This window comes from Pseudomonas sp. S1_G07 (genome assembly GCF_054668565.1).
This window is the reverse complement of the sequence record NZ_CP162778.1, coordinates 1,653,678-1,711,348: the sequence shown is the minus strand read 5'-3', so window position 1 is coordinate 1,711,348 and position 57,671 is coordinate 1,653,678. Positions and strand designations below refer to the sequence as shown.

The window sequence follows — 57,671 nt, the reverse complement described above, 5'->3', positions numbered from 1 at the left end:
GATACACCGCAGCGAGGCCATCGCAGGCAAGCCAGCTCCCACACGAAGCCAGTGCCCACACTGTCCGCGCATGATCAGGACATTTTTTATGCCCACTGCCCTCCACCGCTGTTTCCTGACATTGCTCCTGTTGCTGCCCTTCGCCGCACACGCCGGCGACGCCGAAGACTTCCTGGCCGCCAACCCGGCGCAACAAGCCAAGCTGCTCCAGGACTGGGCCGCACAACCCGACCCTGCGCGCATCGAACTGGTGGACGCTCTGGAGCAAGGCCAACTCACGCTCAACGGCGAAACCAAGACCGTGCGCCTGAACAACCGCCTGCGCGGCCTGATCGATAACGTGCAGGCCAGCCAGCAGTTGCTCGCCGCCGACCCGAACGTACGCCTGGCTGGTGCGCACACCCTGCAAAAAAGCGCGCAACCCGCGCAACTCAAATTCCTTGACCAGCAAGTCGCCGCCGAAACCGACGAAGGCGTGCGCACCGCCCTGAGCCTGGCCCTGGCCAACCTGCAACTGGTCGACCCCGACCCGCTGGTGCGCCTGGCCGCCGTGCGCTTGCTCGGCGGCACCGGCGACCCACTGGCGCGCACACGTCTTGAGGCGCTGCTCGCCCCCGGTGTCGAAACCGATGCCGGCGTGCACACCGCCGCCGAAACCAGCCTGGCCCAGGTCAAACGCAAACTGATGATGGGCGAACTGCTCGGCCAGGCCTTCAGCGGCATGTCCCTGGGTTCGATCCTGCTGCTGGCGGCGCTGGGGCTGGCGATCACCTTCGGCCTGCTCGGCGTGATCAACATGGCCCACGGCGAGATGCTGATGCTCGGCGCCTACTCGACCTATGTGGTGCAGTTGCTGATGCAGCACTACGTGCCCGCGGCCATCGAGTTCTACCCGCTGATTGCGCTGCCGGTGGCGTTCTTCGTCACGGCCGCCATCGGCATGGCCCTGGAACGTACCGTCATTCGTCATCTGTACGGGCGCCCCCTGGAAACCCTGCTGGCTACCTGGGGCATCAGCCTGATGCTGATCCAACTGGTGCGCCTGGTGTTCGGCGCGCAGAACGTCGAGGTGTCCAACCCCGCCTGGTTGTCCGGTGGCATCCAGGTGCTGCCCAACCTGGTGCTGCCGTACAACCGCATTGTGATCATTGCCTTCGCACTGTTTGTTGTGGTGCTCACTTGGCTGCTGCTGAACAAGACACGCCTGGGCCTCAACGTGCGCGCCGTCACCCAGAACCGCAACATGGCGGCCTGCTGCGGCGTGCCCACCGGGCGCGTGGACATGCTCGCCTTTGGCCTCGGCTCCGGCATCGCCGGCCTGGGCGGCGTGGCCCTGAGCCAGATCGGCAACGTCGGCCCGGACCTGGGCCAGAGCTACATCATCGATTCGTTCCTGGTGGTGGTGCTCGGCGGCGTCGGCCAACTGGCCGGTAGCGTCATGGCGGCCTTCGGCCTGGGCATCGCCAACAAGATTCTGGAGCCACAGATCGGCGCCGTGCTCGGCAAGATCCTGATCCTCGCGCTGATCATTCTGTTTATCCAGAAACGCCCGCAGGGGCTCTTCGCACTGAAAGGACGGGTGATCGACTGATGAACCAGCCATTGCTGCTTACGGCCACGCAAAAGGCCGGCCCCAAGGCAACGGTGGCCGCCGGCGTGATCATCCTGATCCTGCTGCTGGCCTTGCCGTTGTGCTCCCTGCTCGCGCCGGAAAACCCGCTGCACGTGTCGGCCTACACCTTGACCCTGGTGGGCAAGATCCTCTGCTACGCCATCGTCGCCCTGGCGCTGGACCTGGTGTGGGGCTATGCCGGGATGTTGTCGCTCGGCCACGGTTTGTTTTTTGCCCTGGGCGGTTATGCGATGGGCATGTACCTGATGCGCCAGGCAGCAGGCAGTGAGCTGCCGGCATTCATGACCTTTTTGTCGTGGACCGAGCTGCCCTGGTACTGGGCCGGCACCGATCACTTCCTGTGGGCCCTGTGCCTGGTGGTGTTGGCGCCGGGGTTGCTGGCGCTGGTGTTCGGCTTCTTTGCCTTTCGTTCGCGGATCAAGGGCGTGTATTTCTCGATCATGACCCAGGCCCTGACCTTCGCCGGCATGCTGTTGTTCTTTCGCAACGAGACCGGGTTCGGCGGCAATAACGGCTTCACCAACTTCCGCAGCATCCTCGGCTTTGGCATTACCGAGCCGGGCACGCGCGCGGTGTTGTTTGTGGCGACCGTGGCGCTGCTGGTGGCCAGCCTGTTCATCGGCTGGCGCCTGGCTCGCAGCAAGTTCGGGCGCGTGCTGACCGCCTTGCGCGATGCCGAAAACCGCCTGATGTTCTGCGGCTATGACCCGCGTGGCTTCAAGCTGTTCGTGTGGGTGTTGAGTGCGGTGCTGTGCGGATTGGCAGGCGCGTTGTATGTGCCGCAAGTAGGCATCATCAACCCCAGCGAAATGTCACCGACCAACTCCATCGAAGCCGCCGTGTGGGTGGCCCTGGGCGGGCGCGGTACGTTGATCGGCCCATTGCTCGGTGCGGGTGTAGTCAATGGCATGAAGAGCTGGTTCACCGTGGCCTTCCCGGAATACTGGCTGTTCTTCCTCGGGGCGTTGTTCATCATCGTCACCCTGTACCTGCCCAAGGGCGTCATCGGCCTGCTGAAGAAATGAGGAACGTCATGCTTGAGCCTATTTTCGATGTGGGCAGCGGCCGCGATGCGATTGGCATCGGCCAGGCCGCGGGCAAGGGCCTCAACACCCGCCACGGCACCATCCTGACCCTCGAAGACATCAGCGTCAGCTTCGATGGTTTCAAGGCGCTCAACGACCTCAACCTCTACATCGGCGTTGGCGAGTTGCGCTGCATCATCGGCCCCAACGGCGCGGGCAAGACCACGCTGATGGACGTGATCACCGGCAAGACCCGGCCCAGCCACGGCAACGCCTGGTTTGGCGAAACCCTCGACTTGACCAGCATGAGCGAAGTGCAGATCGCCCAGGCCGGCATCGGCCGCAAGTTCCAGAAACCCACGGTGTTCGAAGCCTTGAGCGTGTTCGAAAACCTGGAACTGGCACAGAAGACCGACAAATCGGTGTGGGCCAGCCTGCGTGCGCGCCTGAGCGGCGAGCAGAAAGACCGTATCGACGAAGTGCTCGACACTATCCGCCTCACCGCATCGCAACAGCGCCCGGCCGGCTTGTTGTCCCACGGCCAGAAGCAATTCCTGGAAATCGGCATGTTGCTGATGCAAGACCCGCAACTGTTGCTGCTCGACGAACCCGTGGCGGGCATGACCGACGCCGAAACCGAATTCACCGCCGAGCTGTTCAAGCGCCTGGCGGGCAAGCACTCGCTGATGGTGGTGGAACACGACATGGGCTTTGTCGGTGCGATTGCCGACCATGTGACGGTGTTGCACCAGGGCAGCGTGCTGGCTGAAGGCTCGCTGGAGCAGGTGCAGGCCGATGAGCGGGTTATTGAGGTGTACCTCGGACGCTGAGTCCGCTTTTCTGTAGGAGCGAGGGGGACGCCTAGTTCTTGCTCGCGAAAATCGTTAACGATAACGCGGGCAGCCTGAATGCACGCGGCACCCTCGGGTTTTTCGCGAGCAAGCTCGCTCCTACAGGGAATTGAGGAGAATGTGAACATGCTGCAAGTCGACAAGCTGCACCAATACTACGGCGGTAGCCACATCCTGCGCGGGCTCTCGTTTGACGTGAAGATCGGCGAAGTCACCTGCCTGCTCGGCCGTAACGGCGTGGGCAAAACCACCTTGCTCAAGTGCCTGATGGGTCTGCTGCCGGCCAAGGAAGGCGTGGTGAACTGGGAAGGCAAAGCCATCACCGGTTTCAAGCCGCACCAGCGCGTGCACGCTGGTATTGCCTATGTGCCCCAGGGTCGCGAGATTTTCGGGCGGCTGACGGTGGAGGAAAATTTGCTGATGGGCCTGTCGCGTTTCCCTGGCTCCGAAGCCAAGGAAGTGCCAGCGTTTATCTATGAACTGTTCCCGGTGTTGCTGCAGATGAAGCATCGGCGCGGCGGGGACTTGTCCGGCGGCCAGCAGCAACAGTTGGCCATCGGCCGTGCGCTGGCCAGCCGCCCGCGCCTGCTGATCCTGGATGAGCCCACCGAGGGCATCCAGCCGTCGGTGATCAAGGAGATCGGCGCGGTGATCAAGCACCTCGCGGCACGCGGTGATATGGCGATTCTGCTGGTGGAGCAGTTTTATGACTTCGCCGCCGAACTGGCCGACCAGTACCTGGTGATGTCCCGAGGTGAAATCGTTCAGCAAGGCCGTGGAGAAAATATGGAAGGCGACGGTGTGCGCGGCCTCGTAACCATCTAATCTGTGGCGTCCTGACACTAAGCACACAACCATGAACCTGCCCGTTTCCCCCGCCCTGTTCACCCCCAGCTGGCACGCCGAGCTGGAACTCGGCTACGCGCGTTTCGGCGACACCACGCGCCCGGTGATGCGCCGCCACCTCGGCCCGCTGCGCGTGCAAAAACACCTGTACGCCGAAGGCCCCGAGGTGTGCCAGCACATCATCGTGCACCCGCCCGGCGGGATTGCCGGCGGGGATCGCCTGGACATCAGCGCCCATGTCGCCGCAGGAGCCTGGGCGCAATTGACCAGCCCCGGCGCGGCCAAGTGGTACCGCGCCGGCGGGCCGGCGTATCAGCAACTCGACCTGAGCGTCGAAGCGGGCGCCACGCTGGAATGGCTGCCCCAGGAAACCATCGTGTTCAGTGCTGCCCAGGCCGAGCTCACCACGCGCATTAATCTGCACGGCGACGCCCGGCTGTTCTACTGGGACGTGGTCGCCCTCGGCCGCCCGGCCAGCGGCGAGCGTTTCGACCTCGGCCATTTTCAATCGCACCTGGATATCCGCCGTGACGGCCAGTTGCTCTGGCACGAACGCCAGCGCATCGTCGGCGGCGACGGGTTGCTCGACTCGCCCATCGGCCTGGACGGGCAACCGGTGTTTGCCACGCTGCTGGTCACTGGCGAGATCCCCCAGAACTACTTGAACAATGCCGCGCCCTGCCCCACGCGGTGCGCGGCGACCTGAGCCAACTGCCCGGCTTGCTGGTCGCCCGCTGCCTGGCCAGTGAAGCGCTGCTGGCGCGGGGCTGGTTGATTGATTTGTGGCGGCTGTTGCGCCCGGCGGTACTGGGCCGTGAAGCCGTCGCCCCGCGAATCTGGAGCACATGAACATCCGCCGCCCTGTAGGAGCGAGCTTGCTCGCGAAGCACGTCAACGATAACGCAGCGTTTGCGGTAGCCCGTGGCGCCTGTTTGTTTTTCGCGAACAAGCTCGCTCCTACAGGGGTGAGCGCTCACCCTTTGAATCGCCTGACTACGGACCTTGAACCATGGACCTGACCCCACGGGAAAAAGACAAACTGTTGATCTTCACCGCAGGTCTCGTCGCCGAGCGCCGCCTGGCGCGCGGTGTAAAGCTCAACTACCCGGAAACCATCGCCTACATCTCCGCCGCGCTGATGGAAGGTGCCCGCGATGGCCGCACCGTGGCCGACCTGATGCACTACGGCACCACCCTGCTCAACCGCGAACAGGTGATGGAAGGCATCCCGGAAATGATCCCGGATATCCAGGTGGAGGCCACCTTCCCGGACGGCACCAAGCTGGTCACCGTCCACCAACCCATTGCCTGAGGCTTGGCCATGATTCGTGATGCGACCGAACAGGATCTGCCGGCGATCCGCGACATCTACAACGACGCGGTGCGCAACACCACGGCGATCTGGAACGAGCAACCGGTGGACCTGGCCAACCGCCTGGCCTGGTTCGCCGCGCGTCAGGCCCAGGGCTACCCGATCCTGGTGGCGGTGGAAAACGACGAGGTCATCGGCTACGCCGCGTTCGGCGACTGGCGGCCTTTCGAAGGCTTCCGCTACAGCGTCGAACACTCGGTGTATGTGCGCAACGACCAGCGTGGCAAGGGCCTGGGCCCACGCCTGATGCAGGTCTTGATCGAGCGCGCGCGCGCCTGCGGTAAATACGTGATGGTCGCCGCCATCGAGAGTGGCAACCAGGCCTCGATCCGCCTGCATGAACGCCTGGGGTTCATCACCACCGGGCAGATGCCCCAAGTGGGTATCAAGTTCGGCCGCTGGCTGGACCTGACCTTTATGCAACTGGCCCTGAACCCGGGCGCCGAACCGCCCAAGGAGTGAAAGCGATGAGCGCTGCGCAACTGCGTCGAGTCAATGCCGAAAGCTTTGCCCATTACCGCCAGGGCTTGATTGAGCTGTTGCTGGACGCGGTCAGGCACGGCGCGTCGGTCGGTTTCATGGCCGACTTCGATCACGCCCAGGCACTCGCTTATTTGAACGGCGTGCAAGCGAGTATCGAAGACGCCAGCCTGCTGCTGTGGGTGGTGGTGCGCGACGAACAGGTGCTGGCCAGCGTGCAGTTGGCGCTGTGCCAAAAGGCCAACGGCCTGAACCGCGCCGAGGTGCAAAAGTTGCTGGTGCACAGCAACGCCCGGCGCCGTGGCCTGGGCCAGCAACTGATGCACAGCCTGGAACTCGCCGCGCGCCAGCATAAGCGCGGCCTGCTGTACCTGGACACCGAGGCCGGCTCCGGCGCCGAAGCCTTCTATCAGGCACTGCGCTACACCAAGATCGGTGAACTGCCCGATTACTGCCAAAGCCCGGACGGGCGCTACAGCCCGACCGCCATCTACTTCAAGACCCTGGGGCAACCTGCATGATTCCTGGTGAATATCAGATCCAGCCTGGCGAGATCGAACTCAACGTCGGCCGCCGCACCGTCACCCTGAGCGTGGCCAACAGCGGCGACCGGCCGATCCAGGTGGGCTCGCATTACCATTTTTTCGAGACCAATGATGCGCTGACGTTTGATCGCGCCGCCAGCCGTGGCATGCGCCTGAATATTCCGGCGGGCACGGCGGTGCGGTTCGAGCCGGGGCAGGCGAGGACTGTCGAGCTCGTCGACCTGAGCGGGTTGCGGCGAGTTTATGGGTTTGCGGGAAAAGTCATGGGCGAGCTTTAGGTCGACTGCCAGCTATCAGCCGCAAGCTGCAAGAAAGAACGGTTTGCGGCGTCCCATTTGCTTTTACTTGAAGCTTGCAGCTAATAACTTGCAGCTCATATCCGAGGACCGAGGTTATGAAAATCAACCGTCAGGCATATGCCGACATGTACGGCCCCACCGTCGGTGACAAGGTCCGCCTGGCCGACACCGAGCTGTTTGTGGAAGTGGAACAGGACTTCACCGTCTATGGCGAAGAGGTCAAGTTCGGCGGCGGCAAAGTGATCCGCGATGGTCAGGGCCAAAGCCAGCTGCTCGCCCATGAAGTGGTCGACACCTTGATCACCAACGCGTTGATCATCGACCACTGGGGCATCGTCAAAGCCGATGTGGGCCTCAAGAACGGCCGCATCCATGCGATCGGCAAGGCCGGCAACCCGGACATTCAACCCGGTGTGACCATGGCCATCGGCGCCAGCACCGAAGTGATTGCCGGTGAAGGCATGATCCTCACCGCCGGCGGCATTGACAGCCACGTGCATTTCATCTGCCCGCAGCAGATCGAAGAAGCGCTGACCAGCGGTGTCACCACCATGATCGGCGGCGGCACGGGGCCGGCCACCGGCACCAACGCCACTACCTGCACCTCGGGCCCATGGCACCTGGCGCGCATGCTGCAGGCCAGCGACGCGTTCCCGATGAACATCGGCTTCACCGGCAAGGGCAACGCCAGCCTGCCGGAACCATTGATCGAACAGGTCAAGGCCGGCGCCATCGGTTTGAAGCTGCACGAAGACTGGGGCACCACCCCCGCCAGCATCGACAACTGCTTGAGCGTGGCCGACGACTACGACGTGCAGGTGGCGATCCACAGCGACACCCTCAACGAGTCCGGTTTCGTCGAAACCACCCTCGCCGCGCTCAAGGGTCGCACCATCCACACCTACCACACCGAAGGTGCCGGTGGCGGCCACGCACCGGACATCATCAAGGCCTGCGGCTTCCCCAACGTGCTGCCCAGCTCCACCAACCCGACGCGGCCGTTCACGCGCAACACCATCGATGAGCACCTGGACATGCTGATGGTCTGCCATCACCTGGACCCAAGCATTGCCGAGGACGTGGCCTTCGCCGAAAGCCGCATCCGCCGCGAAACCATCGCCGCCGAAGATATCCTGCACGACCTTGGCGCGTTCTCGATGATCAGCTCCGACAGCCAGGCCATGGGCCGCGTCGGCGAGGTGATCACGCGCACCTGGCAGACCGCCGACAAGATGAAAAAACAGCGCGGCGCCCTGCCCGGCGATGGCCCCGGCAATGACAACTTCCGCGCCAAGCGCTACATCGCCAAATACACCATCAACCCGGCGATCACCCATGGCATCAGCCATATCGTCGGCTCGATCGAGGTGGGCAAATGGGCCGATCTGGTGCTGTGGCGCCCGGCGTTTTTTGGGATCAAGCCGACCCTGATTCTCAAGGGCGGCGCGATTGCGTCCAGCCTGATGGGCGATGCCAATGCCTCGATCCCGACGCCGCAACCGGTGCACTACCGCCCGATGTTCGCCAGCTTCGGCAGCTCGCTGCATGCCACCAGCCTGACGTTCATCAGCCAGGCGGCACTCGCCGCCGGGCTGCCGGAAGCACTGGGGCTGAAGAAGCAGATCGCGGTGGTCAAGGGCTGTCGCGATGTGCAGAAAACCGACCTGATCCACAACGACTACCTGCCGGACATCGAGGTGGATCCGCAGACCTATCAGGTCAAGGCCGATGGGCAGTTACTCTGGTGTGAGCCGGCGCACGTGCTGCCGATGGCCCAGCGCTACTTCCTCTTCTAAGACAAGCCAGAGCCCGGCAGCCATGCTGGCCGGGCCCTGGCGCGAGCATCAGCCGGCGACTCTGCCCATCATCTGGTCCGTCAGCGTCTGGAACAGGGTCTTGCGCTGCCCCCACAGGCTGTCCAGTTCGGCGTCGTATTCCTGCTCAGTCATCACCCTGCCAGGGCTGACCTCGGTCGGTGCCTTGCCGAGCAGCAAGGCGTCCGCCTCGATCCTGTCTTTCAGCGCCTGTTTTTCCTGCACGGCCAGCCCGCCATCCGCGCGCCATTGTTGCTGCGCCTCTTGCAGGTCCGCCAACGCATCCACCTTGGCACTCATGGCTTTGAATTCCACGGGGTTAGACGCCTGAACATGATCGGCCCAGAACGGCTGTTCAAGGAGGTTGTCGCGCAACAGCTCGCCGGCCTCCAATGCCTGGACACGCTTGGCCGCGCCCTCCAGCATCAGCTCGGTCACATCCGGCTCGGCGAAGGTCATGCTCCGGGACTGCCAGGGCAAATCCAAACGCGAGGCCAACCGAGTGGCGTAGGCCAGGTGGATCTCCACTTCGTCAATGCTGCGAACCGCGTTGCCGTCTTCGTCGAATTGGGTGATGACGGCGCCCTCATCATCGTAGATCGGGAACTTGCGCCCCTGGGCAAGCAATTCGCTGACCCTGGCCCTGGCGATCCGGCTCAGCTCGTCCAGGCGCGATCGGCCCTTGGCCAGGTCCAACAGCTCCAGGGTTCTCAGCGCCGGAGGTTCGATAGCGTTGGCTTGCTGCACCAATACCTCGACGCCCATGGCATTGAACAACTGCGCGCCAGCGTCAACGCAGGTGGTGGGGGCGGCGGCCATCTTGAACAGACGATCACGCAGTGCCGTATCGGCAGCCATGGCCTCCAGCATGCGCCAGACCTTATCGGTGAGCTCCTCTTTGTACTCAGCGCTAGCGGCATCGGATGAAGCGCTGAGTTTGCGCAGCTCATTGAAGAACGGCTCACTGCCTTCGGCTTCCTCGATCGCATTCCAGGTCTCCTGCTTGCGCAAAAACTGCTCCGGCGTCAGTCCGGTGATCCAATCGATACTGTCCTGAAGCCCTCTGGGCGCAGTATAGGAAGCAGGGTCAAGGCCCACCGATTCGATATAGAGGCTCAGTTGGCTCAGCACATCCGGCGCCAGTTGCTCACGGCTGACCTGAGTCCTGGCCAGCAGCAGCGCCCGGTCGGAGCCGGGGGCCACGTCGGGAATCTCGCTAAGCGGATTGGAGCCCAGCTCAAGAATAAACCCGGGCGATCTGGGCTTGGCGAACAGCCCGAGCGGCCAGGCATTGAGTTCACAGCCTGCCAGGTACACCGCGCGCAACTCGCTCATACGGCTCAGATCCGGTGCGCATCCCAGCGGGTTGCCCTCCAGGGACAGCACTTGCAGGCGAGTCATGTTCCTGATGTAGCCTGCCGTTGCCTCCGTCAGTTCGATTTCATTGTCCGCCATCGACAAGAAATCCAGGTATGGCATGTGTTCGAGGGCGGCAGGTAACTGGGTCAACTCGTTGTCGTCCAACTCCAACTCGCGCAACCTGGGGAATTTCGCCAGAAAGCCGAGCGACTCATCGGTGAGCTGGCAATTATTCAGCGACACGCTGGACACATGGTCAAAGTTGCCGGGCAGGGCTGGCAGCGTTTCCAGGTGCTCGCCCAGTTCGCTGCTGGTGAGCATGATTTTCTGCCCGACGTAGCGGTTGCCGACGTCGAGATCCCGCTCGCCACTGCGCCGCCAGGCCGCAATCATCACCTCTTGAAAGTCCAGGCGGTTTTGCAATGACGCAGCGTCCCTGGGGCCGTTAAATACCCAACTGCGTAATGCACTGTCCAGCGCGCGGAACTCATCCTCCAAGGCCCGTAGCCAGTGGGCATTCTCAAGATCGCGGCCTTGGAGGTACTGCTCCAGTTCCGCATCGCTGATGCTGGGGTAAAGCGTGCGCACGCGCTCCCCCACCAGGCCGGCCCCACTGCCGGCGCCACGACCACTCAACGGGTACCCCAGGCGTTGGCCGGTCAAACGACGCGGCCACCTGAAAAACGGCAACGATTCCGGCTGCATCCTCAACACCTTGCGTAACTGCTCGCGGGGCAGGGCCTTTGCGGCGATCAGTGCTTTCAATTGCCAGCCCTGGCCCACATGCGGCAGGCCAATGGCAGTGCGATGGGCATCGGTGAGAGCATGTTGTAGCGCGTCATACAGACCATTGGCGCCATGCAGCCCATTGCCCTGTTCATCGAATGCCTCATAGAGGCCGTCTGCCACGCGTACCACGACTTTACGGCTGGAGGCCGTCAGCTCACCGAAGCTGGCACGCAACGCACCATGGAACGACCCATCACGCACTTCTAGGCGTAGATCGTCGTGCCAGCCGGGGAGGTTTTCCAGGCTATGAAGCGCCAGCGCTTCGGTGTCCGGATTGTCCAAGGCTTCCAGATAAAGGCCCTCGTAGGCACGCACCAGGCGCGTCTGCGCCTGTGCCCTGCGGGCCTGCTCTGCCAGGCGCAGGGGCAGCCGTTTTTTGGCGGCGATAAATGCCAGTTCGTCGGCCGAGGCCCCCGCAACCAACTCACCCGCCATCAGCGTGGGCACGCCCTTGAAGTCGCGCTGCAGGATCTGGATCGGCAGGTTTTTTTGCGGCTGCTGTTCGGTGTACAGGCTGCTGAACAATCGCGTTCGCTGCTCTTTGGCATACATCGCCAGGCGCGCGGTGAGCGTCTCGATTTGACGAGCGCTGTCGGTCACCAACTGTTTGCCGAGCAGGGTCTCACGCTGTGTCCTGTCGAGATTCTCCACCACGCGGGCCGATAATTGCCCGTGCATCAAGTCGCTTCGGCTGATGCGAATCAGGTCCTGGCCCGAGGCGCTGGCCGAGCCATAGCGGGCGACGGCTCGAGTGGGTACGGCGGCTTCATAGACTTCGATCCCCTTGCTGGCGGGCCAACCGGCCAGTTCGGTCATCATCGCCGCGGCGTAGCTATACAGCCCGTCCGACAGCTCACCGGCGGCGATCTGCTCGCTGACGCTGACCGCATCCGCATAGGCGCGGAACTGCCGGGCGGTATCCAACAGCAGCGCCGGGGTCGCACGACTGTCGGCATGCACCCTGCGCAACGTGTCCTCACTGACGCCGCAGGCGGTGCGAATCTGCTCGAGCTGGCTGTCGCTGAAGCCGTCCATCGCCGCGCCCAGGCGCCGCATCAGCGTCGCGCCTTGCCATGCCCTGGGCTGCTCGGCCTCATGCAGCCAGGCGCCGCGACCGTTATGCCGCAGCTGTGGCTGGTAGGCGTCTGCACGGCTCGGATGCTGAATCCGATACGTATCGGGCAAAAGATCTTCAGAGACCACAAAGTGTTTGCCTTCCAGCGGCAGGACGGTTTGGCCGTCGTGCAGGTGCAGGCCCTCGCTGTTCGGGGCGGAGCCCGGCGCCAGCGGGATGTCACGGGCGTACGGCTTGAGGTCGGGCTTCCACAAGCGCGTCTTGCCATTGGGCAACTGCACCTGCTTCATGCTTTCGATCAGCGGGGACACGGTGAAATGGAACGCCACCCCGCCCACGACCAGCATCGCCAGGTTCTCAACCACATCCATGATGTGCGACAACCCCGCCTCGCGGTCGCCCTCGCCCAACTCAACCGCGCCCTCAAGCACTTCGTATAACAACTGCCCGGCGGTCGCCACAGCCATGACCGCGCCCAGCGGCGGGATCGCCATGGACAGCGCCGTCAGTACCACGCCGCCGACGAAAGTACCGGTGTTGAGGTAATGCGCCAGGCGCCTCGAACGGCTGGCGGCGTCAGTGTCCGCCGTGGAAATGGCCAATGTGCGTGCGTCGTCGAACACGCGTGCGAGCATGCCTTCGTACAACTCGTCCCAGAGATCGACCTCCTCCCAAAGCCCCTTGATGGCGTCGGCATTGATATTCAGCGCCACCGCTTCCCTGGGCTCCTGGCGGGTGTAGCGCGGATCGCCGAGGATCGACTGCAACGGTGTAAAGGCAATCGAAGGCACCAGCGCCTTGGCCCAGAAGGCGCCCTGCTCGGAACGCAACCAGCGCACCAACCAGGGTTCGGAGGGCGCCTTGATCACCGTCTCGGTAAAGCGCCGGTAGTAGTAAGGGCGGTCCTTGTGCGCAATGAAGCGGCTGAAGAAACGCTGGTAATCGGGCACCCCGGTCATGGTCCGCAGGTTGCTGCCGACCACCGGCCACGTGGTGAGCTGGCGGGTCAACTCGTGGCGAAACGCGGCAAAGGACTCGTAGCGCTTGATCGGGTGGTCCGGGTCGTCCGGGATATACACGATGAACCAGTCGGAATACTGGTGCGCGACGCAGGGGTCGATAATCACGCACCCTTGCAGGTGCAGGTTCATCAGGCAAGGCGTGCGATACCAGACCTGTTTGTCGCCGAGCCTGATGTTTTTTTCGCCATTGGCCACGCGCATCAACAAGGCAAAATCGTCCTCGCCGATATCGCCCTTGAGCAAGGCCAGGTTGGCCGCCGCCTTGAAGTCATCCTTGCGGCTGGCGAGGTAGCGGATACGCAGCAGCTGCCGGGCCACTTCGTTATCCGGGCGCAGGAGCCTGTTCAGGTAGGCCTGGTATTGAGCGCCCAGGTCCAGCCGACGACACAGCTGGGCAAAGTCCTCGATCTTGAGCGTGGTGGAATGCCGCACGAAATGGCCGCGCGCGTCGGGCAAGGTGATGAAACCAGACGCCGCGTTGAAAAAACCCGCCTGGGCTTCCTGTTCTTCAAAATTGTTCAGGGCCGCTTCGAGCAGGGTCAATGTCTTGGTGCGGTACCCGCTTGTCCGGCGGCCGAAACTGTCGTCCACCGGCACATACAGGCGCAGGCAAACCCGATCGACATCCAGTGCATGGCCTGCGGCTTTCAACGCCTCGGTGAGCAGCGGATGGGCAAAAGCATTGACCTCCTGAACATTGGCCATCAACTGGTCCAGTTTGTTCTGTGAGTCGCATCGGGCGTCCAGGCTGCGGTTCAGTTGCTCGCGTTGCTCGGCGGTAGCGGCGGCGTACCAGTCGGGGATTGTCGAGGGCGTTTGCTGCAGCGCCATACGTCGCTGGGGCGCAGCGCTGGTCAGGCAGGCAGGAATGGCGTTCTTGATAAATTCGTAGTGCCGTCCCTGCTCTCCCGACATGGGGAAATCAGGGGCGACAACAAGTGGCTCGCTCATCGGTGGATACCTTGGAAGAAGAACAAGGTATCAACCTATCGGGCGCGTGCCGGGCGCGGGTTGTAACTATTTAGCCGTTACACACGGCGTGGCTCAGAAGTGCTCGCGCGGGTTGAAATTGGCCTTTTTCGCCAGCGCCTGCCACAGGGCGATGGTTTCGTCGTCCGCCTGCTTGGGCATCACCGCCTTGAGCTCCACATACAGGAAGCCGCGCTGCCCGGCCTTGTTCAGCAAACCATGGCCCTTGGCGCGCATGCGCTGGCCGTTCTGGCTGCCGGCCGGCACCTTGAGGTTGATCTTGCCGGTCAGGGTCGGCACGGCGACTTCCGCACCCAACGCCAATTCCCATGGCGCCAGAGGCAAAGTGATCACCAGGTTTTCGCCTTCCACCGTAAACTTGGGGTGCGGCGCAAACTTGACGATCAGGTACAGATCGCCATTGGCCCCGCCGCCCACACCTGGCGCGCCCTGCCCTTTGAGGCGGATACGTTCGCCGTCGGCCACGCCGGCGGGGATCTTCACGTTCAGGCTCTTGGTGGTGTTGCTGACGTGCCGGCCCATGGCGTCGTATTGCGGCACCTGGAAGGTGACCTGCTTGGACTCGGTGGACAGTGTCTCCTCCAGGAACACCGACAGTTGCATCTCCACGTCCTGGCCTTTGCGCCCGGTCGGGCGGCGCTGGCCGCCACCAAAGGCGTCGCCGCGCGCGCCGAAGATGGAACTGAAGAAGTCCGAGAAATCCCCCGCGTCCTGGCCGCCGCCAAAGCCGCCACGGCTCTGCCAGCCCGGCGGCCCCTGGAACGGTTGGCCGTGCTGGCCGTATTTGCGCAGTTCGTCGTACTCGGCGCGCTTGTCGGCGCTCTTGAGCGCCTCGTAGGCTTCGGACGCATCCTTGAACTTGGCTTCGGCGTCTTTCTCCTTGCTTACGTCCGGGTGATATTTGCGCGCGAGCTTGCGATAGGCGGCCTTGATTTCCTTGTCATCGGCCGTTGGCTCGACACCCAGAATCTTGTAGTAGTCTTTGAAATCCATCGGCGGTTTACCATCCTCAATCGAGATCGCACAGCCCGGGTCACAACGTGCGCTGCTTTGCACTTGTAGAGTCTTGTGGCCTGGGGTTGCGTCAAAGTGTTATCGGCGCTAGCCGTATGCACCTGATGTGGGGGCAAATCGCCGACTTTCAAGCGCGATTTAACAGATGGTCGGCCTACGCATCCGCCTTCGACTGGCATACACTGCGCGGCCGTTTTCCGACCGGAACCCGATAGACATGAACAACCCATCCCCAGCTCGTGCCTGCGGCATCGACTTTGGCACGTCCAACTCCACCGTCGGCTGGATCCGCCCCGGCGAGGAGACGCTTATCGCGCTGGAGGACGACAAGATCACATTGCCGTCGGTGGTGTTCTTCAACTTCGAGGAACGCCGCCCGGTGTACGGTCGCCTGGCCCTGCACGAATACCTGGAAAACTACGAAGGCCGGCTGATGCGCTCGCTCAAGAGCCTGCTGGGCTCCAAGCTGATCAAGCACGACACCAGCGTATTGGGCACGGCCATGCCGTTCACCGACCTGCTGGCGCTGTTTATCGGCCAGCTCAAGAGCCGCGCCGAGGCCACCGCCGGTCGAGAGTTCGAAGAAGTGGTGCTGGGCCGCCCGGTGTTCTTCGTCGATGACGACCCGATGGCCGACCAGGAAGCCGAAAACACCCTGGTCGACGTGGCGCGCAAGATCGGCTTCAAGGACATCTCGTTCCAGTACGAGCCCATCGCGGCGGCCTTCGACTACGAGTCCACCATCGAAAAGGAAGAGCTGGTACTCATCGTCGACATCGGCGGCGGTACCTCGGACTTCTCCCTGGTGCGCCTGTCGCCGGACCGTCGTCACAACGACAACCGCCACGACGATATCCTCGCCACCGGCGGCGTGCACATCGGCGGTACCGACTTCGACAAACAGCTCTCGCTGGCCGGCATGATGCCGCTGTTCGGCTATGGCAGCCGCATGAAGAGCGGCGCCTACATGCCCACCAGCCACCACATGAACCTGGCCACCTGGCACACCATCAACTCGGTGTACTCGCAAAAATCCCAGCTGGCCCTGGGCAGCATGCGCTACGACATCGAGGACACCGGCGGCATCGACCGCCTGTTCAAGCTGATCGAACAACGCGCCGGGCACTGGCTGGCGATGGAAGTGGAAGAGACCAAAATCCAGCTGACCCACGAAGACAACCGCCACGTTCCGCTGGACCGTATCGAAGCCGGCCTGAGCGTCGACCTGAGCCGGGCGTTGTTCGAGTCGTCCATCGACGCCTTGCTCGAACGCGTGCGCAACAGCGTGACGCAGTTGCTCAACGACGCCTCGGTGAGCGTGGCGCAGGTGGACACGGTGTTCTTTACCGGCGGCTCCAGCGGCATTCCGGCCTTGCGCCACAGCATCTCGGCGATGCTGCCGAATGCGCGGCACGTGGAAGGGAATATCTTTGGCAGTATCGGCAGCGGGTTGGCGATTGAGGCCAGCAAGCGCTACGGCTGCTGATCGACCCGTGTTGATCGTTCCCCTGGGCGGGGAACGATCAGGCAGTCAGAGATGGAACTCATCTTTAATCGCTTGCGTCATCCAGCCCTGCGTGTGGTGACCCACGATCGTTTTAGTCTGCAGAAGCAGCGTAGTCGGCCCCGACTGCACATCGTAAAGCTTCTCGATGACACCGTCGGCGTCAAAATGTTTGATCAGAAACTCGGCGCCGTTTAACGCACCATCCCCCGCCAACGCCTCCATCACCGTCTTCATCTTGCCACTTGCCGACTCCATCCCATTTGACGTGGTCAGGTTGCCCAAAAACGCCAGTACCACCGGTTTTTTCGGATCTTTTAACACGTCAATCACTTTGCTTTCATCGCTCAGCTTGATTTCACTCATGATCACTCTCCCAGCCAATAGAGTCGGCACCGCCAACTCCTCTGTCGGATAGCTGACCAGCTACGAAAAACGCTGTCTACTGTCAAAAGCAACAGGTCTGTACGAGTTAACCCGCCCTCCAAGCACCCGCTGCTGCCCTTGCCTATCGGTAGGTCACTGCGTCAAACCATCCCGCCAAGCTTCAATTCACTCTTCAAATACGCATAGTAAATCGGCCCCGCCACCACCCCCGGCAAACCAAATGCGGCTTCAAACACCAGCATTGCCAGCAGCAGTTCCCAGGATTTGGCACTGATCTGCCCGCCGACGATGCGCGCATTGAGGAAGTACTCGACCTTGTGGATCACGATCAAATAGCCCAGTGCCGCCACCGCCACCCAGATCGACAGCGACAGCGCGACGATGGTGATCAGGGTGTTGGACATCAGGTTGCCGATCACCGGCAGCAGGCCGAGCAGGAAGGTCAGCACGATCAGGGTTTTGGTCAGCGGCAGGTGAATGCCACACAGCGGCAGCACCACCGCCAGGAACACGGCGGTAAAGGCGGTGTTGAGCGCGGCGATCTTGATCTGGGCGAAAACGATATTGCGAAAGGCCTGGACCAGCAGGTGCAGGCGATCGAACAGCGCGGCGGCCAGGGGCTTGCGTTTGGTCAGGTCGGGGATGCGTTGCAGGGCGATGATCGCGCCGAGCACCATGCCGATCAGCAGGGTGACGAACATGTGCGCGGCATCTTTGCCCACCAGTTGCAATTCGCTCAGGTGCTTGCTCAACCAGTCGCCGATGGCCACGCGGAACTCGGCGGCGCTGGCAGGCAGGTAGGCGTCGAGGAACGGCGGCAATTGGCCCCGTGCACGGTCGACCACGCCCATGAATTTATCGAGGGAGGCCCCTGGGTTTTCCGCTTCGTGAAGCAGGAAACTGATGGCACCGGCGAAAATCAGGGCCAGCACGCTGACGATCAGGGTGCCAAGCAAGGCCACCGCCAGCCAGCGCGCGCGGCGGCCTTCGATCAGCCGTTGCAGTTGGGGGGTGAGCATGTTGACCAGTTCATAGACCAACAGGCCGGCCAGCAGACTGGGCAGTAGTTTCAGCGGCAGTACCAGCAGCAAACCGCCGAAAATGATGATGTAGCTGGCGAGCAACAACACATGACGCTGAGAAAACGTTGGCATACAGCCTCAAAACGAACGGCGTTAAAGGATGTGTAGGAGCGAGCGTGCTCGCGAAGGTCGCCAAAGATAACGCGTTTATTCTGAATAAACGCGGGTAATTGCGTTCTTCGCGAGCAAGCTCGCTCCTACAGGGGGCTGTGTGCGAGTGTCGCAGCCTTCCAGGGCCTGGGGCTATCCATTCTTCAGGCAGGTGCTCATAAAGGTTTTGCGTGCATCGCCGGTCAGCGCTTTGGTTTTCGCCGATGCGTTGCAATCCTTCATTTTCTGCTGTTGCGGCGTCAGGGTCTTGGCATCGTTGGCGGCCGGGGCCGACAGGCAGGTTTTCATGAAGGCCTTGCGCTCGTCGCCTTTGAGCGTCTTGGTGGTGGCTTCGGCATTGCAGGTGGTCATTTTGTTTTGCTGGGCGGTGGCGGCAAAGCCTTGGGAACACAGCAGCAGGCCCATCATCAACAACGGAATACGCAGCATCTTCATGGAGTTTTCTCCCTGTTTGCGCGCCGAGGGGCGCGGCCTGCCGAAAGTGTAGCCAAATCCTGTTACACATTCCGACTAAGAGAGGATAATCCCCGCCCATTCCTCTGTACGGCGATGTCATGCAATACGCGTATCCCTTGCTGGCCATTTTTATCTGGGCCGGCAACACCGTGATCAACAAACTGGCGGTGGGCTCGATCTTCCCTGCGGAAATCGGCTTTTATCGGTGGCTGCTGGCAGCGTTGTTGTTTACCCCGTTCATGCTCAAGCCGGTGATCGCCCATTGGGCACAGATTCGCCCGAACCTGGGCAAGATCTTTACCCTCGGCGTGCTGGGCATGGCGGTGTACCAGAGCCTGGCGTACTACGCCGCCACACTGACCAGCGCCACCAACATGGGCATCATCCTGTCACTGATGCCGTTGATGGCGCTGACGGCGGCGATCATCAGCCTCGGCCAGCGCCTCACCTTCGGCGCTCTGGCCGGCGCGGCGCTTTCGTTTGCGGGCGTGGTCGTGGTGGTATCCGCCGGCAGCCTGGGCGCCTTGCTGCAGCATGGGGTGAACCTGGGCGACGGCATGATGCTGGTGGCGACGCTGGCCTACGCGGTCTACAGCACCCTGCTGAAAAAATGGCAATTGCGCCTGCCGCCCTTGGTGCTGCTGTATCTGCAAATACTGGTGGCCGTGGTGGTGTTGTTTCCGCTGTTTGTGTGCTCGGCGAAAGTGGGCCTGGGTTGGGCGAATATTCCGCTGGTGCTGTACGCGTGCCTGTTGGCGTCGATGCTGGCGCCGCTGGCGTGGATGCACTCGGTCAAGACCCTGGGGCCCAGCCGCACCACGCTGTTTTTCAACCTGCTGCCGTTGATTACCGCGCTGATTGCAGCGCTGGTGTTGAAGGAAGCGTTGGCGCTGTACCACCTGGTGGGCGGCTTGCTGACCTTGGGTGGGGTGATTTTGTCGGAGCGCTGGACCACGCCGGTACGCCGCAGGGCTTAAACCCCCGCCGCTTTCAATCGATGGGCATGTTCGACAAACAGGCGAATCGGCTCGGCGCCCTTGCCCACCAGGCCCATGGATTGGTTGACAATGTCGAAGTGGTCCAGGGCAAAGTCATCGCCAATCACCGTGCCCAGGTGTGAGCTGCAGCGCCCCACCATGCCGTCGCACTGGCCCTTTTCGCGCACGAAGCTGCGGGCGAACAAGCGGCAGCTGCGGTGGGTACCGTCGAACAGGTTGCGGCCACGGTCGGTGATGCCTGGCTGCAAGGTGCCGGACCACGAGTAATAGCGCACGCCGTTGACCACCTCCGCGCCCTGCCCGCCCCACGAGTCGGGCAACCCCTGGGGGTATTGGCGATTGAACAACGCCACGCCCGCGCTGGTGAGGGAAAGGTGCGAGGCCTGCAGATCCGCCTTGAAACGCGGCCCGCGATAGCCGGTCTCAAGCACGCTCATCACCCAGGCGACCAGGTGAAACAGCGCACTCATGATGCGGCCCTTGGCGCCGTCGCTGGGGTAGTGGGTGTGGATATGGTCCGCCAGCTCCGAACCCTGATTAGGCCCCGCCACGGAGGTGACCGACGCCACCCACTCCGGTCGTTTCGCCGCGGCATAACGCGCCGTCAGCGCGCCCTGGCTGTGGCCGATCAGGTTGACCTTGGCGGCGCCGGTTTCCAGGCGAATCCGCTCGATCTGCACCAGTAACTGCTCGCCACGCACTTCACTGGAGTTGAGCGGCGCCACCTGTACCGGGAAGACCTGGGCCCCGCCGGCGCGCAACGCCGGGACGATCCCGTACCAGTAGGGGAAGAACCCGACGCGCACAAACCCGAGCATGCCGGGCACTAATACCAGCGGATAACGTGTAGCCAACGACTGCGGCATAAAGCGAGCGCCCCCCAAACCCATTTGATGCCCTGCAGCCTAGCCCAGCCGCAAGTCGGGCTCGTGACGCGCGAGGTAAATTCGATAAAACTTTTTGCGCGGCCCGGTACTCACAACTTGGAGCGATCACGCCGACAGAGCGTGGCGTAACCCGGATTAGCCCCAGGAGATTGAGATGACTGAAGCAAATTTGACCGACGTTGCGACCCTGCGCAGCCGCGCCCGCCAGAACGTCGAAAACGGTGCCGTGACCGAGGGCTATGACGCCGACCGCGAAGAAATCATCCGCCTGCTCAACGCCTCACTGGCTACCGAGCTGGTGTGCGTGCTGCGCTACAAGCGTCACTACTTCATGGCCAGCGGCGTTAAAGCCGCGGTCGCCGCACAGGAGTTCCTTGAGCACGCCACCCAGGAAGCCGAGCACGCCGACAAACTGGCCGAGCGTATCGTGCAGTTGGGTGGCGAACCGGAGTTCAACCCCGACCTGCTGTCGAAAAACTCCCACGCCCAATATGTAGCGGGTAACAGCTTGAAGGAGATGGTCTACGAAGACCTGGTGGCCGAGCGGATTGCCGTGGACAGCTACCGTGAAATCATCCAGTACATTGGCGATAAAGACCCGACCACGCGCCGCCTGTTTGAAGAGATCCTCGCTCAGGAAGAAGAGCATGCGGACGATATGGCGGACATTCTCGAAAGCTTGTAAAGCGCCGCCTGCAAAGGGGTGAGCGGGTTAATACCGCTCACCCCTTTTTTGCGTCCTGTATTGGCTGATTTTCAGTGACTGAACACCGACAAGCACGCGCACAACAAAAGCCAGGAAATTAGCCTTTCACAGTCTTCGGCGCCTTGCCTTCCTTCATCTGCTGCAACAACGGCGCGCACTCGTTCGGCTCACCGCCACTCGGCGCCACCAGCGCCAGCAACCCCGCGGCTGGACCGGCGATCACACCCAGCGCCACCATGCCCGCGCCGCGCAGCGCCAGGGGAATGGCTTTCACACCGGCATTGGGCTTGATGAAAGGCCCGTTGACATACAACGGCGAGCGCAAAGAGAACAGGCGCAGGCCTTTGGATTCAGGGGTAACGGTCAGGTCCAACTGCTCGGTGGTCATGTTGGCGGTGCCATCGATGTAGACAATGGCGTTCTCGGTATCGAACACAAACAGCCGCGTGGTCGCCAGGCCCGTCTTGATGCCGAAGTCTGCCGCCGCGCAGTTGATCTTCACTTCCTTGTCGCCGAACAGGCGGCCCATCACGTAGTTGCCCACGTTGAGCCCGGCGATTTCCATCAGGCCACGGCTGATGGCACCGTCGTTGATCAGCATCTTCAGGTCACCGTTGGAGGTGCCCAGCAATGCCGCCACGGAGTTACCGCGCCCGGCAATATCCGCATCACCATTGAGTTCACCAAAGCTGGTTTTCATCGGTTCGAACGTCGGGAACAGCTGTTTGAGCTTGAAGTTGCGCGCGGTCAGCTTGGCGCGGCCTTCCATGGGCGTGGTGCGACCGTTCAAGCGAATTTGCGCATCGAGCTTGCCGCCGGCCACGCCGAAACGCAGCGGTTCCAGGCTCAATTCGCCGTCGTTGAGCACCAGGTGTGTATAGAGGTCAGTGAAGGGCAAGTCGGCACTGTGCACGATACGCTTGCCAGTGAACTCCACGTCGGCATCCATTTCGCGCCAGCGTTCGGTGCGGAACTCTTCCACCGGCAGTACCTTGTTCGCCGGTTGCTTGCTTTCGCCGCCACGGGCCTTTTGCTTGGCGTTGGAGTCGGCACCGATCAAGGGCGCCAGGTCAGTCATCAGCAGTTGGTTGGACACCACCGCGCCACTGAGCTTGGGCCGGGGCTGGCTGGCGACGTAGGCGAGGTCGCCATGGATGTCGCTGTTGCCGATCTTGCCGTTGAAGTTTTCGTAGCGGAACGACGCACCGCTGGCCTCGTGCAGCTTGGCGATCAGGTGACCGTCGGTGGCATAGGCCGGCGAATCAGGCAACGTGACGCCGGTCAGCGGGTAGAGGTTGGCCAGGCTGCTGCCGGACAGCTGCAGACGCAGGTCGAGGGCGCCAAGGTTGAGCGGGTCGGTGAGAGTGCCGGCCACGGCAATGCGGGTGTCGGCGATCTTCATCTGGGCCTGCAGCGGGAACGGCTTTGCCGCGTCCTGCAGGGCCAACAGACCACCGATCTTGCCGGTGCCGTCGAGCTTCTGGCCGTGGTACTGGCCTTTGACCTTGAGGCCGAACGCGTAGTCCTGGGGCTTGGAGCCTTTTTCCAAGGCCTTTTTGGCATCGGCGTCGCCGACGATGTCAGCGAACGGAATAGGTTTGCCCAGCGGGTCGATGATGACGTCGAGCTGGGTCTTGAGGGTTTGGTCGTCGAGCGTGACGTGGCCCTTGTCAAAGCCGATGGCACCGATGTCCACCGCCCAACTGGAGGGTTCGGCGTTCGGGTCCTTGGGGTCGAAGGTGAACGTCCAGTTGGCGCGACCATCGGCCAGGCGCTGCAACTCGGCACTCGGTTCGGTGAGGTCGATACGCGGGATCACCACGCGCTGCCCCAGCAACGCCAGGGGCGAAATACGCAGTTCGACTTTTTTCAGCGTGGCCATCTGCGGTTTTTTCGACCAGTCGGGATTGCCCAGGGTGAGGTCTTCGGCAATCACGTGCGGCCACGGCACCCAGGCACGCCAGCCGCCTTCATCGGGCTCGCGCTGCCACACCACAGCCAGGTTGCCATTAATGGCGAACGGGCGGTGCAGCTCTTCGGAAACCTTGGCATTGAGTGGGGGTTTGATGCGATTCCAGTCAAAAAACACCAGGATCAGTACGACTACAGCGATTAACACAGCGAAGCTGGCGCAGCTCCAAACGACAATTTTGCGAGTGCGCGTCATTGCACAGGACTCCTGAATACGACTGGCTGGGTTACAGCCATGAGGACAGCTTATAAAACTACGACTGGTAAACCGAGCGGGGGTTTAACCAGTTCGCTGATTTAACCGAAAAAAGCGTTTTTCCTGACCAAACCGACAGATTCCAACCGCAGCGACGCACCATTGTTACCCAAGCTCGTGTCGAAAATACCCACCACAGTGCAAACCCGCGTGCTTGAGAGGTGCAATCTAGAGCCCTCGCCACGAACAATCAATTCCGTTGATTATTACCATTGCGTTTATGAACTTTTATATCGACTTATCAAGAGTAGCATTGGCTCCGTACCCACTTTATCGCCCTCCCAAGGAGCAACGATCATGAAACGCCAAGTACTCGCTACCGTCCTGTTGTCCATCCTGGCTTCCAGTGCCTTTGCCCTGCCAGCCGCTGAACAGGTCACCCCACAAGTCAAAGCCGACGCCGCTTCCTTCAACCAGACCCTGGCTCGCAGCGGTTCGCAAGAAGATGAAAACCGTGACTACGCCAAAGGCGCTGTTGCTGAAAACGGTTCGGACCGCGCCAACCAACGCGCTTACGCCGAAGGCGTGACCGAAAACGGCCGCAACCGCCTGGAACAGAAAGGTCTGGTTGAAGGCGGCGCTGATCGCCTGATGGAGCGCAATGCCGTTGCCGAAGGCGGTGCCGATCGCCTGGAAGAACTGCATCAAGCACAGAGCTAACCCAATGGCGGCCCAGAAAAAAGCCCGATCAGCCGATCGCAATGCCGTTCAGTTAAGGCTTTTTGTAGGAGCGAGCTTGCTCGCGAAGAACTCAGGGCCAACGCGCTTATCGAGAATGAATGCGTTGCCTGGGCGTTTTTCGCGAGCAAGCTCGCTCCTACAGTGAATCACTTTCGCTTAACTGAACGGCATTGCGATCAGCCGATCGGGCTTTTGACTTTTTGTAGCATTCGCCGCCTGATAACTGCCCCCGCCTCCCCACCAAGTTCGACGCCAATGACGCTGTTTTGCTAGAGTGCGTCGCTGTACTCGCCAACAAAGCCAGCCCGCCCATGCTGCCCCGCGCCGAACAAAAGCAACAGACCCGCCTCGCCCTCATGGACGCCGCCCGGCACCTGATGGAGTGTGGTCGTGGGTTTGGCAGCCTGAGCCTGCGTGAAGTGGCCAAGACGGCTGGCATTGTTCCCACCGGTTTCTATCGCCATTTTGCCGATATGGACCAGCTTGGACTCGTGTTGGTGAGCGAAGTCGGCCAGACCTTTCGCGCCACGATTCGCCTGGTGCGTCACAACGAGTTCGTGATGGGCGGCATTATCGATGCGTCCGTGCGGATTTTTCTGGATGTGGTCTCGGCCAACCGTTCGCAATTCCTGTTCCTGGCTCGTGAACAATACGGCGGTTGCCTGGCTGTGCGCCAAGCCATCGGCGCCTTGCGCGAAGACATCACTCGCGACCTGGCGGCCGACCTGACGCTGATGCCCAAGCTGCAGCACCTGAACGCCGACGGCCTGCACGTGATGGCGGACCTGATCGTCAAGAGCGTGTTCGCCACCCTTCCCGATATCATCGACCCACCGGCAGAGGCCCTGCCCGCGCACCTCACGCCGCAAGCGAAAATCACCCAGCAATTGCGCTTTATCTTTATCGGCCTCAAGCATTGGCAGGGCCTGGGCAGCACCGAGTGAGCCGGTCAGCCCGCCGAGTGAAAGCGCTTGGCGGTGGTGTAGTGCTTATTCCAGTAACTATTGCTCAGCGAGTCGACACGCACGCTTTTGCCAGTGCGCGGCGAATGAATGAACTTGCCCTCGCCGATGTACAGGCCCACGTGGCTAACCCGGCCACGCCCATTGCCTTTGAAGAACACCGCATCCCCTGGCTTCAGCGCCGCGCGCTTGATGGTCGGTGCCGTTGAACGGTGCATCGCCGCCGTGGTGCGCGGTATCTGGATATTGGCTTCGGTCTTGAACAGGTAGACCAGGAAGCTGCTGCAATCGAAACCCTGCGTGATGGAGGTCCCACCCCACTTGTAAGGGGTGCCCAACAACTGATGGGCGCGATCGACTACATCGTCGATGGAGGCGTTTTTGCGGGAGGCATTAAAAGAAGCAGTGGACTGAAGGTTGGCCGAGGCTGAGGCAACAACGAAAGACAGCCCGACAATGAACGCATAAAAAAATGACTTGAACATGAGAAACGTCGCAGTGAATTAAACACGGCGCATAGCCTAATGACACAGCTCGTAACGTCTCGAAGGTCAAATCCTGGGTCGGCGTAGGAAACATCCGAAAGTGCCCGTCAGGGGTGCGACAGGGCGCGCAGCGCACCATATTGGCGCACACAAAAAATCGCCCTACGCCCTATTTAGTGGCGTCAGCGCGCACCCTGTCAGGCATTTCCTACTCATCGCTGGGGTTGGCAAGGCCCTTGCTCTAGCTCCTGCATCGCTCATAGCTGGAAGCTTCCTGATGCTGGTGATCCACCGTCGTATCGCCCCCCAAGCCCTCTGGGCCGCCGAGTTGCTGCTGAATTTCGAAGCGCGCAGCAAAAGTCGCCTGCGCTGTTTCAGTGCCGACGGTGAAGACGTCGGCCTGTTTCTGGAGCGCGGCCAGCCGCCGTTGCACGATGGTGAATTTCTACAGGCCGAAGACGGACGTGTCGTACGCGTCTGCGCCCGCCCTGAACAACTGCTGCACGTGACCTGCAGCAGCGCCTTTGAACTGACCCGCGCGGCCTATCACCTCGGCAACCGCCATGTGGCCTTGCAAGTGGGGGACGGCTGGTTGCGGTTGCTGGACGACTACGTGCTCAAGGCAATGCTGGAACAACTGGGCGCGCAGACCGAAACCCTCGAAGCGCCATTCCAACCCGAGCACGGCGCCTATGGCGGTGGCCACCATCATTCGCGCCACGGCGACGAAGACTTCAACTACCCGCCCAAGCTGCACCAGTTCGGCGTGCGGTTATGAACCCAGCCTGGGCGCTGTTGCGCCTGGCCAGTCCGCAATTGCCGATTGGCGGCTACAGCTATTCCCAGGGCCTGGAAATGGCCGTGGAGCATGCTCGCGTCAACGATGCGGCCAGCGCCCGGCGCTGGATCAGCGACCAGTTGCTGCTCAACCTCGCGCGTTTCGAAGCGCCGCTGCTACTCGCCCATTGCCGCGCCGCCGCCGAACAGGACTGGCCGCAACTGGCTCGCCTGTGCGATGAACACCACGCCAGCCGCGAAACCCGCGAGCTGTATCAGGAGAGCCGGCAAATGGGCTACTCCTTGCAACAATTGCTCACTGGCCTGCCGGAACTGGACGACGCCGCCCGTGGCTTCCTCGCACAACGCGCTGAACCGCATCTGGCGTTGGGCTGGGCACTGGCCGCACGCGCCTGGGCCATCAGCCCGGATGACGCCCTCGCCGCCTGGCTCTGGAGCTGGCTGGAAAACCAACTGGCGGTACTGATGAAAACCCTGCCGCTGGGCCAGCAAGCCGCCCAGCGCCTGACCAGCGAACTGCTGCCTCTGCTGCAACACGCCCAGCAGGACGCTGGCCGCATCGACCCCCACCATTTCGGCAGCGCCGCGTTCGGCCTGTCCCTGGCGTGCATGGCCCATGAGCGCCAGTACAGCCGCCTGTTCCGTTCCTAGGAGAAAAAACAAATGAACACACAACCCCTGCGCGTCGGCATCGGCGGCCCGGTGGGCTCCGGCAAGACAGCCCTGACCCTGGCCCTGTGCCTCGCGCTGCGCGATCGCTACAACCTGGCGGTGGTAACCAACGACATCTACACCCGAGAAGACGCCGACTTCCTGGTGCGCAACGAGGCCCTGGCGCCGGAACGCATCATTGGCGTGGAAACCGGCGGCTGCCCGCACACGGCGATTCGTGAAGACGCCTCGATCAACCTCGAAGCCGTGGACCAGCTCAACCGCCGCTTCCCGGGCCTGGACCTGATCCTGGTGGAGTCCGGCGGGGATAACCTATCGGCCACCTTCAGCCCGGAGCTGTCGGACCTGACCATCTACGTGATCGATGTGTCCGCCGGCGACAAGCTGCCGCGCAAAGGCGGGCCCGGTATTTGCAAATCCGACCTGCTGGTGATCAACAAGATCGACCTGGCGCCGCTGGTCGGTGCCTCGCTGGAACTGATGAACAGCGACACCCAGCGCATGCGCAACGGCAAACCCTTTGTGTTCAGCAACCAGAAAACCGGCGTCGGCCTGGACGACATCGTCGCCTTTATCGAACGTCAAGGCCTGCTGACCGCCGCCTGATCAACCCATAAGGAACCTGTCCATGAGCCTCAATAAACTCTTCGCGGCCGCAGCCCTGCTGCTCGTCCCGACCCTGGCCTTCGCCCACCCCGGCCACGGTGATAACGGCCTGGTGGCGGGTATCAGCCACCCACTGGGGGGCCTTGATCATTTATTGGCCATGGTCGCGGTCGGCCTGTGGGCCGCGCAGCAAAAAGGCGCCGCCCGCTGGGCACTGCCGTGCACCTTTGTGGGCACCATGCTGATCGGCGGCGTGCTGGGCTTTGAGGGGCTGGCGTTGCCGGCACTGGAAAGCGGGATTGCCGCCTCGGTGCTGGCCCTGGGCCTGGCGGTGGCCTTGGTGGTGCGTCCGCCGTTGTTCATGGCGGTGGGCGCGACGGCGTTGTTCGCGCTGTTCCACGGCGTGGCGCATGGTTTGGAGCTGCCGGACATGTCCAGCCCTTGGGCATATGCCGCCGGGTTTGTCGGCGCGACAGCTGCGCTGCATGCGGCCGGTTATGCACTGGTGCGCTTCCTGCCGACAGCTGCTGCGCCGCTGGTGCGAGTTGCCGGGGCAGCTTCGGCGGCGACTGGGGTGTGGCTGCTCGCCAGCTGACAGTCGCAAGCGGCAAGTAAAAGCCGAACGGCTCTTACTTGCCGCTTGCAGCCCACAACTTAAAGCTGCCCCTCTGCTACCATGCGCGCCTACGCCCCTGCCGTGACGACGCCAGCCAATGCCCATCGCTTCCCCGCCCTCTTTGAATACCGTGCTCACGCACTTCCACAGCCTGATCGTGCCACTCTGGCAAGGCCCGGGCTGGAACGCCGAGCTGGCGTTGCCCTATGAAGCGCTGGACGCCGATCACCGGCCCTTGCCCCCACAGCGCTACCGCGCCATGGCCTGCGCCCGCCAGCTGTACCTGTTCGCCAGCCTGATCGGCGAGCCGGGCGCGACCTTTGCCGAGGCGCGCGCGGCGATGCTGTTCCGTTCCCTGCAACAGCACTTCCACGACGCCGAGCACGGCGGCTGGTTCTACAGCATCGACCCGGCCGGTCAGCCACTGGATACACGCAAAGACCTCTACACTCATGCATTCATCATCTTTGCCTGTGCCCATTACTGGGCCAAGGTGCGTGAGCCGTTGGTGGAGTCGGTGCTCAATGCCGCCCTGGAAGTGGTCGCCCAGCGCTTCAGCAGCGGTGATGGCCTGTACGAGGCGGTGCTGGAGCGCAACTGGACGTCCCTTGCGTCCGGCCCGCTGCAAAACCCGTTGATGCACCTGGCCGAAGGTTTCCTCGCCACCCTCGCGGTGCGTGAAGACGCCAACGTGCAAGCCGCGTTGCTGGCCATGGCGACGGCCATGCAGCAGCGCTTCATCGACCGCCAGCACGGCGTGATGATGGAAAAGCCGCTGGGTGCTGTGGATAACTGGTTCGAGCCAGGGCACCAGTTCGAGTGGTTTTTTTTGCTGGAGTCATCGGATGTGCTGCGCGGCACCCCGCTGCACGCCTCGTTGACGCGGGCGTTTGCCTATGCCGAGCAGAAGGGTGTGGATAAATTGAGCGGCGCGGTCTGCGGCATGCTTGCCCTGGACGGCAGCGTACGCGACGGCACTCAACGCATCTGGGCCCAGGCCGAATACCTGCGCGCCCTGACCCTGCGCCCCGGCAGCGAAGCGGTGTTGCAGCGCCAATTGCTGGCGCTGCAACACCACTTCCTGCATGCAAAAGGCTGGAACGAATGCCTGGATGCGGGCGGGCAAGTAAGCCGGTGGGATATGCCCTCGACTACGCCTTACCACTTGGCGACCTGCTACCGGGGCCTGCTCGCTCACTTCGGCTGAACGCCAGGGCCTTACTTGGCCCCACGCTCAATCGCAAACCCCGCCCAGGTCTGGCTCACCGGCATCAGTTCCAGGCGGTTGATGTTGACGTGCGCCGGGGTGTTCATCACCCAGAAGATCGTGTCGGCAATGTCCTGCGGCTGGATCGGCTCGGCGCCGGCGTAGGTGGCGTCGTAGCGCGCCTGGTCACCGCCGAAGCGCACCAGGGAGAACTCGCTTTCACACAAGCCCGGCTCGATGTTGGTCACACGCACGCCGGTACCTTGCAGGTCGCACCGCAGGTTCAGCGAGAACTGCTTCACGAACGCCTTGGAGCCGCCATACACATGGCTGCCCGGGTACGGATAGCTGCCGGCAATGGAGCCCAGGTTGATGATGCCGGCACCACGGCCATGGGCAATCAGGCGCGGCAGCAGCAGGCTGGTGGTGGTCAGCAGGCCCTTGATGTTGGTGTCGACCATGGTTTCCCAGTCGTCGAGGCTGCACTTGGGCGCCGGGTCGGTGCCCACGGCCAGGCCGGCATTGTTGATCAGGCCGTGCAGGGTGGCGAACGACGGCGGCAGGTTGGCAATCGCGTGTTCCATGCCCTTGCGGTCGCGCACGTCCACTACCAGGCCGTGCACTTCGGTCTGTTTGGAAAGCTCGGCTACCAGAGCATTCAAGCGCTCGGCGCGACGACCGGTGAGCACCAGTTTCCAGCCGGCTTCGGCAAACCGGCGGGCGCAGGCCTCGCCGAAACCTGAGGTTGCGCCAGTAATAAACAGCGTGTTGGACATGGTGTTCTCCTTGCGGGCATCGGAAAAAAACAGCCAGCAGAATGCCCGTACGCCGCCGTCGCGGCAACCGCTAAGCACACAGCCGTGCGCAGCCTGCTGATCATTTTTCAACCACAACGAGCAACGCTATATAAACCGTGGCCTGCAGCCATATGCACGCAGGTTATCCACAACTGCGCCCACAGTCTTTGGGGGCAACTGCAAAACAGCCCAGCCCGCTATTCACAAGGCCTCCAAGCGCTTTTAGAAAGTTTTTTGCTTGACCTTGGCCGGGGCGTATGTAGGGCCTTCGACAGAGGGGAAAACCAGACGATGGCTCCAGGCCAGTCATTCCGGCCTCTGCGGCCGTCTTTCCAGAGTTTAGTCACAGACTTATCCACAGGCGTCGCGGACATATTGCGGTCATATACCTGTGTCTTTAAACAGGTTGACAAACCCTTGCTCAAGCCGTGAAAAAGTCGCTGCTCAAAAAACAACCGCCACGCTGTAACCCACGGTTTTAAAGGCTTTCAGCCAGCTACTCCCACGTTACCCACAGCCGGTTCCACAGCGGATGGGGACAAGTCAAAACTGTGACAAAACAGGGATTTGCGGCGGCTATATGTCGCGCTTTGGAGGGCGGCTGGATTTGTTTTCCACAATTTGGCGGGACGCTTGTGGATACCCCAAAACACCTGTAGGAGCGAGGGGGACGCCTAGTTCCTACAGGTTCAAGCGTATGGCTAATGCCCGCCGAGGTAGGCGTTGCGCACTTCCTCATTCACCAGCAATTCCTTGCCGGTGCCCGTCAGGCGAATCTCGCCGTTGACCATCACATACGCGCGATCCGACAGGCGCAGCGCGTGGTTGGCATTCTGTTCCACCAGGAAGATGGTCATCCCGGTGGAGGCCAGTTCGCGCAGGGTCGAGAAGATCTGCTTCACCACAATCGGCGCCAAACCCAGGCTCGGTTCGTCCAGCAGCAACAGCTTGGGCCGACTCATCAGCGCGCGGGCGATGGCGAGCATTTGCTGCTCGCCACCGGACATGGTCATGGCCCGCTGGTTACGTCGCTCCTTGAGCCGCGGGAATAGCTCGAACATGCGTTGCATGTCCTCGCTGGCAAACTTGTCACCGATCGGGATGGTGCCCATCAGCAGGTTTTCCTCAACGGTCATGTCGGGGAACACCCGTCGCCCTTCCGGCGACTGCGCAATGCCGTTGGAGGCGATGTAGTGGGAGGACTTGTGGGTAATGTCGACGCCGTTATAGAGGATCTGCCCAGACTCGGCCCGTGGCTGGCCGAAGATCGACATCAGCAGCGTGGACTTGCCCGCGCCGTTAGAGCCGATCAGGCTCACGGTTTCGCCTTCGTTGATGTGCAGCGAGACTTTTTTCAGCGCCTGGATCGGGCCGTAGAACACGTCCAGGTCCTTCATTTCGAGGATAGGCCCGCTCATACAAGCTCCTCTTCGTCAGCGCCCAGATAGGCGGCGATCACTTTCGGGTCGCTGCGGATCGCGTCCGGCCCGCCCTCGGCGATCACGTTGCCGTGGTCCAGCACCACGATGTGGTCGGAAATACTCATCACCATGCCCATGTCGTGTTCGATCAGCACCACCGTGAGGTCGTGTTCGTCGCGCAGCAGGCGAATCATCGCGCTGAGGGCTTCGGTTTCCTGAGGGTTGAGGCCGGCTGCCGGTTCGTCCAGGCAGATGATCTGCGGCCGCGTGCACATGGCACGGGCGATTTCCAGGCGGCGCTGCTGGCCATAGGAAAGCTCACCGGCCAGGCGGTTGGCGCAGTCGACCAGGTCCACCACTTCGAGCCAGTAGAACGCATGGTCGAGCGCATCGCTTTCGGCCTTGCGATAGCCCTTGGTATTGAGGATGCCGGCCAGCATGTTGCGGTTGACCCACATGTGCTGGGCCACCAGCAGGTTTTCCAGCACCGACATTTCCTTGAACAGGCGAATGTTCTGGAACGTGCGCGCCAGGCCGGCACGGTTGACCAGGTGGGTGCCGCCGAACATCTTGTAGTACAAGCGGCTGAAAAAGCTTTTTGGCGACACGAAGTCGACCGCTTTGAAGCGCTCGCCGAGCAGTTGGATCACATCGGTCTGTTTGCCGCGAATATTGAGTTCGATCTTGCCGCCGCTGGCTTTGTAGAAGCCGGTGAGGCAGTTGAACACGGTGGTCTTGCCGGCGCCGTTGGGGCCGATCAGGGCGAAGATCGAGTTGCGTTCGACCTTGAGGCTCACATCGCTCAAGGCCTTGATGCCACCAAAGTGCATCATCAGGTGTTCCACGGACAGGACGACTTCCTTGCTCATGGCGCTACCCCCTTGCGTGGTGTCACACCGGTACGGCTGATCCGGATCAGGCCACGTGGTCGCCAGATCATCATCACCACCATCAGCACGCCAAACAGCAGCACGCGGTATTCGGAGAAGCTGCGCAGCAGTTCCGGGGCGACGGTCAAGACGAACGCCGCAATCACCACGCCGACCGTCGAGCCCATGCCGCCCAATACCACGATGGCCAGGATCAGCGCCGACTCGAAGAAGGTGAACGACGACGGGTTGACAAAGCCCTGGTAGCTGGCAAAAAACACCCCGGCCAGGCCAGCCGTAGACGCACCGATGGTGAAGGCCGAGAGCTTGACCAGTACGTGGTTCAGGCCCATGGAGCGGCAGGCGATCTCATCTTCGCGCAAGGCTTCCCAGGCGCGGCCGACCGGCATGCGCGTCAGGCGGTGCTTGATGTACAGCACGGCCAGTACCACCAGGAACAGCACGACGTAGATGAATATGAACTTGATGTTGGGGTTGTAATCGAGGCCGAAGAACTCGTGGAACGGAACCCCGCCATCCTTCGCGCGCCTGCCGAACTCCAGGCCGAGGAAGGTCGGCGAAGGCACCGGCATGCCGTTCGGGCCACCGGTGAACGACAGCCAGTTGTTGAGCACCAGGCGGATGATTTCGCCGAAGCCCAGGGTCACGATGGCCAGGTAGTCACCGTGCATTCGCAACACCGGGAAGCCGAGTATGCACCCCGCTAAAGCAGCCGCGATGGCCGCCAACGGCAACACCGTCCAGAACCCCAGGCCCAGGTATTGATAACCCAGCGCCAGGCCATAGGCACCGATGGCGTAGAACGCCACGTAACCCAGGTCGAGCAGGCCGGCCAGGCCGACCACGATGTTCAGGCCCAGGCCCAGCAGTACGTAGATCAGACCGAGGATCACCACGGTGAGCAGGTACTTGTTGGCGAAGATCGGGAACACGATGGCAATCACGATCAGCGCCGGGATGATCCAGCGCAGCCGCGATTTGTAGTCCGGCGCCAGCACGTGCACGCCGGAGCCACTGGTTTCGAAACCCTGCAGGACCTTCACGCCCTTGGGGGTTTGCAGGAACAGGCTCATGGCAAAACGGCCGGCCATCACGATGGCGACCAACAGGCCCACGCGGGCCGGTTCCAGATTGAAGCTGTAGCCGTCGAGCACCACGCCGACAATCGGGCCGAACACGATCAGCGAAATCAGCCCGGCAAGGATCGTATCGACCACACTTTTCTTGATATCGATAGGTTTGGCAGCAGACATGTTTACACCTTCGCCACGAGTGGGCGACCAAGCAGGCCCTGGGGACGGAAAATCAGAATCACCACCAGCAGGGAGAAACTGAACACGTCTTTGTAGTCAGAGTTGATCAACCCCGAGAACAACGACTCGGAGATACCGAGGATGATCCCGCCGAGCATCGCCCCAGGCAGGGAACCGATGCCGCCGAGTACCGCTGCGGTAAACGCCTTGATGCCGATGATGAAGCCGGCATAGAAGTCGAAGGTGCCGTAGTTGAGGGTGATCAGCACACCGGCCAGGGCCGCCATGGCGGCACCGATGACAAACACGTAGGAGATCACGCGGTCGGTGTTGATCCCCAGGATCGAGGCCATCTTGCGGTCTTGCTGGGTGGCGCGGCACATGCGGCCGAGCTTGGTGTATTTGATGATGTAGGTCAGCAAGGCCATGCCCGCGAACGCGGCGACCAGGATGAATATTTTGGTGTACGTGAGCTGTACGAAGCCGCTGCCGATATCGACACGCCAGGCTCCGGCCAGCAGGGTCGGAATGCCTTGTTGCTTGGCGCCCTGGGCGATCTGTGCGTAGTTCTGCAGGATCAGGGAGATCCCGATGGCGCTGATCAGCGGAGCCAGTCGGGTGGAGTTGCGCAGCGGTTTGTAGGCGACACGCTCGATGACCCAACCGTACACGCCGGTGACGACCACGGTGAAGATCAAGGTGCCGAGTATGAGCAGCGGGAAGGATTCGATGCCGAAGTAAGCCAGCAGTGCCAGACTGATCGCCGCGAGGTAAGCGGAAATCATATAAACCTCGCCGTGGGCGAAGTTGATCATGCCAATGATGCCATAGACCATTGTGTAGCCGATGGCGATCAGGCCATAGACCGACCCGAGGGTCAGGCCGTTGACCAGTTGCTGCAGGAAAATACCATCCATAACGCAATCTCACGCGGTGAGCACCTGCACACCGGGAGGTGTGCGGCGCTTCTGGAGGAAAACAGAGGCTTAGCGACACCCCGTGTAGGAGCGAGCTTGCTCGCGAAAAATCCGAGAACGACGCGGGCATTCAGGATGCCCGCGTCACCGTTAATATTCTTCGCGAGCAAGCTCGCTCCTACAGGGGTCGCAGTCAGTTCGGATTACTTCTGTTTTTCCAACTGGTGGTATTTGCCGTCCTTGTCCCACTGGTAAACCACGTAGTCGGAGACTTTCAAGTCGCCCTTGCCGTCCCATTCCTTCTTGCCCATCACGGTCTGCACCGGGTGGGCCTTGAGCCACTTGGCGGCGTCTTCGCCCTTGTTGGACTTGGCACCATTGAAGCCGGCAGCCAGCGCCTGCATGGAAGCATAGGCATACAAGGTATAGCCTTCAGGCTCGTAGCCGGCCTTGCGGAACTCTTCCACCACTGCCTTGCTGTCCGGCAGCATGCGCGGGTCGGCGCCGAAGGTCATGTACACGCCATCGACGTACTGCTTGCCACCGGCGGTAGCAACCAGCTCATCGGTGACGATGCCGTCATCGGACATGAACTTGACGTCTTTGAGGCCGGCTTCACGAATCTGGCGAACCAGCGGGCCGGCTTCCGGATGCAGGCCGCCGAAGTACACGACGTCGGCGCCCAGTGAGCGGATTTTGGTGACCAGGGCGCTGAAGTCTTTCTCGCCACGGGTGAGGCCTTCTTCCAGCACCGGCTTGACGCCGCGCTTGGTCAACTGAGCAGCGGTGGCGTCGGCCAGGCCTTTGCCGTAGGTGTCCTTGTCGTTGATCACCGCGACTTTCTTGCCCTTGAGCACATCGACGATGTAATCGCCGGCGACAATGCCCTGCTGGTCGTCACGGCCGCACATGCGGAACATGGCGCCCAGGTCGCGCTCGGTCACTTGTGGGTTGGTGGAGCCTGGGGTGATGGTGATGATGCCCGCTTCGTCGTAAACCTCGGACGCCGGGATGGTGTTGGACGAGCAGAAGTGCCCGACCACACCGATCACCTTGTCCTGGTCCGCCAGGCGGTTGGCCACGGCCACGGCCTGCTTGGGTTCGCAGGCATCGTCACCGGGGATCAGCTTGATCTGCTCACCGTTGATACCGCCGGCCTTGTTGATCACATCGACTGCCGCCTGGGCACCCTTCATGTACTGCTCACCGAACGACGCGTTGGCGCCCGTCATGGGCCCCGCTACGCCAATCTTCACATCAGCTTGAACAAACGTAGAAACACCCAGCGCCGTTGCAACGGCGAGGGCCAGAAAACCTTTCTTGTAAAACGTCTGGGACATGAGTGGCGCTCCGATATTTTTGATTTTTGGCACGACAACTTGCGTTCAAACCTTTCACTGAAAGCTCAGAGCAAGCGGCGTGCCATTACGTTTTTATTCTTCAAAAAGACACGGTGTCATTGTTATTGCAGGCCTTTCGCCTCCGCTTGCCAGTACGTGCAACCCTCTAGCGCCCCAAGGTGCAACCCGAAGCCAAAAAAAGTACAACCCTGATGGGTCGCACCGAGAACCGGCTGGTTAAAGGACTCTTCCTACACGTGTTACAAGGCACGTAACGGAACTGCACATTTACAGTGCGGGAATGCTACGACTTGCACCAATACAGATTAATAGCCGGCTAAGAAAATGCAGGCTTTTGAGTGGTATTTCGGTGATCAGATCACGATCCTCAAGCATTGCCCGGCGTGATACAGCGAGAATCCCGCCTCATACAGGCAACTGCGCAGGCCCACGCCGGCCAATGGCTGCATTGGTGTGAAGGGAATCGGCAACGCCTGGGGATTCCGGTGACATAAGTAGTCGGCAAACGCCTTGCCCACCACGCTACCGGTGGTCACGCCGCGCCCGTTATAACCGGTAACAGCCACAAGCCCGGGCGCCGGTTCGAACAGGCGCATCAAGTGATCGGGGGTGAAGGCAATGCAGCCGGTCCAGGTGTATTCCCACTGCACCGATTTGAGGTACGGGAAGTAATGCTGCTGCACCCGATCGGCCCACGCCTTGAGGAACCAGGCCGGTTTCTGGCTGCCGTTGCCCAGGCTACCGAGCAACAGGCGACCCTCGGCATCGCGGCGAATGCTGCTCAATACCTGGCGCGTGTCCCACGATCCCTGGCCGCCGGGAAGAATCTGGCGGGCGGCCTCATCGGTCAGCGGGGCCGACGCAACCTGATAGTAATAACCGGGGAAAAAGTTACGCCGCAGTTCGGTCCATTCACCTTCGGTGTAGGCATTGGAGGCGATCACGACCTGTGCAGCCTGCACGGCACCGTTCTCGGTCTGCACCGACCATTGCGCGCCTTGGCGTTCCAATCGGGTGACCGGGGAATGGTCGAACAGTTGCCCGCCCAGCCCGACCGCAGCATGCGCCAGGCCACTGGTGTAGGCCATCGGATTCAAGGTGCCCGCACGCCGATCCAGCAAGGCGGCAGCAATTTTTTTGGTACCGGTGGCGTGCTCGCAGGCCTGGCCGGTAAGCAGCTCGACCGGTGCGCCACGGCGCTTCCATTGTTCTTCACGACTGCGCAAGTCCGCCTCGCCACGGGCGTTGTGCGCCATGTGCAACGTACCCTCGCGGCGCAATTGGCAATCGATGTGGTATTTGTCGATCAGGCTGAACACCAGCGACGGTGCCGCGCCCAACATGCGATTGAGCTGGCTGCCCACCGCTTCGCCGAAACCGGCTTCGATGTCATCGGGAGGAATCCAAAGGCCGGCGTTCACCAGCCCCACATTGCGCCCCGAACCACCATGACCGGTGCGATGGGCTTCCAGCACGGCGACGCTTTTACCCTGTTCCAGCAAATGAATGGCCGCCGACAAGCCGGTGATGCCGGCCCCGATCACGCACACATCCACCTTGACCTCGCCCTTGAGCGCGGCACGATCCGGCCGGGAGGGGGTGAGGTGTTCCCACAAACATGTTTCGCGTAGTGCCATTGCCAGACTCCGGGATGAACTCACCACTGATCGTTCCCACGCTCTGCGTGGGAATGTAGCCCTGGACGCTCCGCGTCCGCCTTTAGGTCGTGACGCGGAGCGTCACAGGATGCATGCCCACGCGGAGCGTGGGAACGATCATCAGTCGAAGGTGATGCCCTGGGCCAGCGGCAGCTCCAGCGAGTAGTTCACCGTGTTGGTCTGGCGACGCATGTACCCGCGCCACGCATCCGAACCCGATTCGCGCCCGCCGCCGGTCTCTTTCTCACCGCCAAACGCGCCGCCAATCTCGGCACCGCTTGGGCCGATATTGACGTTGGCAATGCCACAGTCGCTGCCCACCGCCGACATGAACTGCTCGGCCTCGCGCACGTCGGTGGTGAAGATGCACGACGACAGGCCTTGCGGCACGGCGTTGTTCAGGCGCAGGGCTTCGGCGAAGTCGGTGTAGCCGACCACGTAGAGGATCGGCGCGAAGGTTTCGGTGCACACCACGTCGCTTTGCTCCGGCATTTCCACAATCGCCGGCGACACGTAGTAGGCATTAGGGAAGGTGTCTTCCAACTGGCGCTTGCCGCCAAACACCTTGCCGCCTTCGCTCAAGGCCTGCTCCAGCGCATCCTGCATCGCGTCGAAGCCATGCTTGTCGATCAACGGGCCGATCAGGTTGCCTTCCAGCGGGTGGCCGATGCGCACTTTGGAATAAGCGGCCTTGAGGCGCGTGACGATCTCTGCCTTGACCGACTCGTGGGCGATCAGGCGACGCAGGGTGGTGCAACGCTGGCCGGCGGTGCCGACAGCGCTGAACAGAATGGCGCGCACGGCCATGTCCAGGTCGGCGCTCGGGCCGAGGATCATCGCGTTGTTGCCGCCCAGTTCGAGGATGCTGCGGGCGAAACGCGCGGCGACTTTCGGCGCCACCTCGCGGCCCATGCGGGTGCTGCCGGTGGCGCTGATCAGCGCGACACGCGGGTCATCCACCAGCGCGGCGCCGGCGTCGCGGCCGCCGATGATCACTTGGCTGAGGTATTCGGGGGCGTCGTTGAATGTGTTCAGCACGCGCTCGAACAGCGCCTGGCAGGCCAGGGCGGTGAGTGGGGTCTTTTCCGAAGGTTTCCAGATCACCGCGTTGCCGCACACCAGGGCCAGGGCGGTGTTCCACGCCCAGACCGCGACCGGGAAGTTGAAGGCGCTGATCACGCCGACCACGCCCAGCGGGTGCCAGGTTTCACGCATGTGGTGGCCGGGACGCTCGGAGGCGATGGTCAAGCCGTACAACTGGCGCGACAGGCCGACGGCGAAGTCGCAGATGTCGATCATTTCCTGCACTTCACCCAGGCCTTCCTGAGTGATCTTGCCGGCTTCCCAGGACACCAGCTCGCCGAGGTCGGCCTTGTACTCGCGCAGCACGTCGCCAAACTGGCGCACCAACTCGCCGCGACGTGGTGCCGGTACCTTGCGCCAGGCCTCGAATGCATGCTCGGCGCGACTGACCTGTTGCTCCACCTCGGCGGCACCTTCCCAGTGCACACTGCCGATACGGCTGCCATCAATCGGCGAATGCACGGGCTGTTTGCCCGCCTGGTACAGCGCCGGGTTCACCCCGAGACGATCAAGCAATGCGGCAACCATGGGTCACTCCTTCAATCTGCACACAAAAAAATCGCACCGCAGCACGCACGGCGATCCAGGCCTTATTTGTAGCTGGCCCAAGACTTGCCAACAAACGACGATTAGGCGAGATATCATTCCGTTTATTCATGCAAAGCATAAAAAGAGGCATGCCGTGCTGAACAAAAGACATTTGCCCTCGATCACCGCCCTGCAGTGTTTCGAAGCCGCCACCCGTCACCTGAGCTTCACCCGCGCCGCCGAGGAGCTGAACCTCACGCAAAGCGCGGTGAGCAAGCAGGTGGCGCAGTTGGAGGAATTGCTGCAACACCTGCTGTTTCGCCGTGTGCGTCGGCGCCTGCAGATGACCCCGGCGGGCGATTTGTACCTGGTGGAGGTGCGCAAGATCCTCACGCAGGTGGAGATGTCTACCCACTACCTGCGTTCGTACGGTGGCGAGACCGAAGTACTGCGCGTGTCCACGCCCTACACCTTTGGCGCGCGCTGGCTGGTGCCACGCCTCAAGGGCTGGCGCTTGCGTCATCCGCAGATCCACCTGGACCTGTGCAACGAACAGGAGCCGGATGAACTGCTGCAAGGCAAGGCCGACATGGCCTTCTACTTCGGCCAGGGCTCGCGCCCGGGCACCGAGAGCCTGAAGCTGTTCAGCGAAGAACTGGTGCCAGTGTGCGCGCCGGAAAGCCTGCCCGCGCAGCCGTTCACCGACCCCACGCAATTGAGCGACCTGGTGCTGCTGCAAAACGCCTCGCGGCCCCAGGGCTGGCATGACTGGTTCGCCGACCAGGGTTATCACACCGAGCACAGCTATCACGGGCCGCGTTTCGACACCTTTTATATGTGTATTCGGGCGGCGCAGGTGGGCTGTGGCGTGGCGTTGTTGCCGCGGTTTCTGGTGGCAGAGGAGTTGGCCGAGGGTAAGCTGGTGATCCCCTGGCAGCACGCGATGCCAAGCCAGGATGCGTATTACCTGGCCTACCCCGAGCATTCGGCGGAGGTGCCCAAGGTGCGGGACTTTGTGAAGTGGATGATGGAACAGGTTCTTTAAGCGTCTGCGATGGTGCCAGTGGGCTCACTGAAAAAATCACTGGCAAAACCCTACAGGTCTATGCGCCACTAGCGCCCTTCCTTAATTGTGCGTAAAGGCCGGCGCCCATCACCGTGCCGTCTGGAGATTCCCGTTATGAGCGAGAGTGTGTTTGCCGATCGCATCGTGCAGAACCTGCTCGACACCGACTTCTACAAGCTGACCATGATGCAGGCGGTGCTGCACAACTACCCCAATGTGGAAGTTGAATGGGAGTTCCGTTGCCGTAACAGTGAAGACCTTCGCCCGTACCTGGCGGAGATCCGCTACCAGATCGAGCGCCTCGCCGAGTTGAGCCTGAGCCCGGACCAGTTGGGGTTCCTGGAACGCATCAGCTTTATGAAGCCGGATTTTTTGCGCTTTCTGGGGCTGTTCCGTTTCAACCTGCGTTATGTGCAGACCGGCATCGAGAACGGCGAGTTGTTTATCCGCCTGCGCGGGCCGTGGCTGCATGTGATCCTGTTTGAAGTGCCGATGCTGGCCATCGTCAGCGAGGTGCGTAACCGCTACCGTTACCAGACCGTGATCCTCGAACAGGCCCGCGAACAGTTGTATCGCAAGTTCGACTGGCTGACGGCGAATGCCAGCAGCGATGAACTGTCGGAGCTGCAAGTGGCCGACTTCGGCACGCGTCGACGCTTCTCGTACCGGGTGCAGGAAGAAGTGGTCAGCGTGCTCAAGCACGACTTCCCCGGACGTTTTGTCGGCACCAGCAACGTACACCTGGCCCGTGAGTTCGATATGAAGCCGCTGGGCACCATGGCCCATGAGTGGATCATGGCCCACCAGCAACTCGGTCCACGCCTGATCGACAGCCAGATCGCCGCCCTCGACTGCTGGGTACGCGAATACCGAGGCCTGCTGGGTATCGCCCTGACCGACTGCATCACCACCGACGCGTTCCTGGGCGATTTCGATTTGTACTTCGCCAAGCTGTTCGATGGCCTGCGCCACGACTCCGGCGACCCCGTGCAATGGGCCGAGAAAGCCATCGCCCACTACCACAAGCTCGGTATCGAGCCGATGAGCAAAACCCTGGTGTTCTCCGACAGCCTGTCGCTGCCCAAGGCCCTGGAGATTTTCCGCGCGTTGCGCGGTCGCATTAATGTGAGCTTTGGCATCGGCACCAACCTGACCTGTGATATTCCAGGGGTGGAACCGATGAGCATCGTGCTTAAAATGACCGCGTGCAATGGCCAGCCCGTCGCGAAGATCTCCGATGAAGCGGGCAAGACCCACTGCACCGACCCGAATTTCGTCGCTTATTTGCGTCACGTTTTCAAAGTACCTGCCCTATCCAGCAAGGAGTGAATCATGCAAGCCGTACAGCGTGAGATTGCGCAGCAGCTCAAGGTGCAAGCGCCATTCAAAGACCAGGCCGCCCTGGAGGCCGAGGTTGCCCGGCGCGTGGCCTTTATCCAGGACTGCCTGCGTCATTCGGGGCTCAAGGCATTGGTGCTGGGCATCAGCGGCGGTGTCGACTCCCTCACCGCCGGCCTGTTGGCCCAGCGCGCGATGCGCGAACTGCGCGCCAGCAGCGGTGATGAGGCGTATAAATTCATCGCCGTGCGCCTGCCTTACGAAACCCAGTTCGACGAGATCGACGCCCAGGCGTCGGTGGACTTTATCGACCCGGACGAGCGCCACACCGTGAACATCGGCCCGGCGGTGAAATCCCTGGCCAATGAAGTGGCGGCGTTTGAAGGCAAGGCCGCAGTGTCGCGCGATTTCGTGCTGGGCAACACCAAGGCGCGCATGCGCATGGTCGCGCAGTACACCATCGCTGGCGCGGCGGGGGGCCTGGTGATCGGAACCGACCATGCGGCGGAAGCGGTGATGGGCTTTTTCACCAAGTTCGGCGATGGCGCCTGTGACCTGGCACCGCTGAGCGGGCTGGTGAAAAACCAGGTACGCGCGATTGCACGGCACTTTGGCGCGCCGGAGTCGCTGGTGGAGAAGGTTCCGACCGCCGACCTGGAAGACCTGTCGCCAGGCAAGCCGGACGAAGCGTCACATGGCGTGACCTATGCCGAGATCGATGCCTTCCTGCACGGTGAGCCGGTGCGTGAGGAAGCATTCAGGATTATCTGCGAAACGTATCGCAAGACCGAGCACAAGCGAGTGATGCCATTTGCGCCGTGAGGCCTGTAGGAGCGAGCTTGCTCGCGAAGATCGTCAACGATAACGCGGGCATTCTGGATGAACGCGGTGTTATTGCGCTTTTCGCGAGCAAGCTCGCTCCTACAGGAAGAGCGAACGCTTGATTACTTGACGACCACAGTGCCTTTCATAATCGAGATGTGGCCTGGGACCGAGCAGAAGAACGCATAGTCCGTACCGGCGGCCAGTTTCGACACATCGAAGGTCACTGAATCTTTCTCGTCGGCACCGATGACCTTTGTGTGGGCGATGATGCGGTCATCGCCTTCTTTCAGGTAATTCTTATCGATGCCAGCAGCCATGCCATCAGTCGCAACCGGTTGCATGTTGGCAGCGCTGGTCAGCACCCAGTTATGCCCCATGACGCTTTTCGGCGCGCTGCCCGAGTGTTCCAGGTTCACGGTGAACGTCTTGCAGCTTTTGTCGATCACGATTTCCTTGGTGTTGAAGGACATCTGGTCAGTGGAGTCGACGGTGACATTGCACTCTGCGGCAAACAACTGGCCACTGGCCAATGTCAGCAGGGAAACAGCAACGAGTTTGGCAAACATGTGAATCTCCAGGGCGGGGTTTAAAAAGCGCTTATTGCGACAAGGGTGCCTGAGGCGGGCAAGGACTCCTATGATCTGAATCAACAAATTGTATACAACTTTAGGCTATCAGACCTATCGACACAATCAACCAGCCAAAGTGCCGCCCACCGCCTATGATCGGCCCATCACCCATTGGAGCCACAGCCATGCACCTCAACCAACTGTTCAACGGCCTGCTGGCCGCCTACGCCTGCGGTAAGTGAAGGCCAAGCACACCTTGAAGCTGCTACCATGACGACCCAAGGCAGCTGCGCGCCGCCACCCTCACCTTCGACCCTAGAGGATCGCCCATGGCCAAACCTAATTACTCCTTCGCCAAACGTCAGAGAGACTTGGCCAAGGAACAGAAGAAAGAGGAAAAGCTGCAACGCAAGAAAGCCGCTGCAGACGAAGAAGCGGGCGCACTGAACCCGGACGTCGATGCTGAAGAAACGAACGACGAGACTGAAACACCAAAAGATCCGGCTGAATAATTATTTACTGTAGGAGCGAGGGGGACGCCTAGTTCTTGCTCGCGAAGAACGTCAACGATAACGCGGGAAGCCAGGATCAACGCGGCGCCCTCAGGTTCTTCGCGAGCAAGAACTAGGCGTCCCCCTCGCTCCTACACCAGCGGCATCACCGTCACCCGCACCTCGGGGTCATGGCTCCCTCCTCCCAGAATCACCCCGCGCAACGGCGACACATCGGAAAAATCCCGGCCCCAGGCCAGGGTGATGTGCTCCAGTGCCGGCTGCACGTTATTGGTCGGATCAAAATCGACCCAACCCGCCACCGGGCAAAATACCGAGACCCACGCATGGGACGCATCGGCGCCGATCAGGCGTGGCTGGCCGGGCGGTGGCTGGGTGAGCAGGTAGCCGCTGATATACCGCGCCGCCAGGCCCCGCGAGCGCAGGCAGGCGAGCATCAGGTGGGCGAAGTCCTGGCACACGCCGCGACGGCGCTCCAGCACTTCCACCAGCGGCGTGGCGACCTGGGTGGCTTCGGCATCGAAGGTGAATTCGCTGAAAATCTTTTCCATCAACGCCTGCACGCCCAGCAGCAACGGCTCGCCGGGCGGGAAACAGCTTTCGGAGAACTCGACAAAGGTTTTCTTCAGGTGCACGTAGGGCGATTCGAAGCGATAGCGGCAGGCTTCGATCAGCTCAGGTGACAGCGGCTGGCTGGTGTAGGTCAGGCTGTCGCGGGTCTGGTCCCAGGCGGGCGACTGTTGGAAATCCAGCACCGGGCGCACCAGCACTTCCACGGTGAGCGCGGCGTTGACCAGCAATTCATCGTGGGGCCGTTCGAAGGCCAGGCGGGTTATGGGGTTGCCGAAGACGTCCAGCTCATCACGGCGTGACGACGGCTGCGGGCTGATATCCAGTTGCTGCGCGCTGCAACGCTGCCAGGCGCATGGTCGCGGCCACAAATGCGCGAGCTGCTGGGCCAGGGACACCGGGCTGTCGTAGTGGTAATGGGTATCGTGAAAAATCTGGTAGCGCGCACTCATCACACCGACACCGTTTGCTGGCTGACATCATCCACATGGGCAAAATGGCGTAACGCCAGGCGATCCGACACTTGCCCGCTTTCATCGGCCACCGCTTGCAGCAGGTCGGCCAGGCCATCCAACGCGGCGCGCACACTGGGTTCACCAAACAACGCGTTTTCCAGGCAACCCAGGTCGAAACGCGCGAGGCCCTCCACCAAGGGAGCCAGGCCGGTTTCCCGAGGCACACCGAAGTCGTCATTGAGACGACGCAGGGTGCGGTTCACCAGTTTGAGCTGGAACAGCACCGCATGGGGGTTCTGCTCGTCGAGCAGCAACAGGTCGAGCACCGGGATCAATTGCGGCACCGCCAGGTAGCGCGAGCGGTAAGTGATGCTGCTGTTGCCCAGCTCCAGCAACCAGTCCAACCCGGCCTGATCGAATACCGCCACGCCGCGCAGGAATGCGGCAAGGCTGCTGCTGAGGAACTGCAGACGCTCGATACGCCGGCCCATCATCAAAAAGCGCCAGCCTTCGTCGCGGGTCATGTCGTCCAGGGCAAAGCCGGACAGCGCCGCGAGGGACATCACCAGGCGGTTGAGGAAATCCAGCAACTGGCCAAAATCCGGGGTCTCGCTTTCCAGCTCCAGGGCTTCGCGTTGCAGCTCTACCAAGGCCTGCCAGTTTTCCCGGGATAACTTGCCGCGCACCTGGGACGCGGCCCACTGCAGGCGCTGCAGGTTGGCGCGCAGGCTCGACGGCCAGTCATCACCGAGCAAGGCGGCGAGCAGGCGCTCGGGCAATTCGCCTTCTTCCGGCAGCAGGCGCAGGTTTTCACCCAGCTCTACCGCCGCCTGCAACGCCAGCGGATCGTCGCCGTCGACATAACGCGCCAGCACGATACGCAGCCAGCGCGCGCTGTCATCACAGCGTTCGCAGTAGCGGCCGAACCAGAACAGGTTTTCCACCACGCGTGACGGCAAGTAAGGGTCGCGGCGCACCAGGTCCTGGGCGCCAATCGAGCGCTGGGCGCGCCATTGCTCACCACCGGCGGCACGCTCGCCGAGCACCCAGGTGTCCTTGCTCGCACCGCCGCGCTGCATCGACACCACTTCGGCATCGGCGTCGGCCGCCACACGGGTCAGGCCGCCGGGCAGCACGCGGTAACCGTCATCACTGGCTACGGCGTACACACGCATGCCAATGGCGCGGTGTTGCAGATGGTCATCCACGGTATGCCACACCGGCGCCTGGGACAGTTGCGCCAACTCCTGGGCGACATACGCATAGGGCCGCGCACGCATGCGGTCGGCCAGGGCCTGGCGTTGTTCGTGGTTCAAGTCGCGGCCGAATACCGGGGCGAAGCTTTGCGACGGGAACGCCGGCTTGATCAGCAACTCCGGCAGTTTCTCCAGGGCTTCGGCGAGCACCGGCGCTTCACCGCACCACCAGGTGGCGATGGACGGCAGGATCAGTTGCTCACCAAACAAAAACTCGTTGATCTTCGGCAGGAAGCCGAGCAGACCGGGAGATTCCAATACCCCGCTGCCCAACGCGTTGGCCACCAGCACGTTCCCTTGGCGCACGGCATCCAGCAGGCCGGGTACGCCCAGGGCCGAGTCGGTGCGCAGCTCCAGCGGGTCGCAGAAGTCGTCGTCCAGGCGACGCATGATCGCGTGTACCCGGCGCAGGCCACTGAGGGTCTTGAGGAACACAGTGCTGTCACGCACGGTCAGGTCGCCCCCCTCCACCAGCGGGTAACCAAGCTGGCGGGCGAGGTACAGGTGTTCGAAATAGCTTTCGTTGAAACGCCCGGGAGTGAGCAGCACGATCAGCGGCGGCTGGTTGTCGCTGGGCGCCTGGCGGGCCAGGGTTTCCTGGAGCGTGCGGAAGAAACCGGTCAGGTGCTGCACCTGCAGATCACGGTACAGGTCCGGGAAGGCGCGGGACACGATGGTGCGGTTTTCCAGGGCGTAACCGGCGCCCGAGGGTGCCTGCGTACGGTCGGCCGTCACCCACCAGCGGCCATCGGGGGTACGCGCCAGGTCCACGGCATAGAGGTGCAGGAAAGCACCGTCGGGCGGTTGGATACCCTGGCACGGCCACAAAAAGTTGTTATGCCCGAACACCAGCTCAGCCGGCAGCAAACCTTCCTTGATCAGGCGTTGCGGGCCGTAGAGATCGGCGAGCACGGCATTGAGCAGGCGCGCACGCTGGGCAATACCGGCCGACAACTGCCGCCACTCATCGGCGGCCAGCACATGGGGCAGCAGGTCCAGCTCCCATGGGCGGTCGGCGCCCTTGGGGTCGGCGTAGACGTTGTAGGTCACGCCGTTCTCCTGGATCTGCCGCGTCAGCAGCGCCTGGCGCTGGGCCAGTTGCGCGGGGGTGCTGCGTTGCAGGTGATCCAGCAAGCGTTGCCAATGGGCACGCACCGCACCGCTGTCGTCGAGCAGTTCGTGATAAGTGCCCGCGGTCAGCGGGTAACGGTCGAGCAAGTCGGACATGTAACGCTCGGCAGGGCAAAGGGGGCTCAGATTAACTCAAATTCACTGCAATCCAATGTGGGAGCTGGCTTGCCTGCAATAACCATGGCTCAGTCGATATTATTGATGACTGATACGCCGCTATCGCCGGCAAGCCAACTCGCACATTTGGCTCGCGTTCATTCCTTATTTTTTGGGAAACGCCGTAGATCCAAGGTCATCGGCAACTCATCGTTCACCACCAAGGCCGGCACCGGGAGCTTGCCTGGACTATGCCCCAGGCGGAAGAACCGCGCCATGCGCCGACTTTCCGCTTCATTGGCATTCACCGGCAAGCTGTCGTAATTACGCCCTCCCGGATGGGCCACATGGTATTGGCAGCCGCCCAGCGAACGCTGCATCCAGGTATCGAGCAGGTCGAACACCAACGGCGCATGAACTGGGATGGTCGGTTGCAGACAGTTGGCCGGTTGCCAGGCGCGATAGCGCACACCGGCGACAAACTCGCCCACACGGCCAGTCGGTTGCAGCGGCACCGGAATGCCGTTGCAGGTCAGCAGGTAGCGCTGCGACGGCAGACCGGTCAGCTTCACTTGCAGGCGCTCCAAGGACGAATCCACATAACGCACCGTGCCACCCGCCGCGCCCTCCTCGCCCAATACATGCCAAGGCTCAAGGGCCTGGCGCAGTTCCAGTTCGATGCCGCTGACGGCGTAGTCGCCGACCTTGGGGAAACGGAACGCCAGGTGCGCGGCAAACCACTCGGCGCGCAGCGGGTAGCCGGCGGCGTTGAGTTCGACAATGACGTCGGCGAAATCCTGCTCGATAAAGTGCGGCAACAGGAAGCGATCATGCAGCTCGGTGCCCCAGCGCGCCAGTTTTGGCGGTGCATAGGGCTCGCGCCAGAAGCGCGCAACCAAGGCGCGCAACAGCAATTGCTGGGCAAGGCTCATGCGCGCATGGGGCGGCATTTCAAAGGCGCGCAACTCCAGCAGACCCAGGCGGCCTGTGGCGCCGTCGGGCGAGTAGAGCTTGTCGATGCAAAATTCGGCGCGGTGGGTGTTGCCCGTCACGTCGATCAACAGGTTGCGCAGCAGGCGGTCCACCAACCACGGCGGGCATTCTTCACCGGGGGCGGGCATCTGTGCGAAGGCGATTTCCAGCTCATACAGCGCATCGTTACGCGCTTCATCCACCCGTGGCGCCTGGGAGGTCGGGCCGATAAACAGGCCGGAAAACAGGTAGGACAGCGACGGGTGGTTATGCCAGTAGCTGATCAGGCTGCGCAGCAAATCGGGGCGCCGCAGAAACGGTGAATCCTTGGGCGTGGCGCCCCCCAGCACGAAGTGGTTACCGCCGCCGGTACCGGTGTGGCGGCCGTCGATCATGAACTTCTCGGTGGTCAGGCGGGTTTGCCGAGCCTCTTCGTAGAGGAATTCGGTGCGCTCCACCAGTTCGTCCCAGGTGGCGGACGGTTGCACGTTGACCTCGATCACACCTGGGTCCGGCGTCACCCGGAAGTTGCTCAGGCGCATATCGAACGGTGGCTCGTAGCCTTCCAGCAGCACCGGGCAATGCAACTCCTCAGCGGTGGCTTCGATGGCGGCCACCAGCTCCAGGTAGTCTTCGACACGCTCCAGAGGCGGCATGAACAGGTACAGGCGCCCTTCCCGTGCTTCGGCGCATAGCGCGGTGCGGGTCAGCCAATCGGCGGACTCGTCCACCTTTGGCACACGCTCATCGCTCGGCGCAGGCTCTGCGTGGCTTTGCAGCTGGGCGCCGGTCGGCAATGGCGGTTGATCCTGATTAGGGTCGGTCGGATGCACAAAGGGATATTCCGCCGCCGTCACCCAGGGCTGCGAAGCCAGCGGCAGGCGATAGCCCAGCGGCGAATCACCCGGCACCAGGCGGCAGTGGTTGTCGCGCAGGTACCAGCGACCGCTCTGCCAGCGGTCATTGGCCGCCGTGCGCGCCAGCGGCAGCACGTGGCCGATGACTTTATCCAGGCCCTGGCTGAACACTTTGCGCAGGCGTTCGCGCTCCAGCTCATCGCTCAGGCGCGGGTCCTGGGCGGTGACGTTTTGCGGCAGCGCGCCTTCGCGCCACAGGTAGTAGAAGTTGTCTTCAAAGGCCGGGAACACAAAGCGAGCCGGTAGCTTGAGACGCTCGGCGACGCTGGCCAGGAAGCGCCCGGCCAGCGCGCCATCGGCGCCGTAATCCTGTTGCTCATCGGCAATCAGCGCGCTGTTGTGCCAGATCGGTACGCCGTCGCGCCGCCAATAGCAATTGAGCGACCAACGCGGCAGTTGCTCGCCGGGGTACCACTTGCCCTGGCCGAAGTGCACCAGCCCCTGGGGGGCGTAGTGCTTGCGCATGCGCTGGAACAGCTCGGCGGACAGGCGACGCTTGTCCGGGCCAAGGGCAGCGGTGTTCCACTCGGCGCCGTCGGGGTCGTCGATGGACACGAAGGTCGGCTCGCCGCCCATGGTCAGGCGTACGTCGTGCTTGAGCAGATCGCCGTCGATCTGCCGGCCCAGGGCCTGGATCGCCAGCCATTGTTCTTCGGTATAAGGCTTGGTGACCCGTGGCGCTTCCCAGATGCGCTCCACCGACATCTCGTGGGTAAATTCGCACTCGCACGGTTCCACCAACCCGCTGATCGGCGCGGCGGACGAGGGATCGGGACTGCAGGCCAACGGGATATGGCCTTCACCGGCGAACAACCCGGAGGTGGCATCCAGGCCGATCCAGCCGGCACCGGGCAAATACACTTCGCACCAGGCATGCAGGTCAGTGAAGTCCACTTCGGTGCCGGACGGGCCATCGAGGGCTTTGACGTCGGCGGTCAGCTGAATCAAGTAGCCCGATACAAATCGCGCCGCCAAGCCCAGGTTGCGCAGCAGTTGCACCAGCAACCAGGCCGAATCACGGCACGAGCCGGAGGCGTTTTCCAGGGTGAATTCCGGGGTCTGCACACCCGGCTCCATGCGGATCAGGTAGCCGATGTCGTTGGCCAGGCGCTGGTTGAGGCCTACCAGAAAGTCCACGGCCGGCAACGGCGTACGATCGATAGCGGCCAGATAGGCGGCGAACTTCGGCGTCAGCGGCAGGGTTTCCAGGTACGGCGCCAGCTCACGCTGCTCATCGGCGGCGTAGATGAAGGGGATTTTCTCGGCGTAAGGTTCGAGGAAAAAGTCGAACGGGTTGAACACCGCCATCTCGGCGACCAGGTCGACTTCGATGCGTAACTCGTCGGTTTTTTCCGGGAACACCAGGCGCGCCAGGTAATTACCCTGAGGGTCCTGCTGCCAATTGATGAAGTGCTGCTCGGGCAGCACTTTGAGCGCGTAGGACAAAATCCGCGTGCGGCTATGGGCCGCCGGGCGCAAACGCACGATCTGCGGGCCGAGTTCGACAGCGCGGTCGTAGCGGTAATGCGTAACGTGGTGCAACGCGACATGAATCGACACGGCGGCCTCCTGCGAGCCAGGGCATGGACACGAAGCGCGCAAGACTTATGCCAGAGCGGCGGTCATTGCGCTTTATCGTAAGACCCGGTGCAGTACAGCACCAAAACGGCGCCAACGTACGTGCCACGGTGCAAGAGCTGCACACATTTGTGGCGCCAGTGTGAGGATGGGTGGTGAATCTACCCAATCAACGGGTTTTGCGCTTTGCGATTGCGGCTTGGCGCAGGTGGCGTATCTCGGACAGTTTTTTGCGCATCTCTCGTTGAACGTTGCTGTTAAGTGTCAATAATCCGAGCAATGGGAATAACAGCGCCAACCCATAAAGAACTTTGTGAGGCTGGAATTGAACCATCGGAACTACAAACAGTAGACAGGCGACGTAGATACCGACCATTACCCACACCCAGGAGGGTCGGCCCCGCAAAATCATAAAGTTACTATGGACCGTCAACAGAATGAGCAGCGCCCCGGCAGACATGATTTTGAGTCCCACTTGAGCCATCGGCGCATCACGAAAATAGGTGACGAACGCCAGCGCCACAGCCAACGCCAACGAAAAGTACGCAGCGAATACGCCGCCAAGAAACGTCAGAAAGTAATGCCTGAAAAAGTCTCGCAGCGTCATTAACTCGCTCATTCGCTTATTTCCTCGTACAACCCTATCGCGATGGTATTGACGTTCCCGGAGTACGCACTCCCGCCGAACCCAACGCTTGCGCCCAGGACGTCTTTGATCTGGGTAGTTGTGCTGTGCTTGAGCTGCGTAGGGGTGAAACGCTTGGTGAGTTCGCCCGAGGCCTGTCTCAATTTGAGCATCTTCGCGGTCAAGCTGGGATGGTTGATGCTCAGCAGCTCTTTCGTCAGCTTGGCTCTTTCCTGGCGATTCAAACCGCGAAGCACTTCACGCAGGCTCTTACCCGTCGATGCAGTGGCGGCCCTAACCAGCTTGACCGTCGTCAGGGACGAGGCGCCCACGCCTGCCAGGGATACTGCGTCCAGCACAATGGAAGCATTCTGGTACCAGCCTTCACTGTCGAGCTGGTCTTTAATCTCAGGTTTAGCGACTTCCAGCGCTGTTCGGGCAATGCCGTTGAAACACTGAAGCGAACTTGCGCCGGCAGCCGCATACCCCACCACAACGATGACGGAACTGGCGCCGGCGCTGAAAGGCACCAGAATTGTTCCACTGGCGATCGCAGCCCAACTGATGACAGCCCCCAAGCAGGAAAGTCCGGTATTCACGGCTTCGCCAATCAGTCGCGATTCTCGAGGATTGCTCACGACATGTTGAGCAAACTGCGTTGGCGCAATGTACTTCTGCGCTGCACACGCTGCACATATTTATAGCGAGCGTGCGAGGCTGGGTGGCGAACCACCCAGTCAGCGGGCCTTGTGCTTTGCGCTCATGGCTTCACGCAGGTGGCGGATTTCCAGGAGCTGACGGCGCATTTCCCGATGGCGTTTACTGTTGAGCAACAACAGTCCCAGCATTGGAAACAGCAACCCAATGGCATAGGCGGCCATATGCGGCCGATAGCCATAGGTCGGTAATACGATCAAAAAACACACCACGTAGAAGGCGACGATGGCCCAAACGCCCCAGGTTTTGCCCCTGATCATGACAAAGTGGCTGACCGCCAAGAGCAGCCCCAAGACAACCGCCGCCACAAAGGAGTAACGCGCTCGCTCTGGTTCACCGCGAAAAAAGGTACTGGATGCCAATGAAATGGCAGCGGACAGGGAAAAACAGGCAAGGAAAAATGCACAAATAAACGCGGGGAAATACTCAGCCAAAAAAGCTTTTAACGAGACTTGGCGCACCATCACTCAAGCTCCTCGTACAACCCCACTGCAATGGTTCGAATGTTGCCGGACAAAGCACTCCCGGTGAAACCGATAGCGGCACCGAGGGAGTCCCTGATCTGCGTAATAGTCGCGTGATTGATCTCGGTCGCCGAATAGCGCTTCACCAATTCACCGGAGCGCTGGCGCAACTTCAGCAGCTTATTGCTCAGGCTTGGGTCTTTCAGGCTTAGCAACTCTTTGGTGAGCGCCTTACGTTGCTGGCGGGTCAAACCCTTGGACAGCTCGTACCAGCTTCTACCTGTCGTTGCTTTTCGAGCCTGCAACAGTCGAACAGTCGTCAAGGTAGAGGCGCCGGCGCCCAACAGCGAGGCCGCGTCCAATACCGGCATTGCATAGCGATACCATTCCTCGTTGTCCATATCGTCGTTGGCGGTCGGGTCGTTGAGTTCGTTGAACGTTCTCATGCCTCCGACCACGCACTGCGCGGTACTGGCCGCCGCAGCGGTGGCGCCCAGGCCCGCCACCACCAGGCTCGCGCCGCCTGTGAACGGTACGGCGACAGTGCCGCTGAACACCACAACCCAACCCAGAATCGCGCCGGCACAAGACAACGTCGTATTGACGGCCTCTCCCACGAGCCGAGACTCACGCGGATTGTTGGTCACCTGATCGGCAAACTGCGCGGGGGCTATGTACTTCTGCGCTTCACGCAAAATGATGCGCTTGGGCTTGATGCTGCAGATGGGCTTGAATTCGCGCAGGGTAATGACGTTGAAGTCGGCGTCGATGTATACGACGCCTGCGCCAACGATACCTGGATCGGCATCGATGGCCGCAAACAGGCGTGGCAGGTTGATCTGGCTTTCGATGCGCTGGCGCGCCATGAACTGGGAACGGTTGGAGTCCATGCCGATGCCGGCCAGGGGGTTGCCCATGGGGGTGATCTTCCTTGAAATGGGTGATGACTGAACTGACGCCATCGCGAGCAAGCCCGCACACACATTCGATCGCATTCTCATGCTGGAACTCGGTCAGCTGTGGGAGCGGGCTTGCTCGCGATGGCGATCTAATGGGCGCCACCTTAACAAACGACCTACTCAGCGGCTAGAAAGCAAAACGCCAGCACGAGGCTGGCGTTTTGCATATTCAAGCTGCGATCAACGCGGCACGACCGGCTTGCGCGCAGGCTTGCCGCCCTTGCCCTTGGCCGCATCACTGCGTTCTTTGGCCGCCTGCTTGTTGCGCGCCTGCGCGGCGGCCTTGGCTTGTTCGCGCTTGTCCCACGGGTTGCTGCCGTCGCTGCCACGAGGCGGCAGGCCGGTGTGCTGGGTGAGGATTTTGGTCGTCGTTTCCTTCGCGACCTTGTGGCTGCCGGCCGGCGTCGAGTTCTTGCGACGGGCACTCTGGTAGCTGTCGGTGCTCGGCTGGTGCAGTGGGATCAACTGGTCCTTGCCCGGCCCGATCAGGTCGGCGCGGCCCATGCGGGTCAGCGCCTCGCGCAGCATCGGCCAGCCTTTAGGGTCGTGGTAGCGCAGGAACGCCTTATGCAGACGGCGCTGTTCTTCGCTCTTGACGATGGTGACCGCGTCGCTCTTGTAAGTGACCTTGCGCAGCGGGTTCTTGCCCGAGTGGTACATCGCGGTGGCGGTGGCCATCGGCGACGGGTAGAACGCCTGCACCTGGTCGGCACGGAAGCCGTTGCCCTTGAGCCACAGGGCCAGGTTCATCATGTCTTCATCGGTGGTGCCGGGGTGGGCGGCGATGAAGTAAGGAATCAGGTACTGCTCCTTGCCCGCTTCCTTGGTGTACTTCTCGAACATGCGCTTGAACTTGTCATAGCTGCCGATGCCCGGTTTCATCATCTGGTTGAGCGGACCTTCCTCGGTGTGTTCCGGGGCGATCTTCAGGTAACCACCGACGTGGTGGGTGACCAGCTCCTTGACGTATTCCGGCGACTCCACGGCGAGGTCGTAGCGCAGGCCGGAGGCGATCAGGATCTTCTTCACACCCGGCAAGGCACGGGCGCTGCGGTACAGCTGGATCAACGACGAGTGGTCAGTGTTCAGGTTCGGGCAGATGCCAGGGAACACGCACGACGGCTTGCGGCACGCGGATTCGATTTCCGGGCTCTTGCAGGCGATGCGGTACATGTTCGCGGTCGGACCGCCGAGGTCGGAGATCACGCCGGTAAAGCCTGGCACTTTGTCGCGGATCTCTTCGATCTCACGAATGATCGACTCTTCGGAACGGTTCTGGATGATGCGGCCTTCGTGCTCGGTGATCGAGCAGAAGGTACAGCCGCCAAAGCAGCCACGCATGATGTTCACCGAGAAGCGGATCATGTCGTAGGCCGGGATCTTTTCCTTGCCGTACGCCGGGTGCGGCACACGGGCGTAAGGCATGCCGAACACGTAGTCCATTTCTTCGGTGGTCATCGGGATGGGCGGCGGGTTGAACCACACGTCCACCTCACCGTGCTTCTGCACCAGGGCGCGGGCGTTGCCTGGGTTGGTTTCCAGGTGCAACACGCGGTTGGCGTGGGCATACAGCACCGCATCGCCACGGACCTTTTCCACCGACGGCAGGCGGATCACGGTCTTGTCGCGGGTCATGCGCGGGCTGGCCAGGATCTGCACGACCTTGGCTTCCTGAGGATCTTCAACCGGGCCCTTTTCCTGCTCGATGGCGCAGGCCTGGGTGTCCTGGGTGTTCACATAGGGGTTGATGATCTTGTCGACCTTGCCTGGACGGTCGATACGCGTGGAGTCCACTTCGTACCAGCCGGCTGGCGTATCGCGACGGATGAACGCGGTGCCGCGCACATCGGTGATGTCTTCGATCTTGTGGCCCCACGACAGGCGCTGGGCCACTTCGACGATGGCCCGCTCGGCGTTGCCGTACAGGAGGATGTCGGCGGTGGCGTCGATCAGGATCGAGTTGCGCACACGGTCCTGCCAGTAGTCGTAGTGGGCGATGCGGCGCAGGGAGGCTTCGATGCCGCCGAGCACGATCGGCACGTTCTTGTAGGCTTCCTTGCAACGCTGGCTGTACACCAGGCTGGCGCGGTCCGGGCGTTTGCCGGCCATGCCGCCAGGAGTGTAGGCGTCGTCGGAACGGATTTTCTTGTCGGCGGTGTAGCGGTTGATCATCGAATCCATGTTGCCGGCCGCGACGCCGAAGAACAGGTTCGGCTCGCCGAGCTTCATGAAATCGTCTTTGGACTGCCAGTTCGGCTGCGCGATGATCCCGACGCGGAAGCCCTGGGACTCCAGCAGCCGGCCGATGATCGCCATGCCGAACGACGGGTGGTCCACGTAGGCATCACCGGTGACGATGATGATGTCGCACGAATCCCAGCCAAGCTGATCCATCTCCTCCCTGCTCATGGGCAGGAATGGCGCTGGACCGAAACATTCGGCCCAGTACTTGGGATAGTCAAATAACGGCTTGGCTGTTTGCATGACGGTGACCGGTGTTGAGATGGAAAATCGCGGGCGCGGAATATAGCACAAAATTTGACCAATTCCGACGGTAATGGTCGGAATTGAGCGCAAGGGTTATTCGTCGTCGTCGAAGTTGTAGCTGCCCGGTGCCAGATTCTCGAAACGCGTGTACTTACCGATGAACGCCAGGCGGATAAAACCAATGGGGCCGTTACGCTGCTTGCCGATGATGATCTCGGCAATGCCCTTGTGTTCGGTTTCCGGGTGATACACCTCGTCGCGGTACACGAACATGATGACGTCGGCGTCCTGCTCGATCGCTCCGGATTCGCGCAAGTCGGAGTTCACCGGGCGCTTGTTGGGACGTTGCTCCAGGGAACGGTTGAGCTGGGACAGCGCCACCACCGGGCAGTTGAATTCCTTGGCCAGGGCTTTCAACGAGCGTGAAATCTCGGAAATCTCGTTGGTCCGGTTGTCGCCGCTGGAACCGGGGATCTGCATCAGTTGCAGGTAGTCGATCATGATCAGGGCGATGTCGCCGTGTTCACGCACCAGGCGGCGAGTACGCGCGCGCATTTCCGAGGGGCTGATACCGGCGGTGTCATCAATGAACAGCTTGCGGTCATTGAGCAGGTTGACCGCCGAGGTCAGACGCGGCCAATCGTCATCTTCGAGGCGACCGGCACGCACCTTGGTCTGGTCGATACGGCCGAGGGACGAGAGCATACGCATGATCAGCGATTCACCTGGCATCTCCAGGGAGTACACCAGCACCGTCTTGTCGCTGCGCAACACGGCGTTTTCCACCAGGTTCATCGCAAAGGTGGTCTTACCCATGGATGGACGACCGGCGACGATAATCAAGTCGGCCGGCTGCAGGCCGCTGGTCTTCTCGTCGAGGTCGGTGTAACCGGTGGAAATACCGGTGATGGAATTGTCGGTGTTGAACAAGGTGTCGATTCGGTCGATGGCCTTGGTCAGCAGGTCGTTGACGCTGACCGGGCCGCCGGTCTTTGGTCGCGCTTCGGCGATCTGGAAGATCTGGCGCTCGGCTTCGTCGAGGATCTCGGCAGCGGTGCGGCCTTCGGGGTTGAAGGCGCTGTCGGCGATTTCGGTGCTGATGCCGATCAACTGGCGCAAGGTCGCGCGCTCGCGGACGATCTGGGCATAGGCCTTGATGTTGGCGACAGATGGCGTGTTTTTCGCCAGCTCGCCGAGGTAACCGAGGCCGCCGACCTGGGAGGTCTGGCCTTCCTTGTCGAGCTGCTCGGCCAGGGTCACCACGTCGATCGGCGAGTTCTGGTCGGCCAGCTTGGCGATGGCGCGGAAGATCAGGCGGTGGTCATGGCGATAGAAGTCACCGTCCGAGACTTGATCCAGCACGCGTTCCCAGGCGTTGTTATCCAGCATCAAGCCACCGAGCACAGCCTGTTCGGCCTCGATGGAATGCGGCGGCACCTTCAGGGCAGCGGTTTGCAGATCGTATTGCTCGGGAGCTGAAATATCGTTCATGGCCACTTGGAATTTGGGGGTTGTAGAAAAACAAAAGGCACGACCTGTAAACAGGATCGTGCCCGATGTTAACTGCCTGACACGCCAGGTGCCAGTCAGTTAGGTGCTGCTTAAGCGGCTACCACGACAACGCGTACGGTGGCTTCAACTTCGGCGTGCAGGTGCACGGCTACGTCGAATTCGCCTACGTTGCGGATGGTGCCGTTCGGCAGACGAACTTCGCTCTTCTGCACTTC

At 61.7% G+C, this 57,671-nt stretch carries 49 protein-coding genes and 2 pseudogenes (1 of these 51 only partly in view); 24 read left to right on the top strand and 27 right to left on the bottom strand.

From position 1 onward, the window contains the following. Window positions 1-88: 88 nt before the first annotated feature. The 10 genes and pseudogenes from urtB to ureC all read left to right on the top strand — a co-directional run bounded on the left by urtB (window position 89) and on the right by ureC (window position 8,847). Window positions 89-1,591: an urea ABC transporter permease subunit UrtB gene (gene urtB / locus AB4O05_RS07770; RefSeq protein ID WP_460131804.1), complete on the top strand. Its 1,503-nt coding sequence runs from the start codon at window positions 89-91 to the stop codon at window positions 1,589-1,591. Continuing rightward, window positions 1,591-2,658 (top strand): urea ABC transporter permease subunit UrtC, encoded by a 1,068-nt coding sequence (gene urtC, locus AB4O05_RS07765; RefSeq protein ID WP_460131806.1) that lies wholly within the window; start codon window positions 1,591-1,593, stop codon window positions 2,656-2,658. Before urtB ends, urtC begins: the two co-directional genes overlap by 1 nt. Then, a complete protein-coding gene (gene urtD, locus AB4O05_RS07760) occupies window positions 2,655-3,488 on the top strand; it encodes an urea ABC transporter ATP-binding protein UrtD (RefSeq protein WP_460131807.1) in 834 nt (277 codons plus the stop codon). The genes urtC and urtD overlap by 4 nt, the downstream gene beginning before the upstream one ends. A gap of 147 nt (window positions 3,489-3,635) precedes the next feature. Continuing rightward, window positions 3,636-4,334, top strand: a complete 699-nt coding sequence (gene urtE / locus AB4O05_RS07755; RefSeq protein ID WP_460131808.1) for an urea ABC transporter ATP-binding subunit UrtE — start codon at window positions 3,636-3,638, stop codon at window positions 4,332-4,334. Between the two features lie 31 nt (window positions 4,335-4,365). After that, a pseudogene (locus tag AB4O05_RS07750) lies at window positions 4,366-5,204 on the top strand (urease accessory protein UreD). A 160-nt stretch (window positions 5,205-5,364) separates the two neighbouring features. Beyond that, window positions 5,365-5,667 carry an urease subunit gamma gene (gene ureA, locus AB4O05_RS07745; RefSeq protein WP_104501479.1) on the top strand — a complete coding sequence of 101 codons (303 nt, stop codon included), beginning with the start codon at window positions 5,365-5,367 and terminating at the stop codon, window positions 5,665-5,667. Window positions 5,668-5,676: 9 nt separating this feature from the next. Next, complete coding sequence (locus AB4O05_RS07740; protein WP_460131811.1) at window positions 5,677-6,189, top strand: N-acetyltransferase family protein; 513 nt, start codon at window positions 5,677-5,679, stop codon at window positions 6,187-6,189. A gap of 5 nt (window positions 6,190-6,194) precedes the next feature. After that, window positions 6,195-6,728: a GNAT family N-acetyltransferase gene (locus AB4O05_RS07735; protein ID WP_460131812.1), complete on the top strand. Its 534-nt coding sequence runs from the start codon at window positions 6,195-6,197 to the stop codon at window positions 6,726-6,728. Beyond that, window positions 6,725-7,030, top strand: a complete 306-nt coding sequence (locus AB4O05_RS07730; protein ID WP_460131814.1) for an urease subunit beta — start codon at window positions 6,725-6,727, stop codon at window positions 7,028-7,030. The genes AB4O05_RS07735 and AB4O05_RS07730 overlap by 4 nt, the downstream gene beginning before the upstream one ends. Window positions 7,031-7,146: 116 nt before the next feature. Continuing rightward, a complete protein-coding gene (gene ureC / locus AB4O05_RS07725) occupies window positions 7,147-8,847 on the top strand; it encodes an urease subunit alpha (RefSeq protein ID WP_460131815.1) in 1,701 nt (566 codons plus the stop codon). A 48-nt stretch (window positions 8,848-8,895) separates the two neighbouring features. Here ureC and AB4O05_RS07720 read toward each other — a convergent pair whose 3' ends face one another. Both AB4O05_RS07720 and AB4O05_RS07715 read right to left on the bottom strand, forming a co-directional pair. Continuing rightward, the gene (locus AB4O05_RS07720) at window positions 8,896-14,061 is read right to left on the bottom strand and encodes a dermonecrotic toxin domain-containing protein (RefSeq protein ID WP_460131817.1); all 5,166 of its coding nucleotides are present in this window, start codon (window positions 14,059-14,061) and stop codon (window positions 8,896-8,898) included. Between the two features lie 93 nt (window positions 14,062-14,154). Next, entirely contained in the window at window positions 14,155-15,093 is a 939-nt protein-coding gene (locus AB4O05_RS07715) for a DnaJ C-terminal domain-containing protein (protein WP_460131819.1), read from the bottom strand. Window positions 15,094-15,331: 238 nt separating this feature from the next. Between AB4O05_RS07715 and AB4O05_RS07710 the strand changes: the two genes are divergently transcribed. Next, complete coding sequence (locus AB4O05_RS07710) at window positions 15,332-16,600, top strand: Hsp70 family protein (protein WP_460131821.1); 1,269 nt, start codon at window positions 15,332-15,334, stop codon at window positions 16,598-16,600. 45 nt (window positions 16,601-16,645) lie between these two features. On the opposite strand, the gene AB4O05_RS07705 is transcribed toward AB4O05_RS07710, so the two are convergent. The 3 genes from AB4O05_RS07705 to AB4O05_RS07695 form a co-directional block, all read right to left on the bottom strand. Then, the gene (locus AB4O05_RS07705) at window positions 16,646-16,984 is read right to left on the bottom strand and encodes a hypothetical protein (RefSeq protein WP_460131823.1); all 339 of its coding nucleotides are present in this window, start codon (window positions 16,982-16,984) and stop codon (window positions 16,646-16,648) included. Between the two features lie 161 nt (window positions 16,985-17,145). Beyond that, the gene (locus AB4O05_RS07700; RefSeq protein WP_460131825.1) at window positions 17,146-18,159 is read right to left on the bottom strand and encodes an AI-2E family transporter; all 1,014 of its coding nucleotides are present in this window, start codon (window positions 18,157-18,159) and stop codon (window positions 17,146-17,148) included. Window positions 18,160-18,330: 171 nt separating this feature from the next. Continuing rightward, entirely contained in the window at window positions 18,331-18,633 is a 303-nt protein-coding gene (locus AB4O05_RS07695) for a PsiF family protein (protein ID WP_460131826.1), read from the bottom strand. Between the two features lie 119 nt (window positions 18,634-18,752). On the opposite strand from AB4O05_RS07695, the gene AB4O05_RS07690 reads away from it, so the two are divergent. After that, window positions 18,753-19,631: a DMT family transporter gene (locus AB4O05_RS07690; protein ID WP_460131827.1), complete on the top strand. Its 879-nt coding sequence runs from the start codon at window positions 18,753-18,755 to the stop codon at window positions 19,629-19,631. Here the strand turns inward: AB4O05_RS07690 and AB4O05_RS07685 are convergent. Next, entirely contained in the window at window positions 19,628-20,518 is an 891-nt protein-coding gene (locus AB4O05_RS07685; protein WP_460131828.1) for an esterase/lipase family protein, read from the bottom strand. The two genes, AB4O05_RS07690 and AB4O05_RS07685, sit on opposite strands and share 4 nt — an antisense overlap. A gap of 175 nt (window positions 20,519-20,693) precedes the next feature. Between AB4O05_RS07685 and AB4O05_RS07680 the strand changes: the two genes are divergently transcribed. Beyond that, window positions 20,694-21,224, top strand: coding sequence for a ferritin-like domain-containing protein (locus tag AB4O05_RS07680; protein ID WP_460131830.1), 531 nt, complete (start codon window positions 20,694-20,696; stop codon window positions 21,222-21,224). Window positions 21,225-21,342: 118 nt separating this feature from the next. Here AB4O05_RS07680 and AB4O05_RS07675 read toward each other — a convergent pair whose 3' ends face one another. After that, window positions 21,343-23,412: an AsmA family protein gene (locus AB4O05_RS07675; protein WP_460131831.1), complete on the bottom strand. Its 2,070-nt coding sequence runs from the start codon at window positions 23,410-23,412 to the stop codon at window positions 21,343-21,345. 357 nt (window positions 23,413-23,769) lie between these two features. Between AB4O05_RS07675 and AB4O05_RS07670 the strand changes: the two genes are divergently transcribed. Next, window positions 23,770-24,132: a hypothetical protein gene (locus AB4O05_RS07670; protein WP_460131833.1), complete on the top strand. Its 363-nt coding sequence runs from the start codon at window positions 23,770-23,772 to the stop codon at window positions 24,130-24,132. 332 nt (window positions 24,133-24,464) lie between these two features. Beyond that, window positions 24,465-25,097 carry a TetR family transcriptional regulator gene (locus AB4O05_RS07665; protein WP_460131835.1) on the top strand — a complete coding sequence of 211 codons (633 nt, stop codon included), beginning with the start codon at window positions 24,465-24,467 and terminating at the stop codon, window positions 25,095-25,097. Window positions 25,098-25,102: 5 nt separating this feature from the next. On the opposite strand, the gene AB4O05_RS07660 is transcribed toward AB4O05_RS07665, so the two are convergent. After that, window positions 25,103-25,600, bottom strand: coding sequence for a C40 family peptidase (locus AB4O05_RS07660; protein ID WP_460131836.1), 498 nt, complete (start codon window positions 25,598-25,600; stop codon window positions 25,103-25,105). A gap of 277 nt (window positions 25,601-25,877) precedes the next feature. Between AB4O05_RS07660 and ureE the strand changes: the two genes are divergently transcribed. The 5 genes from ureE (at window position 25,878) to AB4O05_RS07635 (ending at window position 29,499) form a co-directional block, all read left to right on the top strand. Further along, a complete protein-coding gene (gene ureE / locus AB4O05_RS07655) occupies window positions 25,878-26,378 on the top strand; it encodes an urease accessory protein UreE (protein ID WP_460131838.1) in 501 nt (166 codons plus the stop codon). After that, window positions 26,375-27,049: an urease accessory protein UreF gene (locus AB4O05_RS07650; RefSeq protein ID WP_460131840.1), complete on the top strand. Its 675-nt coding sequence runs from the start codon at window positions 26,375-26,377 to the stop codon at window positions 27,047-27,049. The genes ureE and AB4O05_RS07650 overlap by 4 nt, the downstream gene beginning before the upstream one ends. A 12-nt stretch (window positions 27,050-27,061) precedes the next feature. Then, entirely contained in the window at window positions 27,062-27,676 is a 615-nt protein-coding gene (gene ureG, locus AB4O05_RS07645) for an urease accessory protein UreG (protein ID WP_017526387.1), read from the top strand. Window positions 27,677-27,698: 22 nt separating this feature from the next. Further along, a complete protein-coding gene (locus tag AB4O05_RS07640; protein WP_460131842.1) occupies window positions 27,699-28,271 on the top strand; it encodes a HupE/UreJ family protein in 573 nt (190 codons plus the stop codon). Between the two features lie 118 nt (window positions 28,272-28,389). After that, complete coding sequence (locus tag AB4O05_RS07635; protein WP_460164858.1) at window positions 28,390-29,499, top strand: AGE family epimerase/isomerase; 1,110 nt, start codon at window positions 28,390-28,392, stop codon at window positions 29,497-29,499. A gap of 11 nt (window positions 29,500-29,510) precedes the next feature. Here the strand turns inward: AB4O05_RS07635 and AB4O05_RS07630 are convergent, their stop codons facing one another. From AB4O05_RS07630 to amaB, 8 genes are all read right to left on the bottom strand, one after another. Beyond that, a complete protein-coding gene (locus tag AB4O05_RS07630; RefSeq protein WP_460131844.1) occupies window positions 29,511-30,275 on the bottom strand; it encodes an SDR family oxidoreductase in 765 nt (254 codons plus the stop codon). A gap of 722 nt (window positions 30,276-30,997) precedes the next feature. Beyond that, window positions 30,998-31,714: an ABC transporter ATP-binding protein gene (locus AB4O05_RS07625; protein ID WP_034117470.1), complete on the bottom strand. Its 717-nt coding sequence runs from the start codon at window positions 31,712-31,714 to the stop codon at window positions 30,998-31,000. Beyond that, window positions 31,711-32,586 (bottom strand): ABC transporter ATP-binding protein, encoded by an 876-nt coding sequence (locus AB4O05_RS07620; protein WP_460131846.1) that lies wholly within the window; start codon window positions 32,584-32,586, stop codon window positions 31,711-31,713. The genes AB4O05_RS07625 and AB4O05_RS07620 overlap by 4 nt, the downstream gene beginning before the upstream one ends. Further along, complete coding sequence (livM, locus tag AB4O05_RS07615) at window positions 32,583-33,860, bottom strand: high-affinity branched-chain amino acid ABC transporter permease LivM (RefSeq protein WP_460131848.1); 1,278 nt, start codon at window positions 33,858-33,860, stop codon at window positions 32,583-32,585. Before livM ends, AB4O05_RS07620 begins: the two co-directional genes overlap by 4 nt. A 2-nt stretch (window positions 33,861-33,862) precedes the next feature. Next, entirely contained in the window at window positions 33,863-34,777 is a 915-nt protein-coding gene (locus AB4O05_RS07610) for an ABC transporter permease subunit (RefSeq protein WP_090400844.1), read from the bottom strand. 203 nt (window positions 34,778-34,980) lie between these two features. Then, window positions 34,981-36,117: a branched-chain amino acid ABC transporter substrate-binding protein gene (locus AB4O05_RS07605; protein ID WP_460131849.1), complete on the bottom strand. Its 1,137-nt coding sequence runs from the start codon at window positions 36,115-36,117 to the stop codon at window positions 34,981-34,983. A 374-nt stretch (window positions 36,118-36,491) separates the two neighbouring features. Next, window positions 36,492-37,775 (bottom strand): L-pipecolate oxidase, encoded by a 1,284-nt coding sequence (gene amaA, locus AB4O05_RS07600; RefSeq protein ID WP_460131851.1) that lies wholly within the window; start codon window positions 37,773-37,775, stop codon window positions 36,492-36,494. A 141-nt stretch (window positions 37,776-37,916) separates the two neighbouring features. After that, window positions 37,917-39,407 (bottom strand): L-piperidine-6-carboxylate dehydrogenase, encoded by a 1,491-nt coding sequence (gene amaB, locus AB4O05_RS07595; protein WP_460131852.1) that lies wholly within the window; start codon window positions 39,405-39,407, stop codon window positions 37,917-37,919. 154 nt (window positions 39,408-39,561) lie between these two features. On the opposite strand from amaB, the gene AB4O05_RS07590 reads away from it, so the two are divergent. From AB4O05_RS07590 to nadE, 3 genes are all read left to right on the top strand, one after another. Further along, the gene (locus AB4O05_RS07590; protein ID WP_460131854.1) at window positions 39,562-40,452 is read left to right on the top strand and encodes a LysR family transcriptional regulator; all 891 of its coding nucleotides are present in this window, start codon (window positions 39,562-39,564) and stop codon (window positions 40,450-40,452) included. Window positions 40,453-40,587: 135 nt separating this feature from the next. Beyond that, window positions 40,588-41,802: a nicotinate phosphoribosyltransferase gene (gene pncB, locus AB4O05_RS07585; RefSeq protein WP_065900159.1), complete on the top strand. Its 1,215-nt coding sequence runs from the start codon at window positions 40,588-40,590 to the stop codon at window positions 41,800-41,802. Window positions 41,803-41,805: 3 nt separating this feature from the next. Next, window positions 41,806-42,633, top strand: coding sequence for an ammonia-dependent NAD(+) synthetase (gene nadE / locus AB4O05_RS07580; RefSeq protein ID WP_460131855.1), 828 nt, complete (start codon window positions 41,806-41,808; stop codon window positions 42,631-42,633). Window positions 42,634-42,755: 122 nt separating this feature from the next. Here the strand turns inward: nadE and azu are convergent, their stop codons facing one another. Further along, window positions 42,756-43,202 carry an azurin gene (azu, locus tag AB4O05_RS07575; RefSeq protein ID WP_460131856.1) on the bottom strand — a complete coding sequence of 149 codons (447 nt, stop codon included), beginning with the start codon at window positions 43,200-43,202 and terminating at the stop codon, window positions 42,756-42,758. 332 nt (window positions 43,203-43,534) lie between these two features. Between azu and AB4O05_RS07570 the strand changes: the two genes are divergently transcribed. Next, complete coding sequence (locus AB4O05_RS07570) at window positions 43,535-43,717, top strand: hypothetical protein (protein WP_460131858.1); 183 nt, start codon at window positions 43,535-43,537, stop codon at window positions 43,715-43,717. A 131-nt stretch (window positions 43,718-43,848) separates the two neighbouring features. Here the strand turns inward: AB4O05_RS07570 and AB4O05_RS07565 are convergent, their stop codons facing one another. The 10 genes and pseudogenes from AB4O05_RS07565 to rplI all read right to left on the bottom strand — a co-directional run. Beyond that, window positions 43,849-44,739, bottom strand: coding sequence for a transglutaminase family protein (locus AB4O05_RS07565; RefSeq protein ID WP_460131860.1), 891 nt, complete (start codon window positions 44,737-44,739; stop codon window positions 43,849-43,851). Beyond that, a complete protein-coding gene (locus tag AB4O05_RS07560) occupies window positions 44,739-47,225 on the bottom strand; it encodes a circularly permuted type 2 ATP-grasp protein (protein ID WP_460131861.1) in 2,487 nt (828 codons plus the stop codon). Before AB4O05_RS07560 ends, AB4O05_RS07565 begins: the two co-directional genes overlap by 1 nt. Before the next feature lie 158 nt (window positions 47,226-47,383). Continuing rightward, window positions 47,384-50,674: a transglutaminase family protein gene (locus AB4O05_RS07555; protein ID WP_460131862.1), complete on the bottom strand. Its 3,291-nt coding sequence runs from the start codon at window positions 50,672-50,674 to the stop codon at window positions 47,384-47,386. A 187-nt stretch (window positions 50,675-50,861) separates the two neighbouring features. After that, window positions 50,862-51,311, bottom strand: coding sequence for a hypothetical protein (locus AB4O05_RS07550; RefSeq protein ID WP_460131863.1), 450 nt, complete (start codon window positions 51,309-51,311; stop codon window positions 50,862-50,864). Further along, window positions 51,308-51,997: pseudogene (locus AB4O05_RS07545) on the bottom strand (NAD synthetase); the annotation flags it as partial. The pseudogene AB4O05_RS07545 and the gene AB4O05_RS07550, both read right to left, overlap by 4 nt. Window positions 51,998-52,054: 57 nt before the next feature. Beyond that, on the bottom strand, window positions 52,055-52,498 hold the full coding sequence (locus tag AB4O05_RS07540) for a hypothetical protein (RefSeq protein ID WP_460131865.1): 444 nt from the start codon (window positions 52,496-52,498) through the stop codon (window positions 52,055-52,057). After that, window positions 52,498-53,415 carry an NAD synthetase gene (locus AB4O05_RS07535; protein WP_460131866.1) on the bottom strand — a complete coding sequence of 306 codons (918 nt, stop codon included), beginning with the start codon at window positions 53,413-53,415 and terminating at the stop codon, window positions 52,498-52,500. Before AB4O05_RS07535 ends, AB4O05_RS07540 begins: the two co-directional genes overlap by 1 nt. Before the next feature lie 222 nt (window positions 53,416-53,637). Further along, a complete protein-coding gene (locus AB4O05_RS07530) occupies window positions 53,638-55,941 on the bottom strand; it encodes a YgiQ family radical SAM protein (RefSeq protein ID WP_460131868.1) in 2,304 nt (767 codons plus the stop codon). A 96-nt stretch (window positions 55,942-56,037) separates the two neighbouring features. Then, entirely contained in the window at window positions 56,038-57,435 is a 1,398-nt protein-coding gene (dnaB, locus tag AB4O05_RS07525) for a replicative DNA helicase (RefSeq protein ID WP_024073091.1), read from the bottom strand. 110 nt (window positions 57,436-57,545) lie between these two features. Further along, on the bottom strand, window positions 57,546-57,671 hold the final stretch of the coding sequence (gene rplI / locus AB4O05_RS07520) for a 50S ribosomal protein L9 (protein WP_003171376.1). The gene runs 321 nt beyond the window's last position; the window shows 126 of its 447 coding nt (coding positions 322-447); the start codon falls outside the window, past its right edge; the stop codon is at window positions 57,546-57,548.

Coding starts and splice junctions, on each gene's coding strand:
- AB4O05_RS07685 (WP_460131828.1), bottom strand. CDS start 20,518: ATGCCGCAGTCGTTGGCTACACGTTATCCGCTGGTATTAGTGCCCGGC.
- amaB (WP_460131852.1), bottom strand. CDS start 39,407: ATGGTTGCCGCATTGCTTGATCGTCTCGGGGTGAACCCGGCGCTGTAC.
- ureA (WP_104501479.1), top strand. CDS start 5,365: ATGGACCTGACCCCACGGGAAAAAGACAAACTGTTGATCTTCACCGCA.
- AB4O05_RS07625 (WP_034117470.1), bottom strand. CDS start 31,714: ATGAGCGGGCCTATCCTCGAAATGAAGGACCTGGACGTGTTCTACGGC.
- AB4O05_RS07560 (WP_460131861.1), bottom strand. CDS start 47,225: ATGTCCGACTTGCTCGACCGTTACCCGCTGACCGCGGGCACTTATCAC.
- AB4O05_RS07690 (WP_460131827.1), top strand. CDS start 18,753: ATGCAATACGCGTATCCCTTGCTGGCCATTTTTATCTGGGCCGGCAAC.
- AB4O05_RS07610 (WP_090400844.1), bottom strand. CDS start 34,777: ATGGATGGTATTTTCCTGCAGCAACTGGTCAACGGCCTGACCCTCGGG.
- AB4O05_RS07640 (WP_460131842.1), top strand. CDS start 27,699: ATGAGCCTCAATAAACTCTTCGCGGCCGCAGCCCTGCTGCTCGTCCCG.
- AB4O05_RS07565 (WP_460131860.1), bottom strand. CDS start 44,739: ATGAGTGCGCGCTACCAGATTTTTCACGATACCCATTACCACTACGAC.
- AB4O05_RS07530 (WP_460131868.1), bottom strand. CDS start 55,941: ATGCAAACAGCCAAGCCGTTATTTGACTATCCCAAGTACTGGGCCGAA.
- AB4O05_RS07665 (WP_460131835.1), top strand. CDS start 24,465: ATGCTGCCCCGCGCCGAACAAAAGCAACAGACCCGCCTCGCCCTCATG.
- urtB (WP_460131804.1), top strand. CDS start 89: ATGCCCACTGCCCTCCACCGCTGTTTCCTGACATTGCTCCTGTTGCTG.
- AB4O05_RS07680 (WP_460131830.1), top strand. CDS start 20,694: ATGACTGAAGCAAATTTGACCGACGTTGCGACCCTGCGCAGCCGCGCC.
- AB4O05_RS07715 (WP_460131819.1), bottom strand. CDS start 15,093: ATGGATTTCAAAGACTACTACAAGATTCTGGGTGTCGAGCCAACGGCC.
- amaA (WP_460131851.1), bottom strand. CDS start 37,775: ATGGCACTACGCGAAACATGTTTGTGGGAACACCTCACCCCCTCCCGG.
- AB4O05_RS07620 (WP_460131846.1), bottom strand. CDS start 32,586: ATGAGCAAGGAAGTCGTCCTGTCCGTGGAACACCTGATGATGCACTTT.
- urtE (WP_460131808.1), top strand. CDS start 3,636: ATGCTGCAAGTCGACAAGCTGCACCAATACTACGGCGGTAGCCACATC.
- AB4O05_RS07550 (WP_460131863.1), bottom strand. CDS start 51,311: ATGAGCGAGTTAATGACGCTGCGAGACTTTTTCAGGCATTACTTTCTG.
- AB4O05_RS07675 (WP_460131831.1), bottom strand. CDS start 23,412: ATGACGCGCACTCGCAAAATTGTCGTTTGGAGCTGCGCCAGCTTCGCT.
- azu (WP_460131856.1), bottom strand. CDS start 43,202: ATGTTTGCCAAACTCGTTGCTGTTTCCCTGCTGACATTGGCCAGTGGC.
- pncB (WP_065900159.1), top strand. CDS start 40,588: ATGAGCGAGAGTGTGTTTGCCGATCGCATCGTGCAGAACCTGCTCGAC.
- urtD (WP_460131807.1), top strand. CDS start 2,655: ATGAGGAACGTCATGCTTGAGCCTATTTTCGATGTGGGCAGCGGCCGC.
- AB4O05_RS07710 (WP_460131821.1), top strand. CDS start 15,332: ATGAACAACCCATCCCCAGCTCGTGCCTGCGGCATCGACTTTGGCACG.
- AB4O05_RS07605 (WP_460131849.1), bottom strand. CDS start 36,117: ATGTCCCAGACGTTTTACAAGAAAGGTTTTCTGGCCCTCGCCGTTGCA.
- AB4O05_RS07740 (WP_460131811.1), top strand. CDS start 5,677: ATGATTCGTGATGCGACCGAACAGGATCTGCCGGCGATCCGCGACATC.
- livM (WP_460131848.1), bottom strand. CDS start 33,860: ATGTCTGCTGCCAAACCTATCGATATCAAGAAAAGTGTGGTCGATACG.
- AB4O05_RS07660 (WP_460131836.1), bottom strand. CDS start 25,600: ATGTTCAAGTCATTTTTTTATGCGTTCATTGTCGGGCTGTCTTTCGTT.
- AB4O05_RS07635 (WP_460164858.1), top strand. CDS start 28,390: ATGCCCATCGCTTCCCCGCCCTCTTTGAATACCGTGCTCACGCACTTC.
- dnaB (WP_024073091.1), bottom strand. CDS start 57,435: ATGAACGATATTTCAGCTCCCGAGCAATACGATCTGCAAACCGCTGCC.
- AB4O05_RS07735 (WP_460131812.1), top strand. CDS start 6,195: ATGAGCGCTGCGCAACTGCGTCGAGTCAATGCCGAAAGCTTTGCCCAT.
- AB4O05_RS07570 (WP_460131858.1), top strand. CDS start 43,535: ATGGCCAAACCTAATTACTCCTTCGCCAAACGTCAGAGAGACTTGGCC.
- AB4O05_RS07630 (WP_460131844.1), bottom strand. CDS start 30,275: ATGTCCAACACGCTGTTTATTACTGGCGCAACCTCAGGTTTCGGCGAG.
- AB4O05_RS07730 (WP_460131814.1), top strand. CDS start 6,725: ATGATTCCTGGTGAATATCAGATCCAGCCTGGCGAGATCGAACTCAAC.
- AB4O05_RS07705 (WP_460131823.1), bottom strand. CDS start 16,984: ATGAGTGAAATCAAGCTGAGCGATGAAAGCAAAGTGATTGACGTGTTA.
- ureC (WP_460131815.1), top strand. CDS start 7,147: ATGAAAATCAACCGTCAGGCATATGCCGACATGTACGGCCCCACCGTC.
- AB4O05_RS07720 (WP_460131817.1), bottom strand. CDS start 14,061: ATGAGCGAGCCACTTGTTGTCGCCCCTGATTTCCCCATGTCGGGAGAG.
- AB4O05_RS07670 (WP_460131833.1), top strand. CDS start 23,770: ATGAAACGCCAAGTACTCGCTACCGTCCTGTTGTCCATCCTGGCTTCC.
- AB4O05_RS07535 (WP_460131866.1), bottom strand. CDS start 53,415: ATGGGCAACCCCCTGGCCGGCATCGGCATGGACTCCAACCGTTCCCAG.
- ureE (WP_460131838.1), top strand. CDS start 25,878: ATGCTGGTGATCCACCGTCGTATCGCCCCCCAAGCCCTCTGGGCCGCC.
- AB4O05_RS07700 (WP_460131825.1), bottom strand. CDS start 18,159: ATGCCAACGTTTTCTCAGCGTCATGTGTTGTTGCTCGCCAGCTACATC.
- urtC (WP_460131806.1), top strand. CDS start 1,591: ATGAACCAGCCATTGCTGCTTACGGCCACGCAAAAGGCCGGCCCCAAG.
- ureG (WP_017526387.1), top strand. CDS start 27,062: ATGAACACACAACCCCTGCGCGTCGGCATCGGCGGCCCGGTGGGCTCC.
- AB4O05_RS07695 (WP_460131826.1), bottom strand. CDS start 18,633: ATGAAGATGCTGCGTATTCCGTTGTTGATGATGGGCCTGCTGCTGTGT.
- nadE (WP_460131855.1), top strand. CDS start 41,806: ATGCAAGCCGTACAGCGTGAGATTGCGCAGCAGCTCAAGGTGCAAGCG.
- AB4O05_RS07540 (WP_460131865.1), bottom strand. CDS start 52,498: ATGGTGCGCCAAGTCTCGTTAAAAGCTTTTTTGGCTGAGTATTTCCCC.
- AB4O05_RS07650 (WP_460131840.1), top strand. CDS start 26,375: ATGAACCCAGCCTGGGCGCTGTTGCGCCTGGCCAGTCCGCAATTGCCG.